The organism is Nonomuraea sp. NPDC049695 (assembly GCF_040674955.1).
Lineage (GTDB): Bacteria > Actinomycetota > Actinomycetes > Streptosporangiales > Streptosporangiaceae > Nonomuraea > Nonomuraea helvata.
The window spans coordinates 56,142-110,298 of sequence record NZ_JBFANV010000010.1 but is presented as its reverse complement, the minus strand read 5'-3'; the positions used below and the strand labels follow the sequence as shown (position 1 = coordinate 110,298).

The 54,157-nt window shown below is 71.0% G+C and carries 58 protein-coding genes, 3 pseudogenes and 1 riboswitch (2 of these 62 only partly in view); of the genes and pseudogenes, 26 read left to right on the top strand and 35 right to left on the bottom strand.

All coding sequences use genetic code 11. The annotated features are described in order from the left end of the window. On the bottom strand, positions 1-189 hold the 5' end (the start) of the coding sequence (locus AB0J64_RS12165; RefSeq protein WP_364024849.1) for a DEAD/DEAH box helicase. 2,847 nt of this gene lie to the left of the window's left edge; only the first 189 of its 3,036 coding nucleotides appear in the window; its start codon is at positions 187-189; its stop codon lies off the left edge, out of view. Positions 190-300: 111 nt separating this feature from the next. On the opposite strand from AB0J64_RS12165, the gene AB0J64_RS12160 reads away from it, so the two are divergent. The 5 genes from AB0J64_RS12160 (at position 301) to AB0J64_RS12140 (ending at position 3,598) form a co-directional block, all read left to right on the top strand. Further along, the gene (locus tag AB0J64_RS12160) at positions 301-918 is read left to right on the top strand and encodes a DedA family protein (protein ID WP_364024659.1); all 618 of its coding nucleotides are present in this window, start codon (positions 301-303) and stop codon (positions 916-918) included. Continuing rightward, a complete protein-coding gene (locus AB0J64_RS12155; protein ID WP_364024657.1) occupies positions 902-1,987 on the top strand; it encodes a histidine kinase in 1,086 nt (361 codons plus the stop codon). Before AB0J64_RS12160 ends, AB0J64_RS12155 begins: the two co-directional genes overlap by 17 nt. After that, positions 1,978-2,622, top strand: coding sequence for a response regulator transcription factor (locus AB0J64_RS12150; RefSeq protein ID WP_364024654.1), 645 nt, complete (start codon positions 1,978-1,980; stop codon positions 2,620-2,622). The genes AB0J64_RS12155 and AB0J64_RS12150 overlap by 10 nt, the downstream gene beginning before the upstream one ends. A 96-nt stretch (positions 2,623-2,718) precedes the next feature. Further along, positions 2,719-3,120, top strand: coding sequence for a hypothetical protein (locus AB0J64_RS12145; RefSeq protein ID WP_364024651.1), 402 nt, complete (start codon positions 2,719-2,721; stop codon positions 3,118-3,120). Between the two features lie 142 nt (positions 3,121-3,262). Next, complete coding sequence (locus AB0J64_RS12140; protein WP_364024648.1) at positions 3,263-3,598, top strand: hypothetical protein; 336 nt, start codon at positions 3,263-3,265, stop codon at positions 3,596-3,598. On the opposite strand, the gene AB0J64_RS12135 is transcribed toward AB0J64_RS12140, so the two are convergent. Together AB0J64_RS12135 and AB0J64_RS12130 are read right to left on the bottom strand one after the other, a co-directional pair. Further along, on the bottom strand, positions 3,595-3,981 hold the full coding sequence (locus AB0J64_RS12135) for a VOC family protein (RefSeq protein ID WP_364024645.1): 387 nt from the start codon (positions 3,979-3,981) through the stop codon (positions 3,595-3,597). The genes AB0J64_RS12140 and AB0J64_RS12135 overlap by 4 nt on opposite strands. Further along, positions 3,982-5,466, bottom strand: a complete 1,485-nt coding sequence (locus tag AB0J64_RS12130; RefSeq protein ID WP_364024642.1) for an MFS transporter — start codon at positions 5,464-5,466, stop codon at positions 3,982-3,984. Between the two features lie 110 nt (positions 5,467-5,576). On the opposite strand from AB0J64_RS12130, the gene AB0J64_RS12125 reads away from it, so the two are divergent. Beyond that, positions 5,577-6,203 (top strand): TetR/AcrR family transcriptional regulator, encoded by a 627-nt coding sequence (locus tag AB0J64_RS12125; protein WP_364024639.1) that lies wholly within the window; start codon positions 5,577-5,579, stop codon positions 6,201-6,203. 171 nt (positions 6,204-6,374) lie between these two features. Here AB0J64_RS12125 and AB0J64_RS12120 read toward each other — a convergent pair whose 3' ends face one another. Beyond that, entirely contained in the window at positions 6,375-7,253 is an 879-nt protein-coding gene (locus AB0J64_RS12120) for an MBL fold metallo-hydrolase (protein ID WP_364024636.1), read from the bottom strand. A gap of 13 nt (positions 7,254-7,266) precedes the next feature. Further along, positions 7,267-7,334: riboswitch (guanidine-III (ykkC-III) riboswitch) on the bottom strand. A gap of 149 nt (positions 7,335-7,483) precedes the next feature. Between AB0J64_RS12120 and AB0J64_RS12115 the strand changes: the two genes are divergently transcribed. From AB0J64_RS12115 to AB0J64_RS12105, 3 genes are all read left to right on the top strand, one after another. After that, entirely contained in the window at positions 7,484-8,470 is a 987-nt protein-coding gene (locus AB0J64_RS12115; RefSeq protein WP_364024633.1) for an alpha/beta hydrolase, read from the top strand. A 307-nt stretch (positions 8,471-8,777) separates the two neighbouring features. Beyond that, positions 8,778-9,977, top strand: a complete 1,200-nt coding sequence (locus AB0J64_RS12110) for a peptidase dimerization domain-containing protein (protein WP_364024630.1) — start codon at positions 8,778-8,780, stop codon at positions 9,975-9,977. A gap of 273 nt (positions 9,978-10,250) precedes the next feature. Further along, on the top strand, positions 10,251-11,126 hold the full coding sequence (locus AB0J64_RS12105) for an alpha/beta fold hydrolase (protein ID WP_364024627.1): 876 nt from the start codon (positions 10,251-10,253) through the stop codon (positions 11,124-11,126). Between the two features lie 160 nt (positions 11,127-11,286). On the opposite strand, the gene AB0J64_RS12100 is transcribed toward AB0J64_RS12105, so the two are convergent. Further along, positions 11,287-12,258, bottom strand: a complete 972-nt coding sequence (locus tag AB0J64_RS12100) for a DUF5937 family protein (protein WP_364024624.1) — start codon at positions 12,256-12,258, stop codon at positions 11,287-11,289. Positions 12,259-12,324: 66 nt separating this feature from the next. On the opposite strand from AB0J64_RS12100, the gene AB0J64_RS12095 reads away from it, so the two are divergent. From AB0J64_RS12095 to AB0J64_RS12080, 4 genes are all read left to right on the top strand, one after another. Then, the gene (locus tag AB0J64_RS12095) at positions 12,325-12,798 is read left to right on the top strand and encodes a cupin domain-containing protein (RefSeq protein ID WP_364024621.1); all 474 of its coding nucleotides are present in this window, start codon (positions 12,325-12,327) and stop codon (positions 12,796-12,798) included. A gap of 69 nt (positions 12,799-12,867) precedes the next feature. Continuing rightward, positions 12,868-13,293, top strand: a complete 426-nt coding sequence (locus tag AB0J64_RS12090) for a DUF4267 domain-containing protein (protein ID WP_364024618.1) — start codon at positions 12,868-12,870, stop codon at positions 13,291-13,293. A 135-nt stretch (positions 13,294-13,428) separates the two neighbouring features. Next, a complete protein-coding gene (locus AB0J64_RS12085; protein ID WP_364024616.1) occupies positions 13,429-14,739 on the top strand; it encodes an FAD-binding protein in 1,311 nt (436 codons plus the stop codon). 294 nt (positions 14,740-15,033) lie between these two features. Then, on the top strand, positions 15,034-15,843 hold the full coding sequence (locus AB0J64_RS12080; protein ID WP_364024613.1) for an alpha/beta hydrolase: 810 nt from the start codon (positions 15,034-15,036) through the stop codon (positions 15,841-15,843). On the opposite strand, the pseudogene AB0J64_RS12075 reads toward AB0J64_RS12080, so the two are convergent. The 3 pseudogenes from AB0J64_RS12075 to AB0J64_RS12065 form a co-directional block, all read right to left on the bottom strand. Further along, positions 15,794-16,407, bottom strand: a pseudogene (locus AB0J64_RS12075) (response regulator transcription factor); the annotation flags it as partial. The gene AB0J64_RS12080 and the pseudogene AB0J64_RS12075 sit on opposite strands and share 50 nt — an antisense overlap. Positions 16,408-16,940: 533 nt before the next feature. Next, positions 16,941-18,074 (bottom strand): annotated as a pseudogene (locus AB0J64_RS12070) (MFS transporter); the annotation flags it as partial. 123 nt (positions 18,075-18,197) lie between these two features. Further along, a pseudogene (locus AB0J64_RS12065) lies at positions 18,198-19,046 on the bottom strand (EamA family transporter); the annotation flags it as partial. A gap of 241 nt (positions 19,047-19,287) precedes the next feature. On the opposite strand from AB0J64_RS12065, the gene AB0J64_RS12060 reads away from it, so the two are divergent. Beyond that, on the top strand, positions 19,288-19,788 hold the full coding sequence (locus AB0J64_RS12060) for a MarR family transcriptional regulator (protein ID WP_364024610.1): 501 nt from the start codon (positions 19,288-19,290) through the stop codon (positions 19,786-19,788). 20 nt (positions 19,789-19,808) lie between these two features. Here AB0J64_RS12060 and AB0J64_RS12055 read toward each other — a convergent pair whose 3' ends face one another. Continuing rightward, positions 19,809-20,414 (bottom strand): ScbR family autoregulator-binding transcription factor, encoded by a 606-nt coding sequence (locus AB0J64_RS12055; RefSeq protein ID WP_364024606.1) that lies wholly within the window; start codon positions 20,412-20,414, stop codon positions 19,809-19,811. Continuing rightward, the gene (locus AB0J64_RS12050; RefSeq protein WP_364024603.1) at positions 20,414-21,385 is read right to left on the bottom strand and encodes an aldo/keto reductase; all 972 of its coding nucleotides are present in this window, start codon (positions 21,383-21,385) and stop codon (positions 20,414-20,416) included. Before AB0J64_RS12050 ends, AB0J64_RS12055 begins: the two co-directional genes overlap by 1 nt. A gap of 146 nt (positions 21,386-21,531) precedes the next feature. On the opposite strand from AB0J64_RS12050, the gene sigJ reads away from it, so the two are divergent. After that, positions 21,532-22,467, top strand: a complete 936-nt coding sequence (gene sigJ / locus AB0J64_RS12045) for an RNA polymerase sigma factor SigJ (RefSeq protein ID WP_364024600.1) — start codon at positions 21,532-21,534, stop codon at positions 22,465-22,467. Positions 22,468-22,479: 12 nt separating this feature from the next. Here the strand turns inward: sigJ and AB0J64_RS12040 are convergent, their stop codons facing one another. From AB0J64_RS12040 to AB0J64_RS12030, 3 genes are all read right to left on the bottom strand, one after another. Then, positions 22,480-23,088, bottom strand: a complete 609-nt coding sequence (locus AB0J64_RS12040) for a TMEM175 family protein (protein WP_364024597.1) — start codon at positions 23,086-23,088, stop codon at positions 22,480-22,482. A gap of 31 nt (positions 23,089-23,119) precedes the next feature. Then, a complete protein-coding gene (locus tag AB0J64_RS12035; RefSeq protein WP_364024594.1) occupies positions 23,120-23,269 on the bottom strand; it encodes a hypothetical protein in 150 nt (49 codons plus the stop codon). A 111-nt stretch (positions 23,270-23,380) separates the two neighbouring features. Further along, entirely contained in the window at positions 23,381-23,905 is a 525-nt protein-coding gene (locus tag AB0J64_RS12030) for a PadR family transcriptional regulator (RefSeq protein ID WP_364024591.1), read from the bottom strand. 47 nt (positions 23,906-23,952) lie between these two features. Here AB0J64_RS12030 and AB0J64_RS12025 point away from each other — a divergent pair, with 47 nt between their 5' ends. Then, positions 23,953-25,443, top strand: a complete 1,491-nt coding sequence (locus AB0J64_RS12025; protein ID WP_364024588.1) for an FAD-dependent monooxygenase — start codon at positions 23,953-23,955, stop codon at positions 25,441-25,443. A gap of 9 nt (positions 25,444-25,452) precedes the next feature. Here the strand turns inward: AB0J64_RS12025 and AB0J64_RS12020 are convergent, their stop codons facing one another. From AB0J64_RS12020 to AB0J64_RS12000, 5 genes are all read right to left on the bottom strand, one after another. After that, the gene (locus AB0J64_RS12020; RefSeq protein ID WP_345002961.1) at positions 25,453-26,058 is read right to left on the bottom strand and encodes a response regulator transcription factor; all 606 of its coding nucleotides are present in this window, start codon (positions 26,056-26,058) and stop codon (positions 25,453-25,455) included. Beyond that, the gene (locus AB0J64_RS12015) at positions 26,055-27,209 is read right to left on the bottom strand and encodes a histidine kinase (RefSeq protein ID WP_364024584.1); all 1,155 of its coding nucleotides are present in this window, start codon (positions 27,207-27,209) and stop codon (positions 26,055-26,057) included. Before AB0J64_RS12015 ends, AB0J64_RS12020 begins: the two co-directional genes overlap by 4 nt. After that, positions 27,206-28,219, bottom strand: a complete 1,014-nt coding sequence (locus AB0J64_RS12010; RefSeq protein ID WP_364024581.1) for a hypothetical protein — start codon at positions 28,217-28,219, stop codon at positions 27,206-27,208. The genes AB0J64_RS12015 and AB0J64_RS12010 overlap by 4 nt, the downstream gene beginning before the upstream one ends. A gap of 211 nt (positions 28,220-28,430) precedes the next feature. After that, entirely contained in the window at positions 28,431-28,931 is a 501-nt protein-coding gene (locus AB0J64_RS12005; RefSeq protein ID WP_364024578.1) for an SRPBCC domain-containing protein, read from the bottom strand. Positions 28,932-29,159: 228 nt separating this feature from the next. Continuing rightward, on the bottom strand, positions 29,160-29,639 hold the full coding sequence (locus tag AB0J64_RS12000) for a helix-turn-helix domain-containing protein (RefSeq protein ID WP_364024575.1): 480 nt from the start codon (positions 29,637-29,639) through the stop codon (positions 29,160-29,162). Between AB0J64_RS12000 and AB0J64_RS11995 the strand changes: the two genes are divergently transcribed. Together AB0J64_RS11995 and AB0J64_RS11990 are read left to right on the top strand one after the other, a co-directional pair. Further along, entirely contained in the window at positions 29,630-29,761 is a 132-nt protein-coding gene (locus AB0J64_RS11995; protein WP_364024572.1) for a hypothetical protein, read from the top strand. The two genes, AB0J64_RS12000 and AB0J64_RS11995, sit on opposite strands and share 10 nt — an antisense overlap. Beyond that, complete coding sequence (locus AB0J64_RS11990) at positions 29,755-30,546, top strand: MBL fold metallo-hydrolase (protein ID WP_364024569.1); 792 nt, start codon at positions 29,755-29,757, stop codon at positions 30,544-30,546. Before AB0J64_RS11995 ends, AB0J64_RS11990 begins: the two co-directional genes overlap by 7 nt. Before the next feature lie 79 nt (positions 30,547-30,625). Here the strand turns inward: AB0J64_RS11990 and AB0J64_RS11985 are convergent, their stop codons facing one another. Both AB0J64_RS11985 and AB0J64_RS11980 read right to left on the bottom strand, forming a co-directional pair. After that, complete coding sequence (locus AB0J64_RS11985) at positions 30,626-31,723, bottom strand: winged helix DNA-binding domain-containing protein (protein WP_364024566.1); 1,098 nt, start codon at positions 31,721-31,723, stop codon at positions 30,626-30,628. A gap of 60 nt (positions 31,724-31,783) precedes the next feature. Beyond that, positions 31,784-32,914, bottom strand: coding sequence for an epoxide hydrolase family protein (locus AB0J64_RS11980; RefSeq protein WP_364024563.1), 1,131 nt, complete (start codon positions 32,912-32,914; stop codon positions 31,784-31,786). Positions 32,915-32,976: 62 nt separating this feature from the next. Here AB0J64_RS11980 and AB0J64_RS11975 point away from each other — a divergent pair, with 62 nt between their 5' ends. Further along, positions 32,977-33,963, top strand: a complete 987-nt coding sequence (locus AB0J64_RS11975; protein ID WP_364024560.1) for a YafY family protein — start codon at positions 32,977-32,979, stop codon at positions 33,961-33,963. Between the two features lie 89 nt (positions 33,964-34,052). On the opposite strand, the gene AB0J64_RS11970 is transcribed toward AB0J64_RS11975, so the two are convergent. The 6 genes from AB0J64_RS11970 to AB0J64_RS11945 all read right to left on the bottom strand — a co-directional run bounded on the left by AB0J64_RS11970 (position 34,053) and on the right by AB0J64_RS11945 (position 40,230). Continuing rightward, on the bottom strand, positions 34,053-35,231 hold the full coding sequence (locus tag AB0J64_RS11970; protein WP_364024557.1) for a protein kinase family protein: 1,179 nt from the start codon (positions 35,229-35,231) through the stop codon (positions 34,053-34,055). A gap of 240 nt (positions 35,232-35,471) precedes the next feature. Continuing rightward, positions 35,472-36,356 (bottom strand): fructosamine kinase family protein, encoded by an 885-nt coding sequence (locus tag AB0J64_RS11965; protein ID WP_364024554.1) that lies wholly within the window; start codon positions 36,354-36,356, stop codon positions 35,472-35,474. Positions 36,357-36,754: 398 nt separating this feature from the next. Next, positions 36,755-38,023 carry an RNA polymerase sigma factor gene (locus AB0J64_RS11960; RefSeq protein WP_364024551.1) on the bottom strand — a complete coding sequence of 423 codons (1,269 nt, stop codon included), beginning with the start codon at positions 38,021-38,023 and terminating at the stop codon, positions 36,755-36,757. Continuing rightward, positions 38,020-38,349: a YciI family protein gene (locus AB0J64_RS11955; protein WP_364024549.1), complete on the bottom strand. Its 330-nt coding sequence runs from the start codon at positions 38,347-38,349 to the stop codon at positions 38,020-38,022. Before AB0J64_RS11955 ends, AB0J64_RS11960 begins: the two co-directional genes overlap by 4 nt. 159 nt (positions 38,350-38,508) lie before the next feature. Continuing rightward, on the bottom strand, positions 38,509-39,741 hold the full coding sequence (locus AB0J64_RS11950) for a hypothetical protein (RefSeq protein WP_364024546.1): 1,233 nt from the start codon (positions 39,739-39,741) through the stop codon (positions 38,509-38,511). Between the two features lie 36 nt (positions 39,742-39,777). Next, the gene (locus AB0J64_RS11945) at positions 39,778-40,230 is read right to left on the bottom strand and encodes an SRPBCC family protein (protein ID WP_364024544.1); all 453 of its coding nucleotides are present in this window, start codon (positions 40,228-40,230) and stop codon (positions 39,778-39,780) included. 24 nt (positions 40,231-40,254) lie between these two features. Between AB0J64_RS11945 and AB0J64_RS11940 the strand changes: the two genes are divergently transcribed. Continuing rightward, complete coding sequence (locus tag AB0J64_RS11940) at positions 40,255-41,754, top strand: MFS transporter (RefSeq protein ID WP_364024541.1); 1,500 nt, start codon at positions 40,255-40,257, stop codon at positions 41,752-41,754. A gap of 7 nt (positions 41,755-41,761) precedes the next feature. Here the strand turns inward: AB0J64_RS11940 and AB0J64_RS11935 are convergent, their stop codons facing one another. Further along, on the bottom strand, positions 41,762-42,331 hold the full coding sequence (locus AB0J64_RS11935; protein WP_364024538.1) for a TetR-like C-terminal domain-containing protein: 570 nt from the start codon (positions 42,329-42,331) through the stop codon (positions 41,762-41,764). A 72-nt stretch (positions 42,332-42,403) separates the two neighbouring features. Between AB0J64_RS11935 and AB0J64_RS11930 the strand changes: the two genes are divergently transcribed. Then, positions 42,404-42,901 carry an FBP domain-containing protein gene (locus AB0J64_RS11930; RefSeq protein ID WP_364024535.1) on the top strand — a complete coding sequence of 166 codons (498 nt, stop codon included), beginning with the start codon at positions 42,404-42,406 and terminating at the stop codon, positions 42,899-42,901. A gap of 50 nt (positions 42,902-42,951) precedes the next feature. Here the strand turns inward: AB0J64_RS11930 and AB0J64_RS11925 are convergent, their stop codons facing one another. Continuing rightward, positions 42,952-43,392, bottom strand: a complete 441-nt coding sequence (locus tag AB0J64_RS11925) for a DUF6010 family protein (protein WP_364024532.1) — start codon at positions 43,390-43,392, stop codon at positions 42,952-42,954. 120 nt (positions 43,393-43,512) lie between these two features. Here AB0J64_RS11925 and AB0J64_RS11920 point away from each other — a divergent pair, with 120 nt between their 5' ends. Continuing rightward, positions 43,513-44,463, top strand: coding sequence for a helix-turn-helix domain-containing protein (locus AB0J64_RS11920; RefSeq protein WP_364024529.1), 951 nt, complete (start codon positions 43,513-43,515; stop codon positions 44,461-44,463). 196 nt (positions 44,464-44,659) lie between these two features. Here the strand turns inward: AB0J64_RS11920 and AB0J64_RS11915 are convergent, their stop codons facing one another. Beyond that, positions 44,660-45,574 carry an NADP-dependent oxidoreductase gene (locus tag AB0J64_RS11915; protein WP_364024526.1) on the bottom strand — a complete coding sequence of 305 codons (915 nt, stop codon included), beginning with the start codon at positions 45,572-45,574 and terminating at the stop codon, positions 44,660-44,662. Positions 45,575-45,752: 178 nt separating this feature from the next. Between AB0J64_RS11915 and AB0J64_RS11910 the strand changes: the two genes are divergently transcribed. Then, positions 45,753-46,073, top strand: coding sequence for a helix-turn-helix domain-containing protein (locus AB0J64_RS11910; RefSeq protein WP_364024523.1), 321 nt, complete (start codon positions 45,753-45,755; stop codon positions 46,071-46,073). 25 nt (positions 46,074-46,098) lie between these two features. Here AB0J64_RS11910 and AB0J64_RS11905 read toward each other — a convergent pair whose 3' ends face one another. Together AB0J64_RS11905 and AB0J64_RS11900 are read right to left on the bottom strand one after the other, a co-directional pair. Further along, entirely contained in the window at positions 46,099-47,430 is a 1,332-nt protein-coding gene (locus AB0J64_RS11905) for a serine hydrolase domain-containing protein (RefSeq protein WP_364024521.1), read from the bottom strand. Between the two features lie 78 nt (positions 47,431-47,508). Beyond that, positions 47,509-48,723, bottom strand: coding sequence for a cytochrome P450 (locus AB0J64_RS11900; protein ID WP_364024517.1), 1,215 nt, complete (start codon positions 48,721-48,723; stop codon positions 47,509-47,511). A 186-nt stretch (positions 48,724-48,909) separates the two neighbouring features. Here AB0J64_RS11900 and AB0J64_RS11895 point away from each other — a divergent pair, with 186 nt between their 5' ends. Beyond that, complete coding sequence (locus AB0J64_RS11895) at positions 48,910-49,782, top strand: hypothetical protein (RefSeq protein WP_364024514.1); 873 nt, start codon at positions 48,910-48,912, stop codon at positions 49,780-49,782. Between the two features lie 187 nt (positions 49,783-49,969). On the opposite strand, the gene AB0J64_RS11890 is transcribed toward AB0J64_RS11895, so the two are convergent. From AB0J64_RS11890 to AB0J64_RS11875, 4 genes are all read right to left on the bottom strand, one after another. Further along, on the bottom strand, positions 49,970-50,488 hold the full coding sequence (locus AB0J64_RS11890; RefSeq protein WP_364024511.1) for a hypothetical protein: 519 nt from the start codon (positions 50,486-50,488) through the stop codon (positions 49,970-49,972). After that, positions 50,485-51,339: a MerR family transcriptional regulator gene (locus tag AB0J64_RS11885; RefSeq protein ID WP_364024508.1), complete on the bottom strand. Its 855-nt coding sequence runs from the start codon at positions 51,337-51,339 to the stop codon at positions 50,485-50,487. The genes AB0J64_RS11890 and AB0J64_RS11885 overlap by 4 nt, the downstream gene beginning before the upstream one ends. 10 nt (positions 51,340-51,349) lie before the next feature. After that, positions 51,350-51,694 (bottom strand): Lsr2 family protein, encoded by a 345-nt coding sequence (locus tag AB0J64_RS11880; protein WP_364024505.1) that lies wholly within the window; start codon positions 51,692-51,694, stop codon positions 51,350-51,352. Positions 51,695-52,670: 976 nt separating this feature from the next. Then, positions 52,671-53,327: a TetR/AcrR family transcriptional regulator C-terminal domain-containing protein gene (locus tag AB0J64_RS11875; RefSeq protein WP_364024502.1), complete on the bottom strand. Its 657-nt coding sequence runs from the start codon at positions 53,325-53,327 to the stop codon at positions 52,671-52,673. A 35-nt stretch (positions 53,328-53,362) separates the two neighbouring features. Between AB0J64_RS11875 and AB0J64_RS11870 the strand changes: the two genes are divergently transcribed. Both AB0J64_RS11870 and AB0J64_RS11865 read left to right on the top strand, forming a co-directional pair. Beyond that, entirely contained in the window at positions 53,363-53,809 is a 447-nt protein-coding gene (locus tag AB0J64_RS11870) for a hypothetical protein (protein ID WP_364024499.1), read from the top strand. A gap of 56 nt (positions 53,810-53,865) precedes the next feature. After that, on the top strand, positions 53,866-54,157 hold the start of the coding sequence (locus AB0J64_RS11865; RefSeq protein ID WP_364024496.1) for an NAD(P)-binding domain-containing protein. 473 nt of this gene lie beyond the right edge of the window; the window shows 292 of its 765 coding nt (coding positions 1-292); the start codon lies at positions 53,866-53,868; the stop codon falls past the right edge of the window.

Here is a 54,157-nt window from a genome sequence, read left to right as displayed (position 1 = left end):
GCGCGCCCTGGCCAGCGCCGCAACCGCCTCGCCCACCGGGACGAGCGTGGCCGCGACCTGCCGGGTGCCCCCGTCGGGCTCGGCCACCGTCACCGTGGACGGCCCGTCCGGGTCGAGGAAGACCATGTTTCCGGACCTGGGCGGGTCGCCGGGTTGGAAGACTGCCGAGTGCCGTACCAGATCCGTCATAGAGGTCACGGCCGTACAGTGTACGGTACGGCGGGGGTGTGGTTTACCACACCAAGCGATCAGAAGCCCGCCTCATTCCCGGCATATCCGACGTTCCATAGCCTGGGGCCCATGACTGATTGGCTGGTTGGACTGATGGAGAGTCTCGGAGCGCCCGGGGCGGGGCTCGCGATCGCGCTGGAGAACCTGTTCCCGCCCCTGCCCAGCGAGGTGATCCTGCCCCTGTCCGGCTTCACCGCCGCAAGGGGGCAGATGGACCTGCTGGACGTGCTGGTGTGCACGACGCTCGGCTCGGTCATCGGGGCGCTGGCGCTGTACTGGGTGGGGGCGCTGCTGGGCAGGGAGCGCACGCTGGCCATCGCCGCCAAGCTGCCGCTGGTCAAGCCGTCCGACATCGAGAAGACCGAGGCGTGGTTCCTCAAGCACGGCCGCAAGACGGTGTTCTTCGGCCGGATGATCCCCCTCTTCCGCAGCCTCATCTCAATCCCGGCGGGCGTGGAGCGGATGCCGCTGGTGACGTTCACGCTGCTGACGACCGCCGGCAGCCTCATCTGGAACACCATCTTCGTGATGGCCGGCTACCTGCTGGGCGACAACTGGGAGCTGGTGGAGACCTATGTGGGTGTCGGCACCAACGTGGTGATCGCGCTGGTGGCGCTGGCTGTCGTGGTGTTCGTCGTCGTGCGGCTGGCCGAGCGACGCAAGGGCAGGCATGCGACTCGCCGCTGAGGGGCTGCGGCTGCTCGGGGCGGTGGCGCTGGGCACCGTGACCGCACTGATCGAGCTGGTTTTCCTGCTGCTGGCGCTGCCGTTCCTGGGCAATCCGAACGTCGGCGCGGCGGCCCGGCGGCTGGCCCGCCTCGAGACCCGCCGCCTGCGCCTGGACTTCGACGCCCTGCGGGAGGGCGGCCCGCTGCCTTACCTGGCCGCCCGCGTCCCGGTGGGCGTCCTGGGCGGGCTGGTGATCGCGTTGCTCGTGTTCGGGGTGCAGACGGGTGTCCTCATTCTCGCGGCGTGGGGGCGCGGCGAGCCGTTCGACGGGATGCGGCCGTCGATCCCGTTGGTCGCCTACTTCGGGGTGGGCGGGGTCGTGCTGCTGTTCCTTGTACTGTCGGGCGTGGTCGGGGTGCACGCGCTGGAGCGGCGGCTGGCGCTGCGCATGCTGGGTCCCGACCCGACGCAGGCGCTGGAGCGCAGGATCGCCGAGCTGGCCGAGAGCCGGGCCGGGATCGTGGCCGCGGTCGACTCCGAGCGCCGCCGCATCGAGCGGGACCTGCACGACGGGCTGCAGCAGCGCCTGGTGGCGCTGTCGATGCTGATCGGCCGGGCCCGGCGGGGCCGGTCCGAGCTGCTGGAGCAGGCGCACCAGGAAGCCCAGCAGGCGCTGGCCGAGCTGCGCGAGGTGGCCTGGCGGGTCTACCCGAGCGGCCTGGACTCCCTGGGCCTGGAAGAGGCCCTGGCGGGGGTGGCCGAGCGTTCGGGTGTGCCGGTACGGGTAGCCTGCGACCTGCGGCGTCGGCCGCCCATGGCGGTGGAGACGGCGGCGTACTTCGTGGTGTGCGAGGCCGTCACCAACGCCGCCAAGCACGCCGGCGCCACACTCATCACGGTCGAGGTGCACGAGGAGGACGCCGCGGTGGTCGTACGGGTGCGAGACGACGGCGCGGGCGGAGCCCAGGCGACAGGTGGGGGTCTGTCCGGGCTGGCCAGGCGGGTGGCTGCGCTGGACGGCGGCTTCGAGGTGAGCAGTCCGGCGGGCGGGCCGACGACGATCACGGCGGTGCTGCCGTGCGGGTGATCCTGGCCGAGGACTCCACGCTGCTGCGCGAGGGCCTGGTACGGCTGCTGCTCGAGGAGGGCCACGAGGTGCCGGCCGCGGTCAGCGACGGCGACGCCCTGGTGGCGGCCGTGGCCGAGCACCGCCCGGACGTCGTGGTGGTGGACGTACGCATGCCGCCGACCCACACCGACGAGGGCCTGCGCGCGGCGCTGGAGATCAGGCGGCGCTGGAGCGAGGTCAAGGTGCTGGTGCTGTCGCAGTACGTGGAGAAGAGGTACGCCACCGAGCTGATGAGCGCGGACGTCGAGGGCGTCGGCTACCTGCTGAAGGACCGGGTGGCGCAGGTGGGCGACTTCCTGGACGCGCTGGAACGGGTGGGCGCGGGCGGGGCGGCGTTCGATCCGGAGGTGGTGCGCCAGCTGCTGGCCCGCACGACACAAGTGGACCCCCTGGCGCGGCTGACGGCGCGGGAGAGGGAGGTGCTGGAGCTGATGGCGCAGGGGCTGACCAACGCCTCGATCGCCCAGGCGCTGCACGTGTCGCAGAGCGCGGTGGAGAAGCACGTGAACTCCCTGTTCGACAAGCTGCGGCTGTCGCACACCACCGGCTACAGCCGCCGGGTGCTGGCCGTCCTGCACTTCCTGAAGTCCTGACAACTGAAGTCGTCTTGACAATCTTATTTGTCGGTGGAATGGTTGCGGCATTCCACCGACAGTTGGGGCATTTCCCGACAAGGAGCTGAACACATCATGAGCAAGACCGTCGCGGCCAAGCTGCTCATCAAGCCGGAGGCCAAGGTGTGGATCTCCGACGCCGCCCACCTGCCGCTGGTCGCGCCGCTGCCCGAAGGCGCCCGCCACGTCGAGGACCTCAAGGAGGCCGATGTGGCGCTCCTCTTCGCGCCCGACGCCGCGTCCGCCCGGCAGATCCTGGACCGGCACCGCGACCAGGTCACCGAGCCGCCGGTCGTGTGGGTCGCCTACCCCAAGGGGAACAAGGCGGACATCAACCGTGACACGCTCTGGCCGATCGTGGGTGAGTACGGGCTGCGTCCCAACGGCCAGGTGGCGGTGGACGAGGTGTGGTCGGCGCTCCGCTTCCGCGCGCTCAAGGAGGGCGAGGCCCCGTTCGCCGGCGGCAAGCAGGGATAGTTCCGCCGGGCCGCCGGCTCCCACTCCGGCCCGGTGTGCGGCGCACCTGGCGGCATCGGCCGACCCGAGGACCCGCCGATGCCGCTGTCGCGCTGGGGCTGATCATGGCCGTCGTGACCGGCCGGATGGCGTGGGGGCGGCCGTGGCTGTCGGTCAGGCGGGGGAGGCGGCCCTCGTCGAGGAAGTACCTGAAAACCTTGAGCTGGGATTCGGGGACGACAGCGAGGGTGTCCGCCTTGACGTGGCAGTCGTTGAATTCGAGCTTCCTCAGCGGCTTCGCCTCGCCGATGGCGATCTGCGGAGGACCGACGTACTTGCAGACCTGCAGTCGCAGGTCCGCCAGGACTGGGTGGGCGAACACCGAGTCGTTGAACGCGACCTGCTTGACATCGAGCGCGTCGAGAATCGGTCCGACCGGATCTTGATGCAATTGTGGCGCGCTCACTCACAGCTACAAGTTCCGCCCTCCTCCCCCTAGATCGTCCGGCCGGTCAGGTCGCGGGTGAGTATTTCCATGAGGTGCCCGTCGGGGTCGGGGAAATAGACGCCGCGGCCGCCGGTGCGGGAGTGGTAGATCTCACCCTCCTGTCCGCGATGGGGATCGGCCCAGAAAGGGAGGCCGGCCGCGCGGATCCGCTCGAACGTCGCGTCGAAGGCGTCCTCGGAGACCAGGAACGCGTAGTGCTGCATGGGGCTGTCGGCGAGGTTCATGTAATCGAGGGTGACGCCGTTGCTCAGGGTGATCGGCGTGAACCGGGCGACGTCAGGGTTGGTTGGTATGCCGAAGATGTCGGCGAGGAACCTGGCGGAAGCATGCCTGTCACTGGCGGGGACAATGGTGTGATTGAGCTCAATGGACATTTAACTTTCCTCTTTCGCCTGTGCGTGGGTCGTCTGTGTGTGCTCGGTGGATTGTCGTCGTGGTGCGGGGATGAGGAGGTAGACGAGCACGGCCATGGCCGCGAGCAGGCCGGTGGCCCAGGCGGTCGCGGTCGCGTACCCGTGGACGAGCGCTGCTCGGTACAGGCCCGGCGCGGTGCGGTGTGCGGCGAGGTAGGCGGCGGTGGCGGTGACCGCGAGCGTGTTCAGGATGGCTGTGCCGATGGAGCTGCCGACCTGGGTGGCGGCGTTGATCACGGCGGAGGCGACGCCCGCATCCTGTTGGGTGACGCCGTGGACGGCGAGTTGGAAGGCCGGCGGGAACAGCGCGCCCATGCCGGTCCCGATCAGTACCTGGGCGGGCAGGATGGTCGCAACGTACCCGCTGTCGGGGGTGAGCTGGGTGACGATGGCCAGCCCCGCTGCGGCGACCAGCAGCCCGCCGGCGATCAGGATCCGAGGCGACAGACGCGGCAGGAGTCGGTTGCCCAGCTGGTAGCCGCTGAGCGCGTTCGCCAGCGTCATCGGCAGCACGGCCAGCCCGGTGCGGACGGGCGAGTAGTGCAGGACCACCTGCAGGTGGAAGGTCAGGATGAGGAATATGCCGAATGCTCCGACGACCGCGGTGGCGACGGCGAGATATGCGCCGGCGCGGCTGCGGTCGGCGAGGATGCGCAGCGGGAGCAAGGGGTCCGGGATCCGTGCCTGCCGCTGGGCGAACGCGGCCACCATGGCCAGTCCGCCCAGCAGCGGACCGAACACGGTCGGCTGCGCCCACCCACCCGCGGCCGCCTGGCTGCATCCAAGCACCACGGCGGCGAGCCCGCCGGTGGCCAGCACGGCCGAGGCGGCGTCGAGGCCGGCAGAGCCGAATCGAGGTGGATCGGGCAGCACCAAGCGGCCGACGGCCAGCACCGCGCCGCTGATGGCCACGTTGACGAACAAGCACCATCGCCAGTCGAGATAGGCGGTGAGTGCACCGCCCGCCAGCAGCCCGGCCGCCGCGCCACTGCTGGCCACCGCCCCGTAGATGGCGAACGCCCGGGTGCGCTCCCGCTGGTCGGTGAAGGTGACCGCGAGCAGCGACAGCACAGTCGGCGCGATCAGCGCGGCGAACGCCCCTTGCAGGGCACGCCCGGCGGCCAGGACCGGCAGTGTGGGCGCCAGCCCGGCAAGCAGCGAGGCAAGCCCGAATCCGGCGAGCCCGATCTGGAAGGATCGGCGCCGGCCGACGGCGTCGGCCACCCGCCCGCCGAACAGAAGCAGGCCGGCGAAGCACAGGGTGTAGGCGGTCACTACCCACTGCCGCTGTGCGTCGCTGAACTGCAGCGCCCGCTGGGCTGAGGGCAGCGCGATGTTCACGATCGTGGCGTCCAGCGCGGTCATCAGCTGTGCGGTGGCGATCACGACCAGCGCGAACCAGCGACGCTCCGGCCGGGTTTCGCCCGTGGGACCTGCATCGGTCATCGCGCCCGCCTCTCATAAACGAAGGGTTTCCCTCCGGCTCGCTACCATAAGCGAAGAGATACCCTCCGTCTAGTGGTAGGGTGAGGCCGAGTCAGGAGGGGGAGGGGCGGATGCGAGCCGACGCACGCCGCAACCACCAGCGGCTGCTGGAGGCGGCGCGGGACGTGTTCGTCGAGCAGGGCCCGGGTGCGTCGCTGGAGGAGATCGCCCGACGCGCCGAGGTGGGGATCGCCACGCTGTACCGGCGCTTCACAGATCGCGGCACACTCATGCACGCCGTGGTCCTCCACGCGTTGACCGGCACCATCGAAGCCGTGCAGCGAGCCCGACGCGACCATCCGGAGCCGCTCGACGCGCTGGCCGCCTACGTCCACGCCGTCTTGGACCTACGGACCTCGGCGGTGATCCCGACCCTGCTGGTCGCGCTCGACCTGGACGAGCCGCAACTCAAGGCCGCCAGCACCACCTCGGCGCGACTCGTCGAGGAACTGCTGGAGGAAGCCCACAAAACCGGCAGGCTCCGTGCAGACGTGGTCTTCGGCGACATCGGACTGCTGCTCACCCGACTGTCCCGGCCACTGCCTGGACCGATCCCCGACGAGACCCAGAGAGCCCTCGCCCACCGGCACGCCGACCTCTTCCTCGCCGGCCTACGCGCCGACCCGACCGCGCCACCCCTCGGCGACCCCGCCCTGACGCTGGCCGACCTGCAACAACTCCAGCACGACACCCGATGAGGTCACACAAGCATCCCGCAACCGGTCCATAGCGGTCGAGCCGATCAGGCCGCCTTCGGCTGGATCACGCGTTCGGGCAATGATCCGGTGCGGCAGCGTCACCGGCCGGCCCATAGGCATCGCGGCCGGGACGACGTCGCAGCGGGCAGGAGGTCCGATCCGTTGTGCGGCTTATAGGTTCGGCCAGAGGATGAAGAGAGGGTAAGCGCGCCGGCTGGGCCGGTCGCCGATCTCCTTGATCGCCGTATGGATCTCGTGCAGGTGCCCGGTGGTCATCTGCAGTGGGGGCTCGTCTGGCTGGTAGGTGGTGCGGATCGGGTAGTCCACGCCTGGCTGCCTGGTCATCTCGATGTGGCAGCCGAGCACGTGGGCGACCGGCCGGCGGTCGGAGAAGTCGATCAGGCGGTCGATGGTCCGGGCGAAGGCCGGCCAGTCCTGGATGTAGAGACGGCCCGGGTAGACCGTGTCGCCGGTGAGCAGGAACCCGGTCCACCGGTCGTAGAACGTGACCGCCGCCTCATGGTGCCCCGGGGTGGCCAGGCACTCCAGCACCCGGCCTCCCAGGTCGACCTGCGCCACGGCGTCGGGATCCTCGCTGAACCCGAAGTACTCCCAGGCGGTGACCAGGTCCGCGCCGACCACCGTGGTCTCGGGGCGGTCGGTGAACTGACCGTCACCCGCGACGTGGTCGCCATGCGGATGGGTGTGCAGCACCAGCAGGTGGTACTCCTCCCGGGGGTGGCGGGCGAGCCAGCCGGCGACGAGCTCATCGACCACCCGGCGCAAGGGGAAGAACTCGGCCGATGCCGTGGCGCCGGTGTCGATCAACACCGCCCGTGCGTTGCCGAACAGCAGGAACAAGAACGGCGCCTCGTAGTTGATCGCCATGTTCTGCCGCAAGATGAACGTGTGCTCGTCGTACGCGTGCACCTGGATGTCCGGATCGGTGTTGTGCTTGGCCGACGGTGAGCCGTGAATCCACCGGACGTCCAGCGCGCGAGGCCGTGGAGCCACTTCGGTGAAATCGATCAGGGGCCTGCCCGCATCCATGACGTCTCCTTCGAGTGCGTCGTCTTTGCGGGCCGGGTACGGCGCACATCTCGTCCGGGGCAAGCACTTACGGGCTTCCACGGCGAAGCTACCACGGCAGCGATCAGCTACTCTCCGCCGCCGCGGATCGTCAGGGGTGTCGGTCCCCGCCCCATGCACACCCGACCTCTGTTTTCGCTACCATAGGTATCGATACTTCCCGTAGCGAAACTATCCGACCAGGAGAAGGCATGAGCGAGGTCACCGAGGGGAAGCAGCCGTCGGCCGGCGTCCAGCTGCGCGGCCAGGCCGGGGGAGAGGCGCCGGACTGGTTGGCGATGACGGCCGAGGAGCTGGTGGCGTACCGCGACGAGGAGAACCGCAGGCGGGCGTCCCCCGCGGCGCGGGCGATCACCGGCGATCCGGATCCCGGCGCCGCTATCCAGTGGCAGGAGGTGGCGCTGCCCGGCCGCGATCTCCGGGTCCGGGTGTACCGGCCCTCGCCTGAGCGCGTCGACAGGGTCGGCCTGCCACTCGTGCTCCACGTGCACGGAGGCGGGTTCGTGGGCACGGCGGTGCAGAGCGACTGGGTGAACAGCCACCTCGCCGCCCAACTGCCCGCGGTCATCGTCTCGGTCGAGCACCGCCTCCTCGACCCCGAGACTCCGCTGTCGGCGGCGGCCGACGACGGTTGGGACGTGCTCCGGCACGTGGTGCGGCACGCCACGCAGTGGGGCGTCGACCCATCGCGGACCGCCGTCTTCGGCGAGAGCGCCGGCGCGTTGATCAGTGCCCTGGCCGCGATCCGGGCCAGAGAGTCCGGCCTGCTCCTGCGGGCGCAAGTGCTGGTCAACCCCGCTGCCGACCTGACCGGGACGATGTTCGACCACGCCTCAGTCACCCAGTACGCCGACAGCCCCACCCTCACCGTGCCGCAGTTGCGGCTGTTCCACCGGTTCGCCGTTCCGCCGGGAACCGATCCTCGTCCGCTGTCGCCGCTGCATGCCGACGACCTGAGCGGCCTCGCCCCGGCGCTCGTGGTGGTGCCGACCCACGACCCGGTGGCCGATCACGGCCGCTGTTACGCCGAACGACTGCGTGCGGCCGGCACGCCCGCGCGGCTCACCGAATACCCCGGAGCGGGCCACGCGTTCCTCAGCATGCCGAACGTGGTGCCGCAAGCCAAGGCCGCGCGGGAGGAGATCGTCGCGTTCCTCCGAGAGGCTCTCGCCGAATGACGGCTCCCGGTCTGCCGGGTTGCGCTCCACGCTGCCATGGTCCCGCACGAGGGCGGACCGGAGCCGAGCCTGCTGCCGCCTGCGGCGCCCGCCCGTTCACCGGCGGCCTCCTGCTGGTCGCCGGCCGCCGCCGACAGCGGCGTGATCCACCGGCCGTACGACCGGAGTCCGCGCCGGAGTCCGGGCGGGCGTCCGGGCGGGCGTCCGCGCGGGCGTCCGCAAGGGCAAAGTAGTGGCTGAACCGCCGGCGGCGCCCCAGCCGTTGCGGGGTGCCGTCGTCCGTCCTCAACGAGCAAGGATCCCGCGCATGCCCTTCTCTCCCCACGCCCCCGGCCCGGCGGATCTGCTGGTGGCCGATCTGGTGGCGCTCGCCCGTGTACCGTCCGCGGTGCCGCTGGGCGCGGACACGCTGATCGAGCCGGACCATCCGACGCTCCGGCACTACGTTCAGGAGTGCCTGCGACCGATGTTCCAGAGCGTCGGGGCCGTCGACATCATCGACCTGCCCCGCAACCAGTTCGCGGTTCGGCTGGGGGACGGCGCCGGGCCCTGCCTCGCGCTCATGGCCTACACGCCGACGCAGCATCACAACCTGATGGCCGAGCCCTGGTCAGGACGTATCCGTACGCCCGTCGAGCTCGGTGTCGACGAGCCCTGCCTGTTCGGCCAGGGGGTGACCCAGAACAAGACCCACCAGGCGTGTCTCCTGGACCTGGCCCGGTGGATCCTCACCGAGCGCGTACCGCTGCACGGGACGCTGCTGCTCTGCGTCAACAACGAGGGACGCAGCAGCCACGACTGCTCGCATGCGATCCTCGACGGCCTCCCGCGTACGCCGGACCTCCTCATACAGCTCTTTCCCACCGGATTCGACATCTCCGTCGGCAACCGGGGACGCGTCGACGTGCTGGTCGACATCAGGGGGACAGCGGCCCATTCCTCGTCCCCGCCGGCCGACGGACGGGTCATCGAGACCTCCGCCGAGGTCATACGCCGTCTCGGCGAGCTCGACGCCGTCGTACGAACGCGCTCGCACCCGGAGCTGGGGCGCGAGCAGGTCGTCCCGTACCAGGTGCGGTACGAGCCGCTCGCGCCGCACACCCTCCCGTCCGCGGCGCGGATCACGGTGGACCGGCGGTTGCTGCCCGGAACCGACCCGGTCGCGACCGCCGACGAGATCCGCACGGCCATCGAGGGAACGGGGCCCGGCTGCGAGATCCGCGTTCGGCCGGGCGTCACCATGCTCCCGGCCTACCTGCCGCCCGAGCGCCGTGACGTTCTCGACCCCCTGGCCGACTCGATCCGGGCGCACCTGGGCGAGCCTCGCCACACGATCTACGGCGGCAGCTTCGACGCAGGCGGCCCGGCATCCCGGGGGATCCCCACCGTGATGTTCGGCGTGCCGGAGGAGGGAGACCTTCTCGGCGAGGACTACGTCCGCCTGTCCGCGGTACGCCGGCAAGCCGCCATCCTCCGCGACACCGTCACCCACTTCTTCCAGGTCTGACATGTGCGAGATCAGTCGTCAGTGGTGATCAGCCCGAGTGCGTCTTCCTTGTCCTTGTCGGAGGGCAAGCTGTACCGGCGGGTGGCCTCAAGGCGGGCATGATGCCGCTGGCGGCGCGGCCGGTGAGCCGCCCGCCCTTGGCGTTGAGGAAGAGCGCGGGGTTGGCGTCGGCTTCGGGCCAGGTGGGCCGCTCGTCAAGCCATACCTGCAGCTCGGGACGGAGCTTGGGGTAAATGTCGGCGTTCGGTAGCAGGTAGCCGCTACCGTGCCTCCATGTTGGATGCGCACGAGCGACTTGTGCCCTCCGGGCCACTGCGGATCTGGACTGAGCGGGTGGGGGATCCTCGGCTTCCCGCTGTTTTGATGATCATGGGGTCGGCTGCTCAGGGTGTCTTTTGCCCCGATGCGCTGGTTGGTCGGCTTGTCGAGCGTGGGGTTCAGGTGATCCGGTTCGATCATCGGGACACCGGCCGGTCCAGCGTTGTCGACTTCGATACTCATCCGTACACGATCGGGGACATGGCTCGCGACTGCCTGGCTGTGCTGGACGGTTATGGACTGGGTTCCGCTCACGTGGCTGGGACTTCCTTGGGCGGCATGATCGCGCAGTGGCTGGCTGTGCACGCGCCGGACCGGGTCCGGTCTTTGACGGTGATGTCCAGCTCTCCGATGGGCCATGATCCGAGTCCGGCGTGGGCACGGGCGCGGGCCGGGGAGCCGGCCGACCCGGATGATCTGCCGCCGCCGTCGCCGGAGTTTCTCGCGCACCTGGCCGCCGGGCTACCGCCGGGTGTGGAGTCCGACGTGGCCTTGTTCCGGGTCTTCAACGGGCCGGTTCGGCCGTTCGACGAGCCGGCCGCCCGGGCGATGCTCGAGCTGGCGCTGTCACGGGCCATCGACCCGGCGGCCGCGGCCAATCACCACCGGGCCGTGTGGATGGACGCCCCCGACCTGCTCGCCCCGCTGTCGTCGATCATCGCACCGACCTCGATCGTGCACGGCGACCAGGACCCGGTCTATCCGCTCGGGCACGGCAAGGCCCTGGCTGCCGCGATTCCAGGCGCGGTACTGCACGTCGTGCCCGGGATGGGCCATGTCATGACTTCACCCGGCCTGCCCGAGGAGGTAGCCGACCTGATCCGGCTGTGACCCGCCTTGCGGGAGCAGGGCCGCGCCGATGAACAGCCGCGCGGTGAACCGCACCAGGTCATCCCGGACCCGGAAGGAAGCCGAGATGCCGCAGATTGACTGGCAGACGACATCCCCTGCGTCTGCCAGTACTTCTGAGGCATCGCAGGTCACGGGCAAGTCAGTGCCTCGGAACAAGCGGCGAGGCCGCGTCCAGGAGAGCACGTCCAGCCTTGGTGAGCTCGTGCGTGGCCGTGCGACCGGCCCGGCTGCTCTCGATCAACCCGGCGTCTCGCAGGATTGCCAGGTGTTCGCTGGCCGTCGGGGCGGTGACGCTCACCAGACTGGCCACGACGGTCGTCTGCAGCGGAGTGGTGAGCGCGGCCAGGATCCTCGATCGAGTCGCTCCCAGAAGCCGGTCAAGGGACCTCGGAGTGGGAGGTGCCGCCCAGAGGTACCGCCCGGATGCCGGGTAATAGATCGCCGGAGTCCAGTGGCCTGAGGTGGTGCACTGCATCCGGTCGGTGATGAACAGTGACGGAACGAGAATGAGTCCCTCAGGGCAGTCGACGTCAATGTCGACGGTCTTCTCGACGGTGACTGTGTCGCCATCGCACGCAGCGGAGGGGTGCAGGCGCGGAAGGATTGCGCGCAGCCCCTCGCGGTTGACCTGGATGGCCCGATCCAGCATCTCGGCACGCAGCGCCTGCCGCATGGACGGCCATTCCGGTTCTACGACTGCCTTCCAGAGGCGGCGCAGCGCATCGGCGGCCTCGGACCTGGCTCGGTCGGGGTCATCGAGCAGTCGGCGGCCCATTGCTGCCCCGCGCCCCATCGCGGCGTCAATCAGCTCGGCGTACGTCTGGTCCGCCGGCGCGGCGAGGAGGGCATCCATGCCTTCCTCGAACGTCGGCTCACTGGACATCGGCGATGGGTCAAGGAAGTCGGGTCGATACGCGCCATCGGCCATGAAGACCGTGAGCGCCCTCAGGTCCAGGTCCGAGAGACGGTGGTGGCGACGGCGAAGCCACGGGTGGAACATCGGGTGACGCTGCGGTTCGGTCAAGAGCTGGGCAAGACTGACCACTTCGTGGATCGGCGACATCGCCCACCGCACGCTCGCAGCACCAGCGCCCAATCGGTAGCGGATCACTCCCCTATTGTTAGGCCACCGCCGAAGTGAGCGCGCGCGGAATGGCGAAGCCCCGAGACTCGGGTCATGACTGACACGGAGTCGATTGCCTCGTTTCCCCAGCAATCCGAGCGAGCCCAACAGACGCGAACGATCCGGCTGGGCACCGGCGGATCGACCATCGAAGTCCTCGCCGGCCCAGCGGAGACCAGCGGGATGGTGAGCATCTACCGGTGGCGCATGTCGCCCTCCAGCCGGGGACCTGCCCCGCACTTCCATACGACCTTCAGCGAGACCTTCATCGTCGAGGAAGGCGAAGTCGACTACTTCGATGGGCAGGCCTGGCGAACACTGCGGCCCGGCGACACCGCACATGCCGCGATGGGTGGCGTCCACGCGCTCCGGAAGGAGCGCGCCGAACCTGCCACCCTCCTCATGGCGCTCTCGCCAGGCGTGCCGCGGGAGGAGTACTTCGCGCAGCTCGCCACTGTGAGCGAGCGGGACCTGAGCCGGCTTCACGAAGCCCACGACAACCACTTCGTCGACGACCACGAACGGTGATGGCCCCGGCACGGCATACACCGCGCCCCCGGCCCACACGACTCACCAAGATTTACAAGGAGAAGAACAATGTCGCTGAAGAAGATCAACACTGTCCTGGCCGCCGCCTTCATCCTTTTCATGCTCTGGTTCGGGATGGAGTACGTCCTGAGCCCGGAGACGATGGCGCCGGGCTTCGGCCTGCCGAGCTGGCCGTCCGGCGACGGCGACGGCTTCCTGATCACCAAGGGAATCCGCGACGTCGTCTTGGCCCTGGTCCTGGGCATCCTGCTGGTGACGGGCCGCCGCCGGGCGCTGAGCTGGGTGCTGCTGGTGGAGGCCCTCGCCGCGTACGGCGACATGACCAACGTGCTGGCCCACCACGGCTCCGTGGCCACCGCGCTCGGTGTCCACGGCCTGACGGCGACGCTGATGGTGGTCAACGGCCTGCTGATGATGCGCGAGACCCGCAAGGTCGCGGCCGCTCCGGCGACGCCCGCCCCGCAGCCCGCCTGATCCCATCGGTCCAAGGTGACCCGGCCCCGGCGGCCGGAGCCAGTGCAGGGGCGGCATCGAGGTCAGGGTGCCGTCCTTGCCGTGGTGCGGCACGGTGTTCCTCCACATTTCTGAGAACTCGTAAAAGGGGAGACGATGACAATCAACGATCTGCGCGGTGTCCTCAAGGGGCGCGTGCTCCTGCCCGGTGACGACGGCTTTGAACAGGCGGCCACCGCGTGGAATCTGACCGTCAGGCAGCCGGTGGCGGCCGTGGCGGAGGCCGCGGATGCCGATGACGTGGCCGCGCTCGTGCGTTACGCGCGGCGGGCGGGTATGACGGTGACCGCGCAGCCGAGCGGGCATGGCGCCTCGGGTGATGTGGAAGGCCTGATCCTGCTGCGTACCGCCCTGCTGAACGAGGTGGAGGTACGCGCCAAGGAGCGCGTGGTCCGCGTGGGCGCGGGCGTGAAGTGGGGGCAGGTGCTGGCCGCGGCCGGTCCGCTGGGTCTGACCGGCCTGGCCGGCAGCGCGCCGGGGGTCAGCGTGACCGGCTACACCCTGGGCGGCGGGGTCGGCTGGTTCAGCCGCAAGTACGGCTTGGCCTCCGACAGCGTGCGGGCCATCGACATCGTGGACGCCGATGGCAAGCCGGGCCGGGTGAGCGCCGAGTCCGATGCCGAGCTGTTCTGGGCGCTGCGCGGCGGTGGCGGGGACTTCGCGGTGGTGACCGCCCTCGAACTCCAGCTGTATCCCGTGCCGGTCCTGTATGGCGGGCGCGTGATCTGGCCGGAGCACCGGACCAGGGAGGTGTACGAGGCGTTCCTGGAGATCACCGCCGAGGCGCCGCGTGAACTCAGTGTCTGGATCAACCGGCTCCAGCCCCCCGGCGCGCCGCCGCTGGTCACGCTGGATCTGGCCTACCTGGGTGAGGCGGCCCAGGGGGAGGATCTGCTGGTGCGCATCGACAAGATCGAGGGCGCGATCTCCGACAGCCGCGGCGTCGTCCCGATTGCCGACCTGGGTGACATCGCCGCCGAGCCCACCGACCCGGCCCCGTCCATCGCTCGTGCGGAGCTGCTCACCGGCCTGGACGCGGACGCGGTGGAGCTCCTGCTCGCCAAGCCCATCGAACCACTCATCAACGTGCAGATCAGGCACCTGGGCGGGGCGCTCGCCGAACCGGGCGGCGGGGCGGGTGCGAGCGGCGCGGTGGCTGAGCCGTACCTGCTCGGCCTGCTGGGTCTCGGCCTGCCGCACGCGGCCGACGCGACGCGCGCCAAGCAGGCCGAGGTCGTGGCCGACCTGGAGGCCTACATCAGCGGCCGTACGCCGTACACCGTGCTGTCTCCCGGTGACACGGCGGCGAAATCCTTCTCCGGCAGCGCGCTCGCGCGGCTGCGGGAGATCAAGCGGGCCCGTGACCCGCACAACGTGTTCCGCGCGAACTACCCGGTGCTCGGATAGATCGGTTCCCAGCAGGGAACGGTCCCTCAATTTTTTCTGATCCCGCATCTTTTCGCGTTGCGCAAGATTCGCTATGCTTCTTGTACGGGGTCGAGAGAACCGGATGGGACGAGTTGCGTGTCCGCCCGGGCGACCTTCGTCCCCGGCTGATAACGGGGATGGTCAATGCCGCCATCTCCCCACGCGGCTCGGGGGAGCAGCAACCCAGACCCAGCCGGCGCCTACGCGCATGCCTTCCGGCGGATTCTCGCGTTCGCCCTGCCGGGCCGCACCTTTCCAGAGAGGACATCACCGATGGACATCGCTACCGGCACCGTACGCACCGAGGGCGCGGACATCGTCTACGACCACCAGGGCAGCGGCCCTCTGCTCCTGTTGATCCCCGGCGGGGGCGGAGACGCCGCCCGGTACCACCGCCTGATGAACGTGCTGGCCGATCGGTACACCGTGGTCACTTACGACCGGAGAGGCAATTCACGCAGCGTCGTCGACACCGAAGCCGACCTGGACATGGCCCAGCAGGCGCGGGACGCGGTCGCGGTGATCAGGGCCATGGGACACGACAAGGCCTTCGTGTTCGGCAACAGCGGCGGCGCCAATATCGCCCTGGAACTCGCCGCCGGCCACCCGGAGACGATCGCCGCTCTGGTGGTGCACGAGGGGCCGACCTTGCTCATCCTGCCGGACGCGGACACGTGTCTGGCCTGGGCCGACCGAGTGCACAAGACCTACCTCGCCGACGGGGCCATGGCGGCCATGGACGTCTTCAACGAGTGCCTTGTCGGCTTCGACCCGCTCCCTCCCACCAGCGCCGTGCCCAACGCGGACTTCTTCATGGCGAGGGAGTACCTGCAGATCAGCACCTATCGGCCGGACTTCGACGCCATCCGCCGCAACCGGATACCGGTGGCCGCCGCGGCCGGACGCGACAGCGGTGACGCCTACTACGCTCGTACCGCCCGTCTCCACGCCGACCATCTCGGCTGCGAGTACGCCGAGTTCCCCGGCAACCATCTCGCCTTCATCTTCGACCCGCCGGCCTTCGCCACCGCCCTCACCCACGTCCTGGACCAGCTGGTCGACGGCGGCCGTCCGGGACAGTGACGAGCCCGCCTTCGTAGGCGGCGATGACGAGCTGGGCTCGGTCCCTGGCGTGCAGTTTGGCCAGGAGACGGCCGATGTGGGTCTTGACCGTGCCGACGGTGAGGTGAAGGTGCACGGCGATCTCGCAGTTGGACATGCCCTTGCCGATGAGGGTGAGCACCTCAGCTCGCGCTGGGTGATCTCGTTGAGGTCTCGCACGGCCGGGGCGAGGTGCGGGCCCTGCAGGAACTCGGCGATGAGCCGGCGGGTCACGGTGGGCGCGAGCAGCGCTTCGCCGGAGGCGACGATCTGGATGGCGGCCAGGAGCTCTGTCGCGGTGGCGTTCTTGAGGAGGAAGCCGCTTGCCCCTGCCCGTAGCGACGCGTACACGTATTCGTCGAGATCGAACGTCGTGAGGATCAGCACGCGGACGCCGGCGCGATCCGCGGCAGCGCAGATCTTCCGTGTCGCCTCGATGCCATCCATATCGGGCATGCGCACGTCCATGAGAACGACGTCGGATCGCCGCCGGCGGGCCAGGAGCACGGCCTCGGCGCCGGTGCCCGCCTCGCCCACGGTCGCCATTCATCGCGCCTGATACTTGTGCCCGAACCGCCCACCAGGGTGATGTCGCCCGTGATGATCGGGAGTGCGTCGCCGGAGCCGGTCGCGGTGGTGTAGTTGTAGACGCAGTCCGGCGAGAGGAGGAGGGTGCCGGCTCCGTTCCCGTTGGCTGTGCTGATGGCCGTGACCAGCGCGTCCGGGTCGCACGGGACGTTCACGGCCTTCGCCGGACCGGGCATCGCCTGTGCCGCCTGCGGCATCGCGCCCAGCGTGATCCCCGCGAGGGCAGCGGCCCCCATGCCGCCGATGATTCTAGAAAAAGAGCCCATCGGGCCGCCCCTATATAAAATGGACATTTGTCCTGTCGGCATCGTCGACAATAGGGAAACATGCCTGGGCTGAGGGAATGTTCGGGGAGCATCTCCGTTCGGAACAGTTGACCAAGATTTGTCGGCACCTTTCATGGCGCCGAGCGCCGCCGCCGCGCCGGGCCTGCCCATTCCCCGCCGACAATGGCTATGACGGCGGGGAACAGGCGTGCCTGGAGGACAGACTCAGCTACTGGTGGTCAACTCACGATCGGGGACGGTGCGTGAGGTCTTCCGTCCGGTGCTGAGCGTGAGGAGCAGCGAAGCCGCTGTCAGCGCCACACCGAACCAGACGGCGCTCGGGACACCGAGACGATCGGCGAACAGTCCACCGAAAAGCGCGCCGAGCGCAATGGATGTGTTGTATCCCAAGGTGTTGATCGACATAGCGGCTTCAAAGGTGTCGGGCGCGGCGGCGAGCGTCATGTTGATCTGGCACAGGTTGGCGGCGCCGAAGGAAACTCCCCAGAGGGCCAGGGAGACGATCGCACCGACCTGCGAGTGACCGATCGTGAGCAGCAACAGCAGGGACATCACGAGTCCTGCGCAGGCGGCGATGAAGCTGCCTCTCGGGCTCTTGTTCACCGTATATCCGGCGATGAAGTTTCCGGCCGCGCCTCCGACGCCATAAATTATCAGCAGTCCGGCGATGAAGGTCGGCGTGGCGGCCGAATTGTCCTCCATGAAGGGCCGCACAAACGTGTACGCCCCGAAATGGCCGAGCACGTACAGAATGACGGCGAACATCACCAGACGGAGTCGCACGTTCGTGCGGGGGAGTCCGAAGACCTCCCGCACCGGGACCGCATTTTGCGAGGGCAGCGAGGGAATCACGGTGGCGACCGCGAGGAACACCAGCGCGCTGAGCGCGCTCCAGATGAGGAACGTGGTCCGCCAGCTGGTGAGGCTTTCGAGGAAGGTTCCCAGTGGGATGCCCACCACCGTGGCGATCGAGATGCCGGACAGCGCGATCGCGGACGCCCTGCTCGCGTGGCGTTCCGGAACGAGGCGCATCGCCATGCCCACGCCTATGGCCCAGAACACCCCGTTGGCGAATCCCATGAGCAGCCGCGCCGTCAGGACCAGCGGATAGTTCGGTGAGACGGCCGTGATGAGGTTTCCCAGGGCCAGTATCGCCAGAAGTGCGGACAGCAGCACGCGCCGGTTGACGCGCCTGGTCCAGGCCACGATGAACGGCACGCCGAGCCCGGCTGAAACGCCGTACAGCGTGACCATCAGCCCGGCGACGCCCACGGACACGCTCAGGCTCGAGCTCACCGGAGTGAGCAGGCCGACGGGCATCAGCTCGGTGGTGACGAAGACGAACAAGCTGGCGGTGATGACGGCGACGCCCAGCCAGGATCTCAGGGTCGAGTGTGGATGATTCTCGTGTGCGGTCAATTTCTTCTCTCTCATTGTGGTGTGCAGCGGGTTGGCCGGTCGGAGCTGCGCCAGCAGCGCGGCACCGATGATCACCAGGGCTCCGGCCAGCTGCGGCATCGACAGCGTCTGATGCAGAAACAGGTAGCCGAGGAGGGTCGCGACGATCGGGCTGCACAGGGCGAGGACGGAAACCGCCAGTGCCGGCAGCCTCTCGATCCCGCGGAACCAGATCGCATAACTGATGACCGCGCCCAGGGACATGAGATAGCCGAATCCGATGAGGTTGGCCCCGCTGATGGTGTCCGGCAGACCTTCGACGGCCAGCGTGAAGGGCGACAGCACGAGTCCGCCCGCGATGAGCTGCCAGGCGGTGAAGGGGAGCAGTCCCACTCCGTCCGGGCGTCCCCACAGTTTGGTCAGCGTGATGCCGACGGCCATGCAGGCCGCCCCGGCCAGCGCCGCCGCCACCCCCACGAAGTCCAGTGCCGCTGCCCCGTTGAACACGAGCAACGCGACACCGCCCGCGCCGAGGACGCAGGCCGCCACGTGCGCGTACCGGATCCTGTCCCCGATGAACAGCGCCGCCAGGACCAGGACGAGCATCGGCTGCGCCGACATGATCATTGCGGCTGTTCCGCCCGGCAGGCGATAGGCGGCGACGAACAGCAGGAAGTTGAACGCGCCGATGTTGAGCGTTCCGAGCACCAGGGCGCGCCACAGCCAGGTCCCCGTCGGCAGCGTACGGGCGAAGGCCAGCAGTATCAGGCCCGCGGGAAGCGCCCGTACGGTGGCGGCCAGCAGCGGGCGGTCCGGCGGCAACCACTCGGTGGTGACCAGATAGGTGCTTCCCCAGATCGCCGGTGCCAGCGCCGTCACACCCGCGGTGAGGAGGTGCCGGCCGCTCCTCATGCCGCGCCGCGCTCCGCACCGAGGCGCCGATCACCGGGGTCGCCGATGCCGGGCAGGAGATGTGTGTTCACGTCGAGCCGTTCCTCGAGGAGACGACCATCCCGATCGCTCCTTATTGATAATCTCAACGTTGAGATAACAGCATAGGCGCAAGCTCAACGTCAAGTAGATGAACGTTGAGATACTTTGCATTGAGAGAGCCGGCGGCGCATGACCGTCGAGCGGCCGAGAGGAGGCCCCGTTGGGCGACGCGGTGGACCTGATCATGACCCAGTGGCTGCGCGAACGGCCCGACGTCGACACCTGGCCCATGGGGATCGTCGGGCGGGTCAGCAGGCTGGCGCGGTTGCTGGACCGCGAGCTGAAGGAGTTCTTCGCCGCGCACGGGCTGGAACGGTGGGAGTTCGACGTGCTGGCCACCCTGCGCCGGTCGGGGCCGCCGTACGAGCTGACGGCCGGCGCCCTCAACCGGGCCGCCATGGTGACCTCCGGCGCCATCACCAACCGGATCGACAGGCTCGCGGCCAAAGGCCTGGTCGAACGGATGCCGGACGAGGGGGATCGGCGCTCGATCCGGGTCCGGCTGACCGAGCACGGGCTGGCGAAGATCGACGAACTCGTCGCCCCGCATGTGGAGAACGAGGCCCGCCTGCTGGCCACGCTGAGTCCGGAGGAGCGTGATCAGCTGGCGGGCCTGATGCGCGGCCTGCTCGAGTCGCTCGGTGACACGACGCAGGAGTAGCCGGCACGTACGAGCGCGTGTCAGCCGCTCGCCGTGACGGCCGGTCGCAGGAGCCGCAGGAGCTCCTCCACCCGCTCGCCCAGGTCGGCGCGGCCGGTCTGGGCCTGGGAGATGTGCTGGACGCCGAAGAACGCCGCCACCGTGATCCGGGCCAGCTCGGCCGGGTCGATGCCGGGACGCAGCTCTCCCGCCGCCTCCGCCTCGCCGTACAGGCCGGCCAGCAGATCGGTCCAGTCCCGGTACGGCGCCGGCAGCGGCGCGTCGATGAGGTTGGTCTCGCCCTGCAGACGCACGGCCGCGCGCACCAGCGCGTCCTCGCGGAAGCCCCCGGCCAGGTGGCTCAACAGGGACCAGACCGTCTCCAGCGGGCTGGCGTGCTCCGCGCGCAGCCGCTGGGCGACGGGCGGCCAGCGGTCGTAGAACGACTCGATGACGGCCGCCGCGACCGCCGCCTTGCTCGGGAAATGGAAGGTCAGCGCGCCCTTGGCCATCTCCGCCCGGGCTGCGATGTCGTTCATGGAGGTGGCCTGGTAGCCGTTCTCGGCGAACGCCTCGGCGGCCGCCCGCAGGAGCGCCTGCCGCGTCCTGCGGGCGCGCTCCTGCTTGGGCTCGGCGGCGGGGCTCATCAGTGGCGCACCGGGTAGCCCGCCGGGTACCGCTCTCCGGCCACCGCGCCCGGCGGGACGGCCTCCTCGATCGCCGCGAGATCGCCGGCGGTGAGCACGACGTCGCGGGCCGCCGCGTTCTCCGCCAGCCGGGTACGGCGGCGCGTGCCGGGGATCGGCACGACGTCGTTGCCCTGGGCCAGCACCCAGGCCAGCGCGAGCTGGGCGGGTGTGATGCCCTTCGCCTCGGCCACGGCGCGGACCCGCTCGACCAGGGCGAGGTTGGCGGTCAGGTTCTCGCCCTGGAAGCGCGGGTTGCGGGAGCGGAAGTCGCCGGCCGACCAGCCGCCGGTGGCCGCGCCGGTCAGCATGCCGCGGCCCAGCGGGCTGTAGACGACCAGGCCGATGCCCAGCTCCCGCAGCACGGGCAGCACGTCCTGTTCGATGTCGCGGGTGAACAGGGAGTACTCGTACTGCCCGGCCGCGATCGGGTGCACGGCCGCGGCCCGCCTCAGCGTCTGCGGCGTCGCCTCCGAGATCCCCAGGTGACGCACCTTGCCGGCGGCCACCAGCTCGGCCATGGCGCCCCAGGTCTCCTCGACCGGCACGTCCGGGTCGATCCGGTGCTGGTAGTACAGGTCGATGTGGTCGACGCCGAGGCGCTTCAGTGAGGCGTCGCACGCGGCCAGGACATGCTCCGGCCGACCGTTGAAGCGGTTGCCGCCGTCGGGCATGCGTTCCAGGCCGAACTTGGTCGCCAGCAGCACCTCGTCGCGCCGCCCGGCGATGGCCCGGCCGACCAGCTCCTCGTTGGTGAACGGGCCGTAGATGTCAGAGGTGTCCAGGTGGGTGATGCCCAGGTCGAGCGCATGGTGGATCGTCGCGATCGACTCCGCCTCGTCGTCGCGGCCGTCGTAGTAGTCGCTCATTCCCATACAGCCCAGACCCATGGCGGGGCTGGACAGGCCGTGGCCGAGTGCACGCAAGGACATGTTGCCTCCTCAAGAAAAAACCGTACGGTCGGTTTTTATCATGCGGCGGAAAGGCCCGGCAAATCTGGCCGCGCCGACCTCACATTCCGGGGTGCTGTCTCGTCGGTCTGGTGAAAGCAGATGCGACAGAGGAAAGTCGGCCACACATGACCACCCCTTCCGAGCCAGGAGCCGGCAGGCTCGATCCGAGCCTGAGCGCGATCATGAGCGAGCGGCGTCAGCTGATCAATCTCGCGTACCGGCTGCTCGGCTCCCTGGCCGATGCCGAGGACGTCGTCCAGGAGACCTACGCCCGCTGGTACGCCATGTCCCGGCAGCAGCAGGAGGCCATCGACGTCCCCGGCGCCTGGCTGACGAAGGTCGCCAGCCGTGTCTGCCTCGACCTGCTCGGCTCGGCACGGGCCCGGCGGGAGCGCTACGTGGGCGAATGGATCCCCGAGCCGCTGCCCGAACGTACGGAGTGGATCAGCGGGCGTCCGGGCGGCGCCACGGTCGACCCGGCCGACCGCGTCACCCTCGACGAGTCGATCAACATGGCCTTCCTCGTCGTGCTGGAATCGATGACCCCGGCCGAGCGCGTCGCGCTCATCCTGCACGACGTCTTCCGCTACTCCTTCGCCGAAGTGGCCGAGATCGTCGGCCGTACCCCGGCGGCCTGCCGCCAGCTGGCCTCCTCGGCCCGCGGTCGCATCCGCGCCTCGCAGCCTCCCGCGACTCCGTCGGCCCAGCGCGCCGGCATCGTCAGGGAGTTCAAGCAGGCCTGGGAAGCCAAGGACATCGACGCCCTCATCGGCCTCCTCGCCCCCGACGCCACGGGGACCGCCGACGGCGGCGGCCTCGCCAGCGCCGTGCTCCACCCGGTCGAAGGCGGCGAACAGATCGCACACCTCCTGATCGACATCGTCGGCAAGGCGCCCGATCTGATCATCCTGGAGCGTACGGTCAACGGTCAGCCCGGTCTGGTGGCTCAGCAAGACGGCCTCACCGTGATGGTGATGGCCCTCGACGTCGTAGGGGACCGGATCCAGCACATCTGGGCGGTACGGAACCCCGAGAAGCTCCGGCCCTGGACGGCGGGCTGACCGCGACCGCGCTCAACGGGGCACGCGGCCGCCTTCGGGTTCGAGTCCCTTTCGGTTCCTGCGGATGTAGTACTCGGCGACAAGCCGCTGGCCGGCATAGCCGACCGGCCAAGCGATCATGGTCCATCGCCCGAGGACGAAGCCGGCCGGGATGGACAGCGCGAACATGATCGTCGTCATCGCGGACCATGCCTGGATCCCGCTGATCACGCCACGGGGCGCGCTGGGGTCCAGGAGCCCGGAGCGGACGACGTGCCGGAGTACCAGGAGCATGGTGGCGCCCAGGAACGTCATGGCCGTCGCGTAGACGACCACTCCTGCTCCGTTCGGCACCTCGCCGAGGGTCTTGCTCGCCCAGGGGATCAACACGTACCCGAGCAGGGCCAGGAGGTTCAACGTGATGAGGGGCGGGTCGGTACGGCTGACGTGGACGAAGAGCATGTGGTGCGCGGTCCACGTGGCGGCGATCACGCAGAACGAGATCAGGAACGCGATGTACTCCGAGCCGTGCGCCGCGAGGGCCTCCCACAGGTGCAGGGGGTCGTGGACCTCCGGTACGGGCAACTCGATGGCCAGCAGGGTCAGCATGATGGCGATGACCGCGTCGGAGAAGAAGATCATGCGTTCCAGGCTGTGGGTCTTCCCGGTCAACTCAGTCGGCTCCGAGCCGCAGGCCGACGGCATAGCCGCTGTCACGCAGCGCCGGGACGCGATCCACCACGGTCACCTGGTGACCCGAGCGGCGCAGCCGGTGGGCAAGGGCGGGACCGGCGGCCGAAGCGCCGGAGATCAGTACGTTCACCGCTCCAGGTTCGGCCGAACCCGTCTCCCGAACAACGACGATCTCCGCAACGCACCGTTAACCGATACGTTCATCATCCACCATCACAGATCACCGGCCGCGAGGGCGCCCTCAGCTTTCCAGCTGCTCCAGAGCCCATCGGGCCCACTCACGCTGCGCCTCGTACTGGAAGATCCCGTACTGCAGCGCGAGCCGGCCGAAGCGCAGGCGGCCGCGGGGGTGGTCGCCTGCGTCGGCGGCCTCGGCGATGGACTCGAGCTCGGCGATCATCTGCTCGGCTGTCTCCAGATGTCCCCGCACGAGCGTGCTCGCCTCCAGCGGATCCAGAGCCGACAGCAGGCACATGCGCAGGCCGTGTTCGTCGCGTACGGCGCGTGGCTTGGGCGGTGACAGCAGCCAGGCGCGCAGCTCCTCGCGGCCCGCGTCGGTGATCGCATAGGTACGGCTGCCGCGAGCCCCCTCCTCGGCGATGACGACCAGGCCCTCATCCGCCAGGCGCTTGAGCTCTGGATAGATGTGGCTCTGCCGCGCGGTCCAGGTGTAGCGCTGCAGCGACCGCTCGAAGCGGACATTGAGGGCGTAGCCGCTGGCGGGTCCGTCCTCCAGCAAGCCGAGCAAGGCGTATCGCAGTGACATACCTCTATCTTGACATATACAAATGGACAGGTCCTAATGTGGGCGTCATGACGGACGTACTGATCGTGGGCGCCGGACCGACCGGCCTGACCCTCGCCTGTGACCTGACCCGCCGGGGGATCGCCTGCCGCATCGTGGAGCAGGCCGCGGCGCCCGCCGCCGGTTCACGCGGCTTCACCCTCAAGCCGCGCTCCTTAGAGGCGCTGGACGATCTCGGCGTCGCCGACCGCATCCTGGCGGCGGGCGACATCCGCGGCTGGCTCCGCTTCCACCTCGGCACCGAACCCCTCTTCGACCTGCGCCTGCCGCCGGTCCCCGCCGACCTGTCGCGCCCGTACCCGAACCCCGTGGCGCTGCCCCAGTGGCGTACGGAGTCGATCCTGCGCGACCGGCTCGCCGAACTCGGCGGGAAGGTGGAGTTCGGGCGAGGGCTGACCGGATTCGACGCCGACGACGAGGGCGTGACCGCGACGCTGGAGGGCGGCGAGCGGGTCCGCGCCCGCTACCTGGTGGCCGCGGACGGCGGCCGCAGCCTGGTCCGCCGCACGCTCGGCCTGCCCTTCACCGGGTCCACGACCGAGGACATGCGGGCCCTCATCGCGGACGTGCGCATCGACGGCCTGGACCGCGGCAGCGGCACGCACCTGTGGGTGACCGCCGACGGCCACATGCTGGCCGCCCGTCCCATCCCGCACGCCGACACCTGGCAGGTCGTCACCTCGCTGGAGCCCGGCCAGGAGGGCGACCTCGGCACCGTGCGCCGTGCCCTCGCCGGCAGGACCGGGCGCGCCGACCTCCAGGCGTCCGACCCTGCCTGGCTGTCGACCTGGCGCTACAACCTGCGGATGGTCGAGCGATACCGGGTGGGCCGGGTGCTGCTGGCCGGAGACGCCGCCCACGTGCACAGCCCGTTCGGCGGCCACGGCATGAACACCGGCATCCAGGACGCCTACAACCTCGGCTGGAAGCTCGCCCTGGTCATCCAGGGCGCGGCCAGGGCCGAGCTGCTGGACACCTACGAGGCCGAGCGGCTGCCGGTCGCCCGGGAGATCCTGGCCGACAGCGACCGGCGGCTGAAGGGCAGGGTTCCGCCGCGCGCCATCCGCCCGGTGTTGCGGCTGATCCTGAAGTCCGCCATGGCCCGCCAGCAGCGCCGTACCCGCCACGACCACCCCGTCTACCGCACCGGCCCGCTGACCCGGCACCTCACCGGCCGCCGCGGCCGCGTCCGCGCCGGAGACGTCGCCCCCGACGCTCCCGTCATGCTCGACGGCCGTCAGACCCGCCTGTTCGACCTGCTCCGCGGTCCGCACTTCACCGCCCTGACCTTCGGCGCCGACCCCGGCCTCACCGACCCCCGGGTCCGCGCCTACACCGTCGTCCGCGAGGGGCAGGCCGGACTCGTCGACACGACCGGGCACCTGCACCGCATGTACGGCGGGCGCCCGGGCACGACCGTGCTGATCCGCCCGGACGGCTACATCGGGCTCATGGCCGACACCCCTGCCGAGCCGGCGGACTACCTCAGGCGACTATGAGCCGGCCCGTCAGAGCCAGCCGGCGTCACGAGATATGCGGATGGCATCGATGCGGTTGCGCCCGCCTACCTTGCTGATCGCGTTCGACAGGTAGTTGCGTACCGTGGCCTGCGACAGCGAGAGCTGGGTGGCGATCTGGGCGGTGCGGATGCCGCTCGCCGCGGCGCGCAGCACCTCGGTCTCGCGGGCCGTCAGCGGGCTGCTGCCTGTCTCGAGCGCCGCCGCGACGAGCTCGGGGTCGATCACCCGCTCGCCTCTCGCGATCCGCCGGATCCCGTCCGTGAGGGTCTGCGCCGGGGCGTCCTTCACGATGAATCCCTTCACATGCACCTTCAGCGCACGCAGCAGGTTGCCCGGCTGACTGAGCCCCGTGAGCACGAGAGTGCGGCAGTCGGGAAGCCGCGCGGACAGTTGCTCGGCCGCCGACAGCCCGTCCAGGCCCGGCATGTCGATGTCCAGTACGGCGACGTCGGGGCGCACCCGCAGCGCGGCGTCCAGCACCTCGTCCCCGCGCTCGATCTCGGCGACCACCTCCATGTCGTCCTCCAGCGACAGCAACGCGACCAGCGCGGACCTGATCATGTGCATGTCCTCGGCGATCAGCACGCGGATCACGCGACCTCCTCGGGGACCTCGACCGACAGCCGGAACCGGCCGTCGTGAACACCGGCGTCGGACGAGCCGGACGCGGCTTCGGCCCGCTCGGCCACTCCGGCGAGCCCGGAGCCGTACTGGGAGCCGTTCCCCAGGCCGTCGCGGACGCCGTCGTTGACGATTTCCAGCCGTACGCTCCCGCGCTGCCGGGAGAGCGTGATGGTGCAGGAGCCGGCGTCGCTGTGGCGCAGCAGGTTCGTGGTGCCCTCTCTGATGGCCCAGGCCAGGGCGCTCTGCGCGGAGGCGGGCAGTGACGGCAGGTCTGCCACGTCGAGCCGGGTGTCCACCCCTGCGGCGCCGAGCAGGGCCGCGGCCCCGTCGATCTCCGTACGCAGCGACACGGTGTGCTGGTCGCGGGTGATCGCGCGTACGTCGTGCAGCGCGTCGCGGGCCACGCCGGTCAGGCTCTCGATCTCGGCGCGGGCGGCGGTGGCGTCCCTGGTGAGCAGCCGCAGGGCCAGGTCGCCCTTGAGGGAGATCGCCGACAGGCTCTGGCCGAGCAGGTCGTGCAGGTCGCGCGAGACCCGGATCCGCTCCTCGCCGACGGCCGTCGCGGCCAGTTCGGTTCGGGCGGCGTCCAGCTCGTTCAGCAGCCGGACCAGCCGGGCCCCGCCCACTAGGGCCGCGGCGAACAGACTGGGCACGACCACGGCGTACAGGGCCAGGATGACGACCTGCCAGACGCTGAAGCCCGGTGTCCGTACGGTCGCGATCACCTGGAAGACCACGTAGACCGCCAGCTGTGCGGCGGCAACCGCCCACATCGTCCGGCCGCGCAGCAACATCACCGTCGAGGCCAGAACGAGAGTGGAGATGGCCACCCAGTTCAGGTTCAGCACCCACAGCGGCGCGTAGGTGAGCAACAGGAGTGCCGCGAAGCTCCAGCGCCACCCCGCGGGCCGCTCACCCCGGGCGGCGGCCAGGCTGTGCCGTAGCTGGAGCCCGAGGATCGCGGCGGTGGCCAGGATCGCGGGCAGCGGGGCGGAAGGCGGCGAACCGTCCGTGCCGAGGCTCGTGTACACCGGCACCTGGACGGCCAGCGGCACGTGCAGGGCGATCAGGGGCCAGTGCGGGTGCCGCAGCACCCACCGCGGCGGAATGGAGGGGGTCATGCCGGCACCTCGATCGTCTCGACGGCGCCGTCGGCGCGCACCTCCAGCAGCACCCGGCCGTCCAGGACGGTCGCCGTGATCGTGCAGGCGCGGGCGTTCCCCTCACGCAGCAGGCGGGTGACGGTCGCGCGCAGCGCATCTCGCTGCTGCGGGGCGATGGTGTCCAGGATGCCGGCGCGAGGCAGGTCCAGGCGGGTGACGATGCCCGCCGCGGTCAGCAGGGCGGCGGCCGTCTCCAGTTCGGTGCGCAGCGACGGCTGCCGGTAGCCGCGTACCCGCCGCCTGGCCTCGGCCAGCGTGCGCCGGGAATCGTCGGCGAGCCCGGTGAGTTCCTCCGCCGCGTCCGCCGGCTCGCCCCCAGCGGCCTTGCCCGCCGCCCGATCACCACGCGCCGCGATCGACTCCAGCGCGCTGCCGAGGCTGTGGCGCAGGTCGTCGTCGATCCTGCGCCGCTCCTGCATGACGGCCCGCTGAGCCAGCGCCTCCCTGGCCGTCTGCAACCGGGTCAACGCCGCGGCCAGCCATACCAGCATCAGCAGCGCCGCGCTGCCGCACAGCACCGAGAACGTCAGCCACGGCGCGGCCGCCCACGACAGCCCGAGGGTATGGGCCACCGGCGCCGCCGTGGCCACCACCGCCACGTACCCCACGTACGACCACGGTGCGGGCAGCACCAGCAGGAACGACACCACCAGGGCCGTGTACGCCCGCGGCCACATGTTCCCGGCCAGTGGGGTGGCCCCGAGGATGACCACGGCCATCACCGCCAGCGACCAGCCGCCGAGCGGCGGCCTGTGCGCCCGCGCCGCGTACCAGACGTGGCGCAGGTGCAGCGGAAGGTAGGCCGCGGTCGCCGCGATGCTCCACAGCCCGGTGCCGACGCCGTTGCCCACATAGCTGAACGCCAGCCCGACCTGCACCAGCGGCAGCAGGGCGCTGCAGGCGGCCGCGCCGACCGGCGCCAGCCGGACGGCGCGGTCGGTTCGCCACAGGTCCGCCAATCCTCCCACCGCCCGTCCTCGCATCCTGGCTGACCAGAGTAGAGGCCGCAGCCGGATATCGAATCCGGCGGCCGGTCCTGCGAGAACTGGGGTCTCGGACGCGCGAGCATGCCGACGCCCCGGGTCAGCTGCGATCGTCCGTCGGCGGAGGCGGGGGCCGAGAGTGGCGGCGTCGTGGCCGTTCAAGGACGAGACCATGCGTACCACGAGCGTGACGAGATCAGGCGGGGCCTTCTCCCGCATCGATGACCCGGCCGAGATTGTCCAGTTCGTTGCCGCGGCCGGCCGTCAGGCGCTGGGTCCACTCCTCGTCATGCATCGCGTCCATGGTCATGGTGACGCGGACGCCGTCGCCCTCGGGCCGGATCTCGACCACGGTGAGGAAGTCGTACGGCTCCACGCCCGGAATGAAGTCGGCCAGGGAGGTGTAGGAGAGCCGCGCGGGCGCCTCCACGTCGACGAAGGTCTTGCGCGACTCGGTGCTCAGCGGCAGCCCGGCGCCCTCCATGAACGCGATCTGCTCGGGCGCGGTCGCGGTCATCGTGTAGATCAGCTCGCCGCCGGGCCGCAGGTCCAGCTTCCCGACGTTCACCGTGAAGCCGTCGGGCGACCACCAGGACTCGATGCCCTCGCCGGTGGTCCACAGGCGCCACACGTGCTCGGGCGTGGTCGCATAGGTGCGCTCGATCCGGACGGTCTTGGTCGCGGGTGAGAGGGTCATGAATGCTCCCGTTGAGGTGGGGTTACGTGAAGCGATCCTCCACCTGAGGGCCTGGAGCGAAACAGAAGCAAATGTCACGAGACGGGCGATGACTTTCGACACGGGATCTCCGGCCTGAGGCGCGGGCCGAGGGGAAGGGCCTGCTCAGGCGCCTGGCCATCTCAGGCGCCTGGCCATCTCAGGCGCCTGGCCACGAGTCTGTGCCTCGTTCGGGGCCTGAGCAGCAAGTCAGTGCGTCTGTCCCATGGCGGCGTCGATGCGCTCGAACGGGCCTGGACCGTCGTGCGGCTTCGGCGGGGCGCCGAGGTGGCGGACGCGAAGCTCGTCCATGAGCTCCTCGATGAACGCCGGACCCTCATCGCGCATGAGCTGCTGCCGGCTCCGGAGCTCGTCGCTGCCCGGGCGCCAGTCGAGGCCCCAGTTGCCGAGGGCGTAGATGATCGGAAGAGTCTGGATGCCGGCTTCGGTGAGGCTGTAGCGAGCGCGTTGCCCCCGCGCGGCGCTGCCGCGGGTGAGGATCCCTGCCTCGACGAGCCGCACGAGGCGGTCGGCGAGGATGTTCGAAGCGATGCCCTCGATCGAGCCGGTGAGCAGCGCCCGAAAGTAGCGGCGGTCGCCGAGGATGACGTCGCGCAGCACGAGCAACGACCAGCGATCTCCGAGCACCTCGACGGCCGCGTTGATCGGACACCCGGACCGTGGTTCCACGATTGTTCGACGGCTACGACGTGCCGATCGACCTCGAGCTGCTCGAGCAGCGATCGTTCGAGCAGGGCGTCACGATGCATCGCTACGCCATCCGGGACGTCAAGGAGGCCAGCTCGTGCTGAGGCAGGTCGCGGAGGGCGTGCTGGTCCACGAGAGCGAGTTCTGCCAGAGCAACGCCGTGGTCGTGCAGGGCCGGGGTGGCGTGTTGCTCATCGACGCCGGGGTGCTGGGCGACGAGCTGGCCTGCCTGGCGAATGACCTGTCCGATGCGGGCCAGGCCGTCGTGGCAGGTTTCTCGACGCATCCTCACTGGGATCACCTGCTCTGGCACCCCGGTCTCGGCGCGGCGCCCCGTTACGGCACCGCGCGTTGCGCGGCTACCGCGCGAGAGCGCCCGTCGGGTGGGGTGGATGCGGTCGCCAAGGCCGCCGGCATCCCCGAGGAGGTACCGCTGGACCTGCTCGGTCTCATTACCGGCCTGCCCTCCGAGACGACGCAGATCCCCTGGGACGGCCCCGGGGTCCGGATCATCGAGCATCAAGCGCATGCTCCGGGCCATGCGGCGCTGTTGATCGAGGAACGCGGGGTTCTCGTCGCCGGCGACATGCTCTCTGATGTCTTGATTCCCATGCTCGACCTGAACGGCACCGTTGACCCGATCGAGGACTACCTCGCCGCGCTGCGACTGCTGGAGGGCGTGGCGGGTGACGTCGATGTCTTCGTCGCGGGCCACGGGTCCGTCGGCGGAGCTGACGAGGTGCATGCCCGGATCGACCAGGATCGGGCGTACCTGCGCTCCTTGCGTGGCGGCTGTGCTCTCAGCGACCCGCGGGTCGGCCCATCGGCCAAGGACGGCTGGGAGTGGGTGGCCGGCGTGCACGAACGGCAGCTCCAGCGCCTCGCCTGAAGAAGCGAGCGCGACGGGTCGCCCGCCGGCGAGGCCTCCTCCGGCTACCGGCTGCTGGGATCGCTGTGGTCTCCGTGACCTAGGCGGTGAAGCGGATCTCGTGTGAGGCGTCGGGAGCGAGGAAGTCCAGCAGGCCGCCGCCCTCGACGGTCAACGCGTCGCGGTCGGGGGCGGACAGCGGTGCGAACGGGTGCACGCTCAGTGTCGCCGTGCCGTGTGCGGTGGCGAACGTCCAGGTCGCTGCGGTGAACCCGTCGAGGAGCACCAGGCGACGGACGGGCCCGTGCGGCTTGAAGTTCTGCCGGCGGAACCCGTCGGTGATCACCCTGGAGCGGTCGTGGTGTGACAGCAGCAGGTTGTCGAAGTCGTACAAGAACCGGGCGGGCGCACTGACCTGCGGATCGGGCCGGGGCGCGTCAGGCAGGTCGAACAGCTCCGCGCCGTTCTCGTCGCGGAAGGTGACCAGGCGGGGCCGGAGCCGGTCGAGCACCTCCGCCAGCCTGGTCAGCCCGCACCAGGTCTGCACGTCGCGTACGGTCGCCGGGCCGAACGCGGCCAGGTAACGCAGGACCGTCCGGTCGATCGTGTGGTCGGTGCGCAGCGGCGCGTCCGCCCACGACTCGAGAGGAGCGTGGACGGTCCGGCCGCCGGAGCCCCACACCCCGCGGGGCGGGGTCTGCACGACCGGCAGGAGGTTGCGCACCGCGTAGGCGAGGCTCGCCGGGTTGCGGTCCGGCCACCGCTGGGCCAGCAGCCGGCCGAGCTCGCCCGGTGTGCGGGGCCGCTCGTCAAGCAGTTCCCGGCCCGCGGCCACCACCTGGCCGGTGTCCAGGTCGCGCATCGCCCGGCCGTGGGTGTGGTTGGCGAACAGGTCGCGGTCCAGCGCCGGCTGCACGAGCGGGCGCAGCCCGAGCGCGTCGGCCGTGCTGACGAGGTGGATCGTCGAGCGCATGAGGGCGATCCGCACAGCCTGCCGCTCGGTGAGCAGCGCCGCGACCTGCTCGGGCCGGCAGGCGGCGAGGCGGCTCCACAGTCCCACGTACCAGGTGTGCGGGGTCTGCGCCTGCAGGCCCACCAGGTGCTCGATGGCCTGCAGCGGGGTGAGGTCGGCGCGGCGCAGGAGCAGTTGCCGATCGAGGGTGGCGCGGTTGAGGGCGCGGCGGGTCAGGGTCTGCATGGCGGTGCTCCCGGAAGGTCAAACAGGGGGTGCGCGCGGCGCACCCCCGATCGGCACGGTTCAGCGCAGCCGGCGGAAGAAGCCGCGGATGTCGTCGATCAGCAGGTCGGGCACGTCGTGTGCGGCGAAGTGGCTGCCGGTGTCGTAGACGTTCCAGGACACGATGTTCTTGTGGTCGCGTTCGGCGAACGGGCGGATCGACTGGAAGTCCCAGGCGAAGTTGGCCAGCCCGAGCGGCACGGTGGTGGGTTCTGCCGGCTTGCCCTCCGCGTGGAAGTCCTCGTAGTACAGGCGTGCGGCCGATGCGGCGGTGTTGGTGAGCCAGTAGATCATGGTGTTGGTCAGCACGTAGTCCGCGTCGAGGTTCGGGCCGAGCAGCTGCGCATTCCAGCCCAGCTGCCCCGCCGGCGAGTCGGCCAGCGCGTGGGCCAGTGTCTGCGGCGCGGTGGACTGCAGCTTGTCGTAGGCGCCGCTGTTGTCCGTCCACCACTGCAGGAACCGGACCTTCTTCTGGTCCTCCTCAGCCAGGCCGGCCAGCTCGGCGGGGTCGCCGGAGGGGAAGGAGAAGATCTGGGTGACGTGCACGCCGATCACGTGCTCGGGATCGCAGCGACCGACCTCGGGCGAGATGTGTGAGCCGCAGTCGTTGCCGTGCGCGCCGTAACGCGCATAGCCGAGCCGGCGCATCAGCTCGGCCCACGCTCTGGCGATCCGGTAACGGTCCCAGCCCCGCTCGGCGGTGGGCCCGGAGAAGCCGAAACCGGGGATGGACGGAATCACCAGGTGGAAGGCGTCGGCCGGGTCGCCGCCGTGGGCTCGCGGATCGCTCAGCGGGCCGATGACATCGAGGTACTCCACGACGGTGGTCGGCCAGCCGTGCGTGAGCAGCAGCGGCGTGGCGTTGGGCTCGGGCGAGCGGACGTGCAGGAAGTGCACGTTCTGCCCGTCGATGGTGGTGGTGAACTGCGGGTGGGAGTTGAGCTTCGCCTCCCACGCGCGCCAGTCGTAGCCGTCGCGCCACCGCTGCACCAGGCCCTGCACGTACGGCAGCGGCACGCCGTAGTCACCGCCGGCGCCGGGCAGCTCGTCGGTCCAGCGGACCCGGGCCAGGCGCTCGGCCAGGTCGTCCAGGTCGGCCTGCGAGATGTCGATACGGAAATCACGGATCTCGGCCGTGTCGATCTCGGTCATGGCACCGATCGTGCCGGACCATTAGGACGATACCGCTCCTAATGGTCCGGCATGCTTGACGAATGTTGGACACCTCGGCCCGCCTCCTGCGGCTGCTCTCCCTCCTGCAGACCCCGCGCGAGTGGACCGGCGCCGAACTCGCCGAACGCCTCGGCGTGAGCGGGCGTACCGTGCGCGCCGACGTGGAGCGCCTGCGCACCCTCGGCTACCCGGTGCCGGCCACCCGCGGTTCCGCCGGCGGCTACCGGCTCGGCGCCGGTGCCGTGCTGCCGCCGTTGCTGCTCGACGATGAGGAGGCGGTCGCCGTCACCGTCGGCCTGCGGACCGCGACCGGTGGCGCCATCGCGGGGATCGAGGAGGCGTCCCTGCGGGCGCTGGCGAAGCTGGAGCAGGTGCTGCCGTCGCGGCTGCGGCGCCGGGTCGCCACCCTGCAGGCCTACACGGTGCCGGTACCCCGCGGCGACGCCGGGCCCAGCGTCGATGCGTCGGTCCTGACCACGCTGAGCGCGGTCTGCCGGGACCGGGAACGGCTCCGCTTCGACTACCACGACCACGCCGGCGCGGCCACCGTGCGCACTGTCGAGCCGTACCGGCTCGTCATCTGGGGCCGCCGCTGGTACCTGCTGGCCTGGGACGTCGAGCGGGACGACTGGCGCACCTTCCGTGTCGACCGGATCCGGCCCCGTACCCCGACCGGCCCCCGCTTCACCTCACGGGACCTGCCCGACGACGACGTCGCCGCGTACGTGTCAGGCCGGGTGTCCGCCGCCGCCTGGCGCTACCGGGCGCGGGTCACCGTGCACGCGCCGGCCGAGGTCATCGCCGATCGGATCGGCCCGGCGGCCGGTACGGTCGAACGCCTCGACGACCGTACCTGCGTCCTGCACACCGGCGCCGACACGATCGAGACCCTCGGCGTCCACCTGGGCCTGCTCGATGCGGACTTCGACGTCACCGGGCCGCCGGAACTCCTCACGCACCTGCGCCGGCTCGCCCACCGATACCTCCGCGCGACCACCTCATCGGCACCCGATGATCCAACCGGGTGAGCGCCCCGTCGCCGCATGACGGGCGATGAGGTGCTGGTCAGCGGGGCTCGCCTGGTGGGCGTGCACCTCTCTCAAGCGGTGGGTGACCTTTACTCGAGCGGCAGGGCGTGCCGTCCGGCAACCTGGCGGATCTCCTCCAGCGGGTACGGCGTCTTCCTGCTCTCACTCTGCAGCTCGTGGTAGAAGTCGTTCAGCACGGTGGCCAGCGGGCTGTGCCGCGACAGCAGGGCCGCGACCCCGCCGGGCACGCCGGCCGGCCGCTCTCCCGCCGCCCATTCCCGCACCAGTTCGCGACGCCCCGGCCAGTCGGCGCCGTGGAAGGCGCCGGCCAGCCAGTTCACCAGGTACGTCAGCGTGTAGGTGCGGTCAAAGGTGAGGTGCCGGCGATAAAAGGCCTGTTCCTCCTCTGACAGGTCGAACCGGGTCGACACGGCCTGCCCGAAGTCGGTCAGGTAGAAGCGGCGCCCGTCAGTGAGGATGTTCTCGAAATGCGCGTCGAAGTGCAGGAGGCCGCCCGCGTTCATGAAGGACACGGCCGCACGCAGCTCCTGGTCCGCCAGGGCGCAGGCGCGGTCGGCGTCGCCCGCGCGCATTCGCTCGTCCAGCCACTGGTGCAGGTTGTGGGGAAAGTACTCCAGGAAGAGCGTCAGGCTCGCCGGAGCTCCTGCCAGCGCTTCGAGGCGGCGGCGCACGCCGGGCGCGCCCTCCCAGAAAGTGACGGCCCGATCGATGTCGGCCAGCTCTCCGTACAGGGGGGCGGGCTCGGCGTTGGGCAGCACCCGCCAGTGATACAGCAGCGGGAAGCCGGGGAACTGGCCGGTCAGCACCCACTCGGTGGTGGTCGTGTGCGCGGCCAGCTCGCGCCAGGCGCCGAAGCCGGGCGAGCCGATGCCGTACTGGCAGAAAGGCGGCAGCCCGAACAGGTTGGCCGTCGAGTGCGGGTGGCGCAGTTCGGGCTCGGTGAGGGGCACGCGTTTGACGAAGACCGAGGTGCCGCCGACCTCGAGCCGCGCGGACGCCCCGCCGATGCCGGTGCCGAGGGGCACGGCCTCGCGCTCCAGCAGCTCGGCCAGTTCCCGGTCGTCGTAGCGGGCCATGGCCGTGGAAACGTCACAGTGGGTGGTCAGCCGCGCGTCCATCATCGTGATCACTTTACTGGCCGATGACGGCCGCCCTTGCCTGGCGGCCGGCAGCCCGATGGCCACCAGCACCGCCGCCCGTTCCGCCGGATCGGCCATCGTGCCCAGGCCCTCGCGCGGCACACCCATCGGCCTCGCTCCTCCTCATCAGGGCCAGCGTTCGGATCACGCAGCTCGCGCAACCCGCCGCCCACCTGCGGGCGAATGAAGGGGTGGAAACCGTGGAAGTCGATGTGCTCGAACAGCAGAGGTGAGAGCCGGGCACGGATCTCCGGGCCGACGCCCAGCTCGCCGGCCTCCAGGCGCTTCACCGCCGCGTCGATATACCCCTCCACAGCGGTCCGAAGGCAGTGATCCTCTGAGCTGAGCTCAGGGCCGCTGCCGGAACGGGGCGAGCGTGGCGCGCACGAGGTCGGCGGCGCCCCAGTCGGGGTCGAACTGGGCGATCACGGCCAGGTGCTGGCGTAGCTGGAGGATCGGCATCCGTTCGCGCCAGTCGCGGTCGAGCCCGGTCAGCTCGGCGTACAGTCCGAAGAACACGTGCGCCTCGGGCGGCGGCGCCGTCGTCCACACGTGGGCCAGGTCGACCTCGGCCCACGTGTACGACACGGCCGGGTCGATCAGCACGGGCCGCCCGTCGGGGGTGGCCATGACGTTCAGCGCCCACAGGTCGCCGTGCGTCAGGCACGCGGGCCTTATCGGCAGCAGCTCGGGCAGCCGGTCGCACAGCCGCTCCAGTGCCGCCCGGTCCGCGGCGTCGAGCGCCTCCTGGACGCGACGCTCGCCGAGCCAGCGCAGTAGACGGTGCTGGGCGAAGAACTCGTACCCGTCGTCATCCCAGGTGTTGACCTGCCGACGACGGCCCAGCCAGTTGTCCCGGTGCCACCCGAACCGGGGGTGCCGCGTGGTGGTGTGCAGGTGGGCGAGCGCATGCGCGAGCTGCTCCCAGAAGGCCGCGGTGCCCGGCCGGGGCTGCAGCACGGACAGCACGAGCAGGTCGCGGTCCGCGAGGATGATCTCGGGCGTGGCGACGCCGCCCGCCTCGCGCAGCACGGTGAGCCCTTCGGCCTCCGCAGCGAAGGCGTCCTCCGACGGCGGCTCGCCGAACGCCTTGACGAACACCGACGTGCCGTCACTGCGGCGCGCGAGCCCCGCCGTCGCGGCGAGGCCTCCAGTGGCCGGCTCGACCGCGACGACGTCGGTCAGGCCGGCCGCGTGCAGGCGTTCGAGCAGGAAGGACGTCGCGTCTGTCACGCGTGTACTCCTCTCTGCTGGTCACGCCTCATGGCCATCAGTGCCGAGCCCGCGGCGGCTCACTCATTGATCCTAGTTGGACCGCCCACCCTCAACGCCGCCTATCCGCGCGACCTCTTAGCGGGAATGTTCGGCCGGATATGACCAGGACCCCATGACCACAACACGGCTACGGAAGCCATCGGGAAACCGGCCACGAGTCGACGGGGGCGGCTGGTCGCTTCCGGCGCCCATCGGGACGGCGAGGTCGTCCGGTCGCACGTCGTGGCGGTACCCGTCTGCGCGCCGGCGGCCGGGCCGGGCGCCGCGGCCGTCGTGGTCGGCGTCGAAGAGGGTGGCGTGCGCTTCTTCGGGATGATGTGCGGGGCGAGTCTTGCCGATCGGCGGTCTGTGCTCGGTCAGCGGGTGACCTCGCTCAGGCGGCGGGTGAGGTAGCGCCGCTCGGGCTCGGCGGTGGCCAGGGCGAGCGCCTGACGGTAGGCCTCGGCCGCCTCGGCGCGGCGGTCCAGGCGGCGCAGCAGGTCGGCGCGGGTGGCGGGCAGCAGGTGGTAGCCGTCCAGCACCTGGTGTGCGGCCAGGCGGTCGACCAGTGCCAGCCCGGCCTCGGGGCCGCGGGACATGGCGACGGCCACCGCGCGGTTGAGCTCGATCACCGGGGTGGGCTGCAGGCGGGTCAGGTGCTCGTACAGGATGACGATCTGCGGCCAGTCGGTCGCCTCGGGGCGGGCCGCGGTGGCGTGGCAGGCGGCGATGGCGGCCTGCACCTGGTACGGGCCGGGGGCGTGGCGGGCCAGCGCCTCATCCAGCACGCGTACGCCCTCGTCGATGCGGGCGCGGTCCCAGCGGGTGCGGTCCTGCTCCTCCAGGGGGACGAGCGTGCCGTCGGGGGCGGTCCTGGTGGCGTGGCGGGCCTCGTGCAGCAGCATCAGGGCCAGCAGGCCGCCCGTCTCGGGGTGGCCCGGCAGGAGGGTGGCCAGCAGCCGGGCCAGCCGGATGGCCTCGCCGCGCAGAGCCGACCCCTCGGTGCCGCCGGAGTCCGCGGACCAGTCGGTGCCGCCGGAGCCCTCGGACCCGCCGGTGCTGTCAAAGCCCTGGGAGCGTCCGTAGCCCTCGTTGAACAGCAGGTAGAGGACGCCGAGCACGGCCTGCAGGCGCGCCGGCAGCAGGTGCGGCGGGGGCACGCGGAACGGGATGCCCGCCGTCCGGATCTTGCGTTTGGCCCTGACCAGGCGCTGCGACATGGTCTGCTCGGGCACCAGGAACGCCCGGCCGATCGCGGCCGTGCTCAGCCCGGCCAGTGTGCGCAGCGTCAGGGCGACCTGCGCCTGGAGTGACAGCGCCGGATGGCAGCAGGTGAACATCAGCCGCAACCGGTCGTCGGGGAAGTCGTCCACGGCGGGCGGCGGCCCCTCCGGCAGGGCGGCCTGTTTCAGCTTGGCGGCGCCGACGGCTTCGCGCCGCAGCCGGTCGGTGGCGCGGTTGCGGGCCGCCGTGGTCAGCCAGGCGCCCGGCCGGTCGGGCACGCCGTCGCGCGGCCAGCGTTCCAGCGCCGCGGCGAAGGCGTCCTGGGCGCACTCCTCGGCCAGGTCCCAGTCGCCGGTCAGGCGGATGAGGGTGGCGACGATCTGGCCCCATTCGCGGCGGAAGACGGCCTCGAGGTCGGTCATAGGTCCAGCAGCGGCCTGATCTCGATGGAGCCGTAGCGGGCCACCGGATGCTTCGAGGCGATCTCGACGGCCTCCTCCAGCCCGGAGCACTCGATGACGCTCAGCCCGCCGATCTGGTCCTTGGTCTCGGCGAACGGCCCGTCGGTCAGCAGCACGCCGCCGTCGCGCACCCGCACGGTGGTGGCCTCGGCGGCCGGCCGCAGCCCGAGCCCGCCCCTGACGACGCCCCGCCGCGCCATCTCCTCGCTCCAGCCGCCGCACCCGTGGAGGGCGATCTCCTCGGGCACCTCGGACTCGTCGAGCCCGATCATGAGCACGTACTTCATGGCACCCGACAATAGCCAGCGGCTACGACGTTCCCGGGCAAGGGGCGGGTCAGGTGCGGCGGCGGTAGGCGAGGACGGCCAAGGGGGCGAAGACGGCCAGGAACAGCACGCCGGAGGCCGGCGGCCCGCCCAGCATCAGCGCCCTGGACGCCTCCAAGGTCATCCGGCGGTGCGTTCGGCGTGGCGAAGGGCGCGCAGGCCCGGGAGCGTCATGGCGCCCAGCCGGGCGCCCGTGTGCGGTTCCAGACGCAGCACCTGCTCACCTGTCCCGGCCAGCAGTTCGCCTTCCAGGTACGCCAGGCCGCGTGCCTGCCCGGGCAGGTCCCAGGCGGCCTGGGCCGCGAGGGTGGCGCCGTCGCAGACCAGCAGCCGCCGGCCCGCCGCCAGGTACAGCCGCCCGTCGCCCGCCACCGCGAACGCCTCACCCGTCCCCCCGGGGGTGGGGCTCATGAGCCTGCCCGGCCGCCCTGTCCGGGTGATCGTCAGGTCCCTGGTGGAGGCCAGGACCACGCGTCCGGTGGAGGCGTCGAACACGTACAGCCGTGCGTCCTCCACTGCCAGCGTGTGCGCCTCGGGCGGGCCGAGCCCGAACGGGGCCGGCAGGTCCAGGCAGTACGCCCAGCCCTGGTCGAGGTGGAGGACGTGGACGAAGGCGTGCACCCCCGGGCTGAGGTCCCTGCCGGCGGCCAGGTCCCGGGTGTGCAGGTGGGCGTCCTGATGGGTGTAGAGGGTGTAGAGGATGTTCTGGGCGGGGTCGAGGACCGCCTGGCGGCCCTGGCCGTGCATCTCCTCCTCCTGCCCGGGCGGGATCTGGCGTTTGTCGCGCGTCAGCAGGGCGCCCATCGTGCCGCGGGCCACGTCGTACACGCGTACCCGGTAGCGGTTGGGCGCCCGTGGGGGCAGGCGGTCCAGGACGTACATCGCGTTGCCGTCGGCGGAGAACGCCTCCGGCTCGATGTTGCCGTCGAGCTCGAGCGTGCGCCGGCGTCCGCCGGTGGCCAGGGTGATCGTGGTACGGGTGCGCGGGCCGGGCGGCGGGCCGATCGCGGCCACGCCGGTGGTGACGGCCTTGACCTGCAGGGAGGACGTTCGTGCGATCGGCAGGTCGTCGACGAGGGTGCCGTCGGCGGCCCGGTAGGTGCGCAGGTGGCCGTCGTGCAGCTGGTAGAGCCTGGCCCAGCGGTGGTCGGCGACCGCGCCGGGGTAGGTGGCGCGGACGGTGCCGCGGGCCAGGTCGGCGACGGCCAGCCCGGCGGCGGTGTCGGCGTACAGCCGCCCGGATGGCGGGGGCTTCGCGGGTGGGGGCTGGGGGCGCCCGTCCGGGGCGCAGGCCGACAGGACGGCGGCGGCGCCGCACAGGATGAGCGCTCGGCGTCTGGTGTAGGGAGCCATGCCATGGCTACACCGCCCGCCGTATGAAGGTTCCCGTCAGGCGCGGGGGAGCAGGGTGGCGAGTTTGCGCAGGCAGTGGCGGAGGACGGCGGCGAAGACGGGACGGGCGAGCGGCCACAGGGCCCGGCCCAGCGGCCCGAACGGCAACCGCAGCCGTTCGGCCCAGATGACGCGGCTGCCGCCGTCCTGTGCCCGCACCCGGATGACGCCTTCGCCGCGTACGACGTGGCCGGTGTGGGTGACCCGCACCAGGGACGGCGGCTCCCAGCGGGTGATCGTCATCGTGTCGAGGAACCCGAACGGCCGCAGCCCGGTGTAGGCCTCGACGGCGTGCTCGCCCACCTGGCGGGCATCGGTCATGAACATCCACTCCCGGTGCCGGTCCCAGTCGGTGATCAGGGCGAACACCTGCTCCGGCGCTGCCGGGACGTGGACCGCGGCGGCCACGTACGTCCAGGAGGGCTCTCGCCGCTGCTTGACTTCGAGCATGCTCTAATTTCTAGCGTCGTCCTCATGAGTGTTTCAACGCGGGTGAAGGCCATGAGCGGCGTGGCGGAGCTCAGCCGGCGCCGCCGGCTCCTGGTGCTGGCGATCTGCTGCGCCAGCATCGTCGTCGTGGTGATGGACGTCTCCATCGTCAACGTGGCGCTGCCGGAGATGCGCCGGGACCTGCACGCCTCGGTGTCCGGCCTGCAGTGGACGGTCGACGCGTACACCCTCGTGCTGGCCGGTTTCCTGGTGCTGGCCGGGTCCACCGCCGATCGGGTCGGCCGCCGGCGGATCTTCCAGGTCGGCCTTGCCACCTTCGGTCTCGGCTCGCTGCTGTGCAGCCTGGCGCCGAGCATCGGGTGGCTGGTCGCGGCGCGTGCGCTGCAGGCCGTCGGCGGCACGATGTGCAACCCGGTGGCGATGGCGATCATCGTGACGGTGTTCCCCGAGCGGGCGGAGCGGGCCAGGGCCATCGGCGTGTTCGGCGCGATGTCCGGCCTGTCGCTGGGGCTGGGGCCGATCCTCGGCGGCGCTCTGGTGGACGGGTTGGGCTGGCGGTCCATTTTCTGGATCAACGTGCCGATCGTGGCCGCCGCGATCGTGTGCGCCGCGCTGTTCGTGCCGGAGTCACGTGCCGCCCGGGCGCGCCGGTTCGACCCGGTGGGCCAGACGCTGGTGGTGCTGGTGCTGGGCAGCCTCGTCTACGCGATCATCGAGTCCGGCCGGTTGGGCTGGACCTCGCCGGTCATCCTCGGCCTGCTCGCCGTCGCCGTGCTGGGCGTGCTGGGCATCCTGTCCTACGAACCGCGCCGCGTGGACCCGCTGCTGGAGCTGCGCCTGTTCCGCAGTGTGCCGTTCGGTTCGGCGATCCTGATAGCGCTGTTCGCCTTGTGCGGGTTCGGGGCGTTCCTGTTCGTGACGACCCTGTACCTGCAGGACGTGCGCGGCATGTCGGCGCTGGCGGCCGGGCTGTGCCTGCTCCCGGCCGGGCTGCTGATCGTGGCGCTGTCCCCGGTGACGGGCCGGTTGGTCGGCGGGCGCGGGCCCCGGCTGCCGCTGGTGGTGTCGGGGGCCGCGCTGGCCGTGGGTGGCGGCGCGTCGCTCTGGCTGGGACCGGCCACCCCGCTGCCGGCCGTGCTCGCGACGTACCTGCTGTTCGGCCTCTGCCTGGGCACCGTGAACCCGCCGATCACCAACACGGCGGTCTCCGGGATGCCCGCCTCGATGGCGGGGGTGGCCGCCTCGGTGGCCTCCGTCGGCCGGCAGAGCGGCATGGCCCTGGGCATCGCGATCTCCGGGACGATCGTGGGGCCGGCCCTGGCCCGCGGCGGGACGGCGTTCACCGGCGCGGCGCACGCCGTGTGGTGGCTGGAGCTCGGGCTCGGCCTCGCCATCCTGGCCCTGGGGCTGCTCAGCACCGGGCGCTGGGCCGCCGGCACCGCCGCGCGGGCGGCGGCGCTGTTCGAAGGCGTGGACAGCGCCGCCGGCCGTGGTGCGCCGTCGGGGGACGTCCTCAGCCGATGAGGGGCCGTCAGGCCGGCGGCCAGTGCCGCAGCAGCACGTCGAGTGCGTCCAGGGCTCTGGACCACGACGCGTCCACGTCGCGCGGGTGGCGGTCGAACCGGCCTGCCGTCTCCAGGGACACATATCCGTGGAAGGTGCTGCCCAGCAGTCGCACCGCGTCCGTCTGGTCGGAGCCCGACAGCTCGTAGCCACGCAGGATCGCCCGCGTCATCTCCGCGTGCCGGTGTGCCGCGCTGGTGGCCGCCGTCTCCGGGTCGAGCTCGATCTGCGCCGCGGCGTACCTGCCGGGGTGCTGCTTGGCGTAGTCGCGGTAGACGTGGGCGAAGGCCACCAGCGCGTCCTTGCCCGATCGTCCGGCCAGCGCGGCGGCGGCCCTGTCGGCGAGCTCGGTCAGGGCCAGCTCGGCCACTCTGACCCGCAGGTCCTGCAGGTCCTTGACGTGGGCGTACAGGGCGGCAGGTTTGACGTCGAATCCGCGTGCGAGCGCCGAGACGGTCACGTTCTGGAAGCCGATCTCGTCGGCCAGGTCCGCCGCCGCCCGGGTCAGGCGCTCCGCGGTCACTCCGGCGCGTGCCATGTGCCGCCCTCCCAAACTTACAGGCTTTAAGTATTTGCATACTACCGTTAAGTACGGCTAGCCTCCACGCCCATGCACGCACTCACCGAACGCGACATCCGTACGTCCTTCGTCAACTGCTCCAAAGGGGAGGTCAAGCGGCTCAACCTCCCCAAGGACTTCACGGACAGCCCCTGGGAAGACCTCGACTTCCTCGGATGGCGAGATCCCGGCGCGCCCGACCGCGCCTACCTGGTGGCCGAACGCGACGACGGCCTCGTCGGGGTCGCGCTCCGGGCGACCTCCGGCGCGTCGCGGGGTTTCACCTCTCGCAGCATGTGCTCGCTCTGCCTGACCACGCACACCAGCGGCGGCGTGGCGCTGATGACCGCGCGCCGCACGGGCGAGGCCGGCCGTCAGGGCAACTCGGTCGGGCAGTACCTCTGCACCGACCTGGGCTGTTCCCTGTACGTACGCGGGAAGAGGCAGGCCGCGGGCGACGGGATCACCGATGAGTCCCTCACCCCGGCCGAGAAGATCGCCCGCACCCGGGCCAACCTGCTCGCCTTCCTGGACAAGGTGACCGGGTGACCGACGGCCAAGCTCGGCCTGCGCGACCGTGTCCAAGCCGTCGTGGTCGCCTACGAGAGCGGCCCGATCTCTCCCGGGGGCACCGCCTGACCTGCGCCCGGCCTCCTCCAAGGCCGGGTCCAGCCGAAGACCGACGGCCCGCCCGCGAAACACCACAGCGCTATCACCGGGTCGCAGATGGCGCAGCCGAAGGAGGAATCCTCGGCGAACGGGAGGAGGGGGCTGCCCTGGAGGTGGTGCAGGACGTCCCAGGCGGTGTGGAGCAGCCAGCCGACGCCGATCCAGGTCCAGCTGTTGAGCCCTCGGTAGGCGACATAGGTCATGACGGTCGGCAGGACGAACTCCCCGTACCCGAGCCCGCCCCCGCTGAGGTAGGCGGCGCCCGCACCGCCGACCAGCACGGCGTTGACCAGGCGTCGATGCGGTTCGGGGATCAGGGAGAGGAGGCAGACGCAGATCAGCCCGATGACGATCGGCATGATGACGGACATGGGTGTGGCAATCCGTTCCAGGAGGGTTGGCTTCGGCCCGCCAAGGCTAGAGCGGCCGCCCCTGGCCGCCCCAGGGGCTGGATCGCCAATTTCCCACGGGTTCTCGCCTACCGTGTCGTCATGCACACGGTGGCGGTCCTGGCTCTGGACCATGTGGTGGCGGCCGACCTGGCGACGCCGATCGAGGTGTTCGGGCGTGCCCGGCTGGCGGACGGGCGCCGGCCGTACCGGGTCCTGGTCTGCGCCGCGACGCCGCAGGTGGCCAGTGGCACGTTCACGATCATCGCCCCGCACGGGCTGGAGGCGCTGCGGGAGGCGGACACGATCGTCGTGCCGGGATGCTCCGAGCAGGCCGCCCCGCCCGGTCCGGAGGTGCTCGACGCCCTGCGCGCGGCCGCGGCCGCCGGCACCCGGATCGCCTCCATCTGCGCGGGAGCGTTCACCCTTGCCGCTGCCGGGCTGCTGGACGGGCTGAGCGCGACCACGCACTGGGTGGCGGCCGGCAGGCTGGCCCAGCTGTATCCGCGGGTGGATGTGCAGCCGGATGTCCTGTACGTCGACAACGGCCAGATCCTGACCTCGGCCGGGGCGGCGGCCGGCCTGGACCTGTGCCTGCACATCATCCGGCGGGATCTCGGCTCGGCGGTCGCCGCTGACTCGGCCCGGCTGTCGGTGATGCCTTTGGAGCGGGAGGGCGGTCAGGCGCAGTTCATTTTCCACGCCCAGCCGCCCGTCCCGCAGGGGTCGCTGCTGGAGCCGGTGCTGTCGTGGCTCGAGGAGAACCTCGCCCACGAGGTGACGTTGGCGCAGATGGCCCTGCGCAGCGGGATGAGCGAGCGGACCTTCAGCCGCCGCTTCCGCGAGCAGACCGGCACCACTCCGCTGCAGTGGCTGCTGCGCGCCCGCGTGCGGCGCGCGCAGTTCCTGTTGGAGAACACCGACCACGGCGTCGAGCGCATCGCCGCGCAGGCCGGTTTCGGCTCGGCGACCGCGTTCCGTGAGCGGTTCAAACGCGTCGTGGGTGTCACGCCGCAGTCCTACCGTTCGTCCTTCCGGGCGAACGCTTCCTGAGCTTCCTCGACGTCGGTCCGGCGCTCGTGCACCAGGTGCGCCACGTCCCCTTTGCGCACCAGGAGGCAGGCCCGCCAGATCCGCAGCTCGGCGCAGCCGGCCAGGTCGTCGTCGTTCTCCTTCAGCGCGGCCCTGTCCAGGTACGGGATGCGGCGTGCCCACGGTCCGGCTTCGTCGGGCGGGCCGCGCGCTCCGGTCAGATCGTGACGGCGAGCTTGCCGACGCTGCCGGCGGTGAAGTCGCTGATCGCGCGGGGCGCCTCGGCCAGCGGGTAGGAGCGGGCCACCGGCACCCGAAGCCGTCCTTCGGCCGCGTCGGCGGCCAGCCGGGCCAGAGTGGCGGGGGTCGGGTCGGCCATCACCGCCGTGGCCGTGATCTTCCGATCGGATTCTTCGGGCAGGTAGTGCCGGGTGGAGGCCAGGCGCCCGCCGTCGGCCAGCAGGGCGGCCACGGCCGGGCCGTCGCCCGCCAGATGCAGCGCGGCGTCCACGCCGCCGGGCGTGATCGCGCGTACCTGCGCCTCCAGATCGGCGTGGTCGACGGCCCAGGTGGCGCCCAGGCCGGTGACGAAGGCGGCTTCGGCTCCGGGCCGCGCGGTGGCGATCACGCGGGCGCCGCGCGCGGCGGCCAGCTGGACGGCGAAGGCTCCGACGCCGCCGGTCGCACCCGAGATCAGCACGGTCTCGCCCGGTGCGGGGGCGACGGCGTCGACGGCGTTCAGCGCGGCGGTCCCGGCCAGGCCGAGCGCGCCCGCGCGGGCGTGGTCGAGCCCTTCGGGGATCTGAGCCAGGCCGTACTGCTCGCTCACGACCACGTACTCGGCGAAGCCGCCCTGGCCGAGGGTCGGGCGCATGACCACGCCGAACACGTGCTCGCCCGGCGCCAGGCCGGTCACGCCCGGGCCGAGGGCCGCCACGGTTCCGGCGAAGTCCTTGCCGAGCACGACCGGGAACTCGTACTCGTACACGCCCTTGAGAGTGCCGCCCAGCACGCCGAGGTCGAAACCGTTGACCGAGGAGGCCAGCACCCGGACCAGCACCTCGCTGGGACCGGGCTCCGGCACGGGCAGCTCGGTGGCCTCCAGGCCGGCGCCGAAGTCGGTAAAAGCCATGGCACGCATAATGATCACTCCGATGCTTGTCCCAACAGCACTTCCTGTGCGTTGGTTACTTTTTGTGCGCGCGTCGAGTGTGGTGCACAATGCCGCCATGGCGGAAGAAGGCACTTTGACCCGCGTAAGGCACACCGATGTGCGTGAACCAGTCTCCGGGGATCATCCGAGGTGCCGGTTGCGCGACATCCTCGACCGCGTCGGGGACAAGTGGAGCGTGCTGGTGATGGACCTGCTCGGCGGCGGTCCCCGGCGCTACTCCGAGCTGCAGCGCGCCATCGAGGGCATCTCCCAGCGGATGCTCACTCTCACGCTGCGCAGCCTGGAGCGCGACGGCCTGGTGGAGCGCACGGTCACCCCCACCTCGCCGCCCCGGGTGGACTACGCCCTGACCCCGGTAGGGCGCACGCTCTCGGCCCAGGTCGCGGGGCTCATCACCTGGGCCGAGCAGCACCGTGAGTACGTGGCCGCCGCTCGCCTGCGCTACGACGCGCCATGACCGGCGTACGCCGTCCGGGATGCGGTCAGGCGTGCCAGCCGGCGACCCCTCCCGGCACCGGCGCGGCCGGGTCGTACGGGGTGCGGGTGAAGATGAACGTGTTGAGGTCCAGATGGTCGGCGGCCACCCGCAGCGTCTCCCCGGCGTAGTAGCCGTCCAGCCCCAGCCAGGTCCCGTCGGGCCGGGGCACGAACCGTGAGGCCCGCCCGCTGCCCCCGACCGGCTCCAGCGCCAGCCCGCGCTCGGGCAGCAGCCGCAGCGTGTACGGTTTGGGCCCCCAGTGCCACAGCCCGGTCAGCGCCAGCAGGTCGGGGTCGGCCTCGGCCGGCTGCCATTCCGCGGGCAGGCGCGGCTCGTACTGCTGCAGGATGTCCAGCAGGTCGGGCAGCAGCGTGCCGCGCATCCCCGTGGTGGTGTTGGCCATGAACAGCACTCCCACCCCGTCGGCGGGGTCGGCCCACACGGTGGCCAGGAACCCGGGCATCGACCCGCTGTGACCGGCCAGGCGCCGCCCCGCGACGCGGGCCAGTTGCAGGCCGAGCCCGAAGCCGCCGGTCCAGGCGTCGCCGTCGTCCACGCCGACCGGCTCGCGCATCTCGGCGACGGTGTCGGGGCTCAGCACGTCGCCGGTGTCGCCGCCGACGAACGCCGCCCACCGCCCCAGGTCATGGGGCGTGGACCACAGCTGCCCGGCCGGTCCCATCGCCTCGGCGTCGTGCTCGGGCTCGGGCAGCACGACGTCGGCGTACGGGTGGACGGCGTAGCCGGTGGCGTGCGGGGCGCGCGGCCGGGCGGTGGTGTCGTTCATGCCGAGCGGGTCGAGCACCTCGGCCTGCAACGCCTTGAGCCAGGTCGTGCCGCGCGAGCGGGCGACGAGCTCGCCGAGCAGGGCGAAGCCGAGGTTGGAGTAGTGGAAGCGCCGTCCGGGCCGGTGTTTGAGCTCGTCGGGGCCGAGGCGTTCGATCAGGGCGGCGGCGGGGATGCCGGGGGTGCGCTCCCACCAGTCGGTGGGCGGCTCGGCGGTCAGGCCGGCGGTGTGCGACAGCAGCTGGGCGATGGTCAGGTGGCCCAGCGGCGTGCCCGGCAGATGATCTTCCAGCGTGTCGGACAGCCGCAGCGCGCCCTCGTCACGCAGCCGCATGACCACGACGGCGACCATGCTCTTGGTGATCGACCCGATCCGGTACTGGGTGGCGGGGGTGGGCGACGCGCCGTCCACCCGGCCGCGCCCGCCGAACCACGCCGGCCGCCCGTCGCGCACGATCGCCGCCGTCAGCGACGGCACCCTGCATTCGGCCTGTTCGACGGCCAGCCTGCGCAGCAGGGCGCGCGCCGTCGCATCTCCCACCTGACTCATGGGCGACAAGAGTAGCGGTTGGACGAGCCCCTGCCGCCCGCGCGGCCGCGGCGGCCCGCGCCGCCCGCCGCGCCGTCCTCACCCTCCCTTGACCAGCAGCCGGATGGGGCGGTAGATGAGCCCGTCGTCGGTCCACCGCAGCGTCGGCAGGTCCTCCTGCGCGCGCAGGCCGGGCAGCCGCGTCGCCAGGGCGCGGAAGGCCTCCTGCAGCTCCATCCTGGCCAGGTTCGCCCCCAGGCAGTAGTGGGGGCCGTGGCCGAAGGCCAGGTGCGGGTTGACCGTGCTCGCGGCGAACCTGCCGATGTCGAAGCGCCGTGGCTCGGCGAACGCCGCCGGATCGAGGTTGGCGCCCGAGGGGTTGGGCAGCACGACGGAGCCCGCCGGGACCACGCCGCCGGACAGCTCGATGTCCTCGGTGACCAGCCGCAGCAGGCCGTTGCCTCCGGGACCCTCGTAGCGCAGGATCTCCTCGACCGCCGCCTCCACCAGCTCGGGTCGCGCCGCCAGCCGCGCGTACTGCCCGGGATGGCACAGCAGCCGGAACGCACCCCGGATGATCATCGAGGCGGTGGTCTCGTGCCCGGCCATGATCAGCGTGAAGACCATGTGCGTCAGCTCGGCCTCGCTCAGCCGGTCGCCGTCGTCGCGCGCCTCGATGAGCAGGTCGATGAGGTCATCGCCCGGCCTGACCCGGTGCTGCGCGATCAGCTCGCCGGCGTACGCCATGAACGCGGCGAAGCCCGCGCCCCTGGCCTCGCTGCTCGCCTCGGACGTGGACAGGAACATCTCCGTCCAGCCGCGGAACTGCTCGAACCGGTCCATCGGGACGCCGAGCATCTCGCAGATCACCCGCGCGGGCAGCGGCAGGGCGAAGTCGGCGACCACGTCGAACTCCTCGCCGGCCGCGTCGATCAGCTCGCCTGCGATCGCCGCCGCGCGAGGCCGCCAGCGCTCGATGTGCCTGGGGGTGAAGGCGCCCTGCATGATGCGGCGGTAGCGCGTGTGCTCGGGCGGGTCCTGGTTGATCAGCGCGGCGGGGTCGTCCTCCAGGGCGGTGCCGCTGACCATCCGGGGCAGTCCGGGGGCGCGCAGGTTGCGGCTGGCGGCCGGCGAGGCGAGCACAGCGCGGACGTCCTGGTACCTGACGATCATGGGTACGCGGTCTCCGCTCGGCATCGTGGTGGGCTCCATCGGAGCCTCGGCGAGCCTGCGGGCCAGCTCCGGTGAGGCGGTCCCGGTCGGGCCGGGCGGAAGGTCGGGCCACGGGCAGGTGGTGCTGGACTGTGCTGTCATGGTCGCCTCCTGGCGATGCCGTCCAACAAGCCCCCTGAACCTACGAACCAGCGCGTACTCGGTCAATGTCTCTTCGTGGCCACATCTGCCATGGGCCTGCCGGGCTTTCGCGTGCGTCCGGATTCGGACACGATCGAGTCGGCGGGACGCCGCGACGGTGGCGGCCCCGGGGGGGCGGGAGGTGGCATGCCGGACTGGCGTGTGGTCGAGCGGGCGGTGCTGGCGAAGGCCGCGGGGCACGGCGAGGATCGTCTGCTGGTCCTGGACGACGGCCGCGGTGTTCGTTGCGCGGCGGTGATCGATGGCGTCACCGACAAGTCCGGCCGCGACTTCGGCGGGGCGAGCGGCGGAGCCCTGGCCGCCGACTGCGTCGCCCGTACCCTCGCGGCCCTGCCGGCCGACGTCACCGTGGGGGAGGCGGTCGCGTCCATCACGGCGGAGCTGGCCGCGCTGCGCCGCACCTGGGCCGTCCCCGACGACGATCTTCGCGCTCCGGCCGCCGTCGCGGCGGTGGCCTGGCCGCGGCGGCGGCTGGCGTGGCGGGTGGGCGATGTCCACCTCGCCGTCGGCCGCCGGGACGGCGGGCGGCTGCGATGGGACCGCCACGTGGGCGGCAAGCTGATCGACACGGTGCTGGCCGGCGCACGGGCCGCCTACCTGCACTGCCTGCTGCTGGAGGGGGAGCACCCGGAGAATCTGGCGGCCACCGACCCGGGACGGGCCCTGATCCGGCCGGTGCTGGAGCGTCAGGCCGCGCTGGCGAACCGGGATGACGCCGGTCCGTTCGGGTACGGCGTGCTGGACGGGCGGCCGGTCCCGGAGCGGTTCGTCGAGACGTTCGTGCTACCGCAGGACGCGTGGGAGGTGGTGCTGGCGTCGGACGGCTATCTCGGCCCGGCACAGAACCTGGTGACGGCCGAAGCGGAGCTTCGGGCGTCGTTACGGGCGGACCGGCTGCGCATCATGGACCATGCCGCCACCAAGGGGATGGCCCCTGATGCCCGCAGTTTCGACGACCGCGCCTATCTGCGGCTGTCGCGCGAGGAGTACGCCGTTTAGGTCGTCTCCCAGGTCGTCGCCGGCCTTGACGCTGTCGGAGGCGCATATCGGCGGCAGCGCCAGGCTCAGCGCGTCGCGGTGCAGCCGGTCCAGGCGGGCCCGGCTCTGCACGATCGCCCGGGCCGCGGTCAGCTGCGCCTGGCATCGCCCAGGGGTCACGCGGACGGGGTCGGTCGTCGTGTTTTCCTCACTCGGCGGGCCGTACCGGCTGGCGCAGCAGCGTGCGCGGTGCCGGGTCGTCCAGGGCGCTCAGGTAGATCTCGTGGTGCAGGCCGTTGGCGATCAGCCCGTGCTCGGTCATGAAGTCCTCCATGATCTTCAGCGACAGGTGTTCCTCGCTGAAGGGGCCCTCGTGCAGCAGTTCCACGCACTGGCCCTCGGTGACGGTGGCCAGCCGTACCCGGTCCACGGCCGGGTTCGCGGCGCGGCTGCGCTCGCGGGCCCGCTCCAGCGCGCCCTCCTGCTGTGGCGTTTCCGTGAGCGGCAGCAGCAGGTGCCAGCGCCACTGCTCGCGCGGCACCTGCAGCCCGTGCCGCTCGTCCTCCACCCACCACTGGCCCTCCAGCGGGCCGGTGCTCGCGCCCAGGGCGGCGGCCACGGTGTACAGGGCGCCGATGGCCGCGGTGTGCTCGCTGCCGCCGGGCTCGCCCATACCGGTCACGCTCAGGCAGGTGACGGGGCCGTGGGTGGCGATCGTCGGGGTCATGGTCGTTCCTCCAAGGGGATCATCAGGTGGGTGACGAGCCGGTCGGGCTCGGTGGTGGCCGGGTCGGAGACGTACACCTCGCGGATGGGGCCGCGTAGCGGGTGTCCGCGTTCGGCGCACCAGGCCAGCACGGCGTGGGCGGTGAGCGAGATCTGGTCGTAGGGGCCGACGTGGGTGGCGCCGGCGAACGTCCCGCCGGGCAGCACCTCGACGCTGAGGCCGGCCTGCTGCCACGGCTGGGCGGCGCTGGCCTCGTCGAGGACGAGTGCGGCGCGTACCTCGAAGGAGGAGTCGTCCAGCTCGATCGGGAACAGCCCGATCAGGTGCGGCGGCCCCTTGAGCGGCCCATTGAGCGGCAGGGCGCGCATCAGGCGGGCGATCGCGGCCGAGGTGGCGCGGGCCACGTCGGCGGCCCCGGCCGCGCTTTCGCGGGCCATCGCCACCGGCCTGGCCGGTTCGGTGCTCACGCGTACGGCCGGCGCTGGCAGCCCGTCGGCCATCACGCGCTCCAACGCCGCCAGTGTCCGCCGCCGCCGCGCCAGCTCGGCCTCGAGCCTCTCGCGCACGCCGTCCAGGGCGTCCGTCGTACCGGACAGCACCTCGGCGATGACCGGCAGCGGCACGTCCAGCGAGCGCAGCAACCCGATCGACAACGCCTGCCTGGCCTGCGCGCGCCGGTAGTAGCGGTAGCCGGAGTCGGCGTCCACGTGCGCCGGCGCCAGCAGCCCCAGCTCGTCGTAGTGCCGCAGTTGCTTGACGCTCAACCGGCTCAACCTGGCGAACTGCCCGATGGGCAGCAGATCTCCGTCCACGAACCCCAGCATGGTCTCTCCCACAGGGGGAGAGTCCATCGCGTCGCGCTCACTTGCGGTGAGCGGCCTCGTACTTCTCGACCACGGAGGAGGCGATGCGGCCGCGCTCGCTGACCGGCAGGCCGTGGGTCTTGGCCCACTGCCGGATCTCGGCAGACCTTTCACGGCTCATCACGCGGGTGCCGCCCCCGGCTCCGCGCCGGCCACGGGCACGCTCGGCACGAACGGGGCGTGCCACGTTGATGAAGGGAGCAAGTGCCTTCTCAAGCTTCTCTCGGTTCTTGCCCGACAGGTCGATCTCGTAGTTGGTCCCGTCGAGTGCGAACTTCGTGGTGCCCGACGCCTCGCTGCCGTCGAGGTCGTCGATGAAGATCTCTTGAATCTGCTTAGCCATGCCGACGCTCCAATATGACCGGTGCCACATGCTCCAATTTACGCTTCTCATTATGCGGAAACCGGTCTTCAGGTGGTTCGTATCCCTCTCTTTACGGCTTGCAGGGCAAAGCGTTGGCGGTACGGCGATCACCGTGCCGCGACGGCCGCTCCAGGCGGCCTGGCATTTCCCGGCCGGAGGAGATAATCCGCAGGTTGAATACCCGCACCCATCGAATTCGCGCGACACGCCGATGAGCCGGCCGCAAATCGGGCGATGAATCCATGCGTCCCGTCGGAAGGACGGCGCGACCTCGTTATGAACTCATCGCTTTCCTGCCGGGGCGGGCGTCGAACACGGTTATGCCTTTCACCTCACGAAGTGGCATCCCGGCCTCCTGCGCGGCGACCGTCCGGGGTGCTGACGACGATGTCGGTGTGGCCGCACACGGGGGCATGGGGTCGCCGGCGACCGGGACCGTGGAGGTCATTTCCCGCATCATGGCCGCGGGCAGCCACCGCCCGGTGAACAACTCCCGGCGGAAGACGGTCAGGTCAGCTGCGGCCGCCGGCTCACATCGATTTGCCGGACGCCTTGCGGCGGCTCTTCGGCTCCTATCCTTCCGATCGTCATTTCGGGACCTTTCCGCGACGGGCATGGAGCCGAAGGAACGGTGCTCAGCGATACCCGCATTCTCCGGGGCCCGATCCGCCTCTTCGTTGGATATGTCGACAATCGCCCAGTTGCCATGACCCGGCCGTCATCTTGACCTGGTACGTCTGCACGTTCTCGGAGATCAGCGCCGAACGGTTCGGGCCCGTGGGCATCCAGTACGGGCAGCGGGACTGCCTGTTGTGCGGAAACCACTCCCCATGGGCCTGCTCAATGATGCGGTCCCTCGCGGCGCAGTTGTACTCGGCGCTGGGATAGTCGCACACCTGATAATTGCCCTTGTCGAAGCCGGGGCTCTCCCTGCCGGCGGATTCGTCCGGGCTCGTCAGAGTGTGCCGAAGCCGCGCAGCATGGCCTCGAGGGCGAAGTCGAAGCGAGGGTCGGACCCGGAGGAACGCCGGGATCGTGTGGCCTGGGCCAGGAGCGGGGTCTGCTGCAGGTCCTGGTCCGGTATCGCCTGCATCCCCGTGGCCGGCGTGTGCCCCTCACGCCCGCCGGCCAGGATGGCGACGTGGCCGACGACGAACCCGGTCACGGCGTACAGCATGTCCAACGCCCGCTCCGGCGGCAGTCCCACGGCCCGCAGCGTGTGGAGCGCGTTCTCCATGAGGCGGTGGTTGTGCGGCGTGATCGCGGGACGGCTCACCACCAGGGGGATGACGTTCGGGTGCGCGAGCAGGACACGCAGCAGCGTGCGGGCGTACTCGCGCAGGCCCTCCTGCCATGAGGCCGCCTGCGCGAGCGGGGGCGCGGCCTGCGTGAAGATCTGCTCCACGAGCCCGTCCAGCAGGGCGTCCTTGCCGGCGACGTGCTGGTAGAGGGACATGGCCTCGACCCCGAGCTCTTGGCCGATGCGGCGCATCGACAACGCCTTCAGCCCCTCGCGGTCGGCCAGCGTCAGGGCCGCCTGGAGGATGGCCTGGCGGGTCAGCCCGGCGTTCTGGCCGCGGGTGCGGTTCGGGGACATGGTGGCCTTTCTCACGCCAACGATTCTTACGTCGTAAGTATAGTGGGGGCATGGTAAACATACGTTGTAAGAATCGGCGCAGGCACGGGGCTCTCGTCACGCTGTACGCCGGCGCCGGGCTCACCGTGGTCGCCACCCTCGCGGCATTCGTCGACCGGGCCGGCCTGGCCGATCACATCCGGGCGGGTTACCCGGCCTACGGGCCGGGAGAGATCGACAGCGCCGTCACCGCGTACACGGTGATCCTGTCCGTGCTGGGGGCGCTGGGACTGCTCGGCTGGCTCGGCACCGCCTGGGCGGTCCGCATGGGCAAGGGCTGGGCCCGCCGGCCGGCAGGCGGCCTCCTGGCGGTCGCGATCTGTGTCGCGCTCGCTGCTCTGACCGTCCAGGACACCAATGGCGAGGTCGGTCTTGCGCCGCTGCTGGGCTGGCTCCAGGTCCTTCCGTGCGCCGCCGGTCTCGCAACGGTCGTGCTGCTGTGGAGAAGGCCGGGGTGAGTGCCGGGCATGCCGCCATGGGTCAGGGATCACCACGCAGGACAGGAGCAGACACAGTGCAGCGCATCGGCATCATCGGGGTAGGGGAGATCGGCCGGGCCATCGTGATGGGCCTGTGCGACGGGGACGACCCGTCGCCGCCGGTTTTCCTCTCCCCGCGGGGAGCCCGCACCGCCGCGGAGCTGTCCGAGCGCTACGAGGGCGTACGGGTATGCGCCGACAACCAGGAGGTGGTGGACCGCTCCGAGGTGGTGATCATCGCCGTACGCCGCCCGGACCGGCACGAGGCGCTGGCCGGGCTGAGGGTGGACGGCGACAAGGTCGTGGTCAACGTGATGGCCGGGGTCG

Coding starts and splice junctions, on each gene's coding strand:
- AB0J64_RS12160 (WP_364024659.1), top strand. CDS start 301: ATGACTGATTGGCTGGTTGGACTGATGGAGAGTCTCGGAGCGCCCGGG.
- AB0J64_RS12155 (WP_364024657.1), top strand. CDS start 902: ATGCGACTCGCCGCTGAGGGGCTGCGGCTGCTCGGGGCGGTGGCGCTG.
- AB0J64_RS12145 (WP_364024651.1), top strand. CDS start 2,719: ATGAGCAAGACCGTCGCGGCCAAGCTGCTCATCAAGCCGGAGGCCAAG.
- AB0J64_RS12135 (WP_364024645.1), bottom strand. CDS start 3,981: ATGTCCATTGAGCTCAATCACACCATTGTCCCCGCCAGTGACAGGCAT.
- AB0J64_RS12130 (WP_364024642.1), bottom strand. CDS start 5,466: ATGACCGATGCAGGTCCCACGGGCGAAACCCGGCCGGAGCGTCGCTGG.
- AB0J64_RS12125 (WP_364024639.1), top strand. CDS start 5,577: ATGCGAGCCGACGCACGCCGCAACCACCAGCGGCTGCTGGAGGCGGCG.
- AB0J64_RS12120 (WP_364024636.1), bottom strand. CDS start 7,253: ATGGATGCGGGCAGGCCCCTGATCGATTTCACCGAAGTGGCTCCACGG.
- AB0J64_RS12115 (WP_364024633.1), top strand. CDS start 7,484: ATGAGCGAGGTCACCGAGGGGAAGCAGCCGTCGGCCGGCGTCCAGCTG.
- AB0J64_RS12110 (WP_364024630.1), top strand. CDS start 8,778: ATGCCCTTCTCTCCCCACGCCCCCGGCCCGGCGGATCTGCTGGTGGCC.
- AB0J64_RS12105 (WP_364024627.1), top strand. CDS start 10,251: ATGTTGGATGCGCACGAGCGACTTGTGCCCTCCGGGCCACTGCGGATC.
- AB0J64_RS12095 (WP_364024621.1), top strand. CDS start 12,325: ATGACTGACACGGAGTCGATTGCCTCGTTTCCCCAGCAATCCGAGCGA.
- AB0J64_RS12090 (WP_364024618.1), top strand. CDS start 12,868: ATGTCGCTGAAGAAGATCAACACTGTCCTGGCCGCCGCCTTCATCCTT.
- AB0J64_RS12085 (WP_364024616.1), top strand. CDS start 13,429: ATGACAATCAACGATCTGCGCGGTGTCCTCAAGGGGCGCGTGCTCCTG.
- AB0J64_RS12080 (WP_364024613.1), top strand. CDS start 15,034: ATGGACATCGCTACCGGCACCGTACGCACCGAGGGCGCGGACATCGTC.
- AB0J64_RS12055 (WP_364024606.1), bottom strand. CDS start 20,414: ATGAGCCCCGCCGCCGAGCCCAAGCAGGAGCGCGCCCGCAGGACGCGG.
- AB0J64_RS12050 (WP_364024603.1), bottom strand. CDS start 21,385: ATGTCCTTGCGTGCACTCGGCCACGGCCTGTCCAGCCCCGCCATGGGT.
- sigJ (WP_364024600.1), top strand. CDS start 21,532: ATGACCACCCCTTCCGAGCCAGGAGCCGGCAGGCTCGATCCGAGCCTG.
- AB0J64_RS12040 (WP_364024597.1), bottom strand. CDS start 23,088: ATGATCTTCTTCTCCGACGCGGTCATCGCCATCATGCTGACCCTGCTG.
- AB0J64_RS12030 (WP_364024591.1), bottom strand. CDS start 23,905: ATGTCACTGCGATACGCCTTGCTCGGCTTGCTGGAGGACGGACCCGCC.
- AB0J64_RS12025 (WP_364024588.1), top strand. CDS start 23,953: ATGACGGACGTACTGATCGTGGGCGCCGGACCGACCGGCCTGACCCTC.
- AB0J64_RS12015 (WP_364024584.1), bottom strand. CDS start 27,209: ATGACCCCCTCCATTCCGCCGCGGTGGGTGCTGCGGCACCCGCACTGG.
- AB0J64_RS12005 (WP_364024578.1), bottom strand. CDS start 28,931: ATGACCCTCTCACCCGCGACCAAGACCGTCCGGATCGAGCGCACCTAT.
- AB0J64_RS11985 (WP_364024566.1), bottom strand. CDS start 31,723: ATGCAGACCCTGACCCGCCGCGCCCTCAACCGCGCCACCCTCGATCGG.
- AB0J64_RS11980 (WP_364024563.1), bottom strand. CDS start 32,914: ATGACCGAGATCGACACGGCCGAGATCCGTGATTTCCGTATCGACATC.
- AB0J64_RS11975 (WP_364024560.1), top strand. CDS start 32,977: ATGTTGGACACCTCGGCCCGCCTCCTGCGGCTGCTCTCCCTCCTGCAG.
- AB0J64_RS11970 (WP_364024557.1), bottom strand. CDS start 35,231: ATGGGTGTGCCGCGCGAGGGCCTGGGCACGATGGCCGATCCGGCGGAA.
- AB0J64_RS11960 (WP_364024551.1), bottom strand. CDS start 38,023: ATGACCGACCTCGAGGCCGTCTTCCGCCGCGAATGGGGCCAGATCGTC.
- AB0J64_RS11955 (WP_364024549.1), bottom strand. CDS start 38,349: ATGAAGTACGTGCTCATGATCGGGCTCGACGAGTCCGAGGTGCCCGAG.
- AB0J64_RS11950 (WP_364024546.1), bottom strand. CDS start 39,741: ATGGCTCCCTACACCAGACGCCGAGCGCTCATCCTGTGCGGCGCCGCC.
- AB0J64_RS11945 (WP_364024544.1), bottom strand. CDS start 40,230: ATGCTCGAAGTCAAGCAGCGGCGAGAGCCCTCCTGGACGTACGTGGCC.
- AB0J64_RS11940 (WP_364024541.1), top strand. CDS start 40,255: ATGAGTGTTTCAACGCGGGTGAAGGCCATGAGCGGCGTGGCGGAGCTC.
- AB0J64_RS11935 (WP_364024538.1), bottom strand. CDS start 42,331: ATGGCACGCGCCGGAGTGACCGCGGAGCGCCTGACCCGGGCGGCGGCG.
- AB0J64_RS11930 (WP_364024535.1), top strand. CDS start 42,404: ATGCACGCACTCACCGAACGCGACATCCGTACGTCCTTCGTCAACTGC.
- AB0J64_RS11925 (WP_364024532.1), bottom strand. CDS start 43,392: ATGTCCGTCATCATGCCGATCGTCATCGGGCTGATCTGCGTCTGCCTC.
- AB0J64_RS11920 (WP_364024529.1), top strand. CDS start 43,513: ATGCACACGGTGGCGGTCCTGGCTCTGGACCATGTGGTGGCGGCCGAC.
- AB0J64_RS11915 (WP_364024526.1), bottom strand. CDS start 45,574: ATGGCTTTTACCGACTTCGGCGCCGGCCTGGAGGCCACCGAGCTGCCC.
- AB0J64_RS11905 (WP_364024521.1), bottom strand. CDS start 47,430: ATGAGTCAGGTGGGAGATGCGACGGCGCGCGCCCTGCTGCGCAGGCTG.
- AB0J64_RS11900 (WP_364024517.1), bottom strand. CDS start 48,723: ATGACAGCACAGTCCAGCACCACCTGCCCGTGGCCCGACCTTCCGCCC.
- AB0J64_RS11895 (WP_364024514.1), top strand. CDS start 48,910: ATGCCGGACTGGCGTGTGGTCGAGCGGGCGGTGCTGGCGAAGGCCGCG.
- AB0J64_RS11890 (WP_364024511.1), bottom strand. CDS start 50,488: ATGACCCCGACGATCGCCACCCACGGCCCCGTCACCTGCCTGAGCGTG.
- AB0J64_RS11885 (WP_364024508.1), bottom strand. CDS start 51,339: ATGGACTCTCCCCCTGTGGGAGAGACCATGCTGGGGTTCGTGGACGGA.
- AB0J64_RS11880 (WP_364024505.1), bottom strand. CDS start 51,694: ATGGCTAAGCAGATTCAAGAGATCTTCATCGACGACCTCGACGGCAGC.
- AB0J64_RS11870 (WP_364024499.1), top strand. CDS start 53,363: ATGGTAAACATACGTTGTAAGAATCGGCGCAGGCACGGGGCTCTCGTC.